Annotated in this window: 47 protein-coding genes and 5 tRNA genes (2 of these 52 only partly in view); 32 read left to right on the top strand and 20 right to left on the bottom strand. The window is 30.7% G+C overall.

What is annotated here, in order from left to right:
• A protein-coding gene (locus MPR_RS12190; RefSeq protein WP_041892973.1) for a DUF2314 domain-containing protein crosses the window boundary here: on the top strand, positions 1–256 show its 3' portion. 503 nt of this gene lie to the left of the window's left edge; 256 of the gene's 759 nt are visible here — the last part of the coding sequence; the start codon falls outside the window, past its left edge; the stop codon is at positions 254–256.
• Between the two features lie 288 nt (positions 257–544).
• Complete coding sequence (locus MPR_RS12185; RefSeq protein ID WP_041892971.1) at positions 545–1090, top strand: hypothetical protein; 546 nt, start codon at positions 545–547, stop codon at positions 1088–1090.
• Positions 1091–1092: 2 nt separating this feature from the next.
• On the opposite strand, the gene MPR_RS12180 is transcribed toward MPR_RS12185, so the two are convergent.
• The 5 genes from MPR_RS12180 to MPR_RS12160 form a co-directional block, all read right to left on the bottom strand.
• On the bottom strand, positions 1093–1593 hold the full coding sequence (locus MPR_RS12180) for a ClbS/DfsB family four-helix bundle protein (protein WP_041892969.1): 501 nt from the start codon (positions 1591–1593) through the stop codon (positions 1093–1095).
• Between the two features lie 6 nt (positions 1594–1599).
• Positions 1600–2145, bottom strand: a complete 546-nt coding sequence (locus MPR_RS12175; protein ID WP_041892967.1) for an STM3941 family protein — start codon at positions 2143–2145, stop codon at positions 1600–1602.
• Between the two features lie 4 nt (positions 2146–2149).
• Positions 2150–3277 carry a GNAT family N-acetyltransferase gene (locus MPR_RS12170; RefSeq protein ID WP_041892965.1) on the bottom strand — a complete coding sequence of 376 codons (1128 nt, stop codon included), beginning with the start codon at positions 3275–3277 and terminating at the stop codon, positions 2150–2152.
• Positions 3278–3353: 76 nt separating this feature from the next.
• Entirely contained in the window at positions 3354–3887 is a 534-nt protein-coding gene (locus tag MPR_RS12165; RefSeq protein WP_041892962.1) for a GNAT family N-acetyltransferase, read from the bottom strand.
• A gap of 8 nt (positions 3888–3895) precedes the next feature.
• Positions 3896–4504 (bottom strand): class I SAM-dependent methyltransferase, encoded by a 609-nt coding sequence (locus MPR_RS12160; RefSeq protein WP_041892959.1) that lies wholly within the window; start codon positions 4502–4504, stop codon positions 3896–3898.
• A 963-nt stretch (positions 4505–5467) separates the two neighbouring features.
• On the opposite strand from MPR_RS12160, the gene MPR_RS12155 reads away from it, so the two are divergent.
• From MPR_RS12155 to MPR_RS12135, 5 genes are all read left to right on the top strand, one after another.
• Positions 5468–5551 (top strand) — tRNA-Ser (locus MPR_RS12155).
• A gap of 10 nt (positions 5552–5561) precedes the next feature.
• A tRNA-Pro gene (locus MPR_RS12150) sits at positions 5562–5636 on the top strand.
• Positions 5637–5674: 38 nt separating this feature from the next.
• Positions 5675–5749 (top strand) — tRNA-Pro (locus tag MPR_RS12145).
• Positions 5750–6057: 308 nt separating this feature from the next.
• Positions 6058–7299: a site-specific integrase gene (locus MPR_RS12140; RefSeq protein ID WP_041892957.1), complete on the top strand. Its 1242-nt coding sequence runs from the start codon at positions 6058–6060 to the stop codon at positions 7297–7299.
• Positions 7300–7392: 93 nt separating this feature from the next.
• Positions 7393–7662, top strand: a complete 270-nt coding sequence (locus MPR_RS12135; RefSeq protein WP_006261656.1) for a helix-turn-helix domain-containing protein — start codon at positions 7393–7395, stop codon at positions 7660–7662.
• Positions 7663–7755: 93 nt separating this feature from the next.
• Here MPR_RS12135 and MPR_RS12130 read toward each other — a convergent pair whose 3' ends face one another.
• On the bottom strand, positions 7756–8388 hold the full coding sequence (locus tag MPR_RS12130) for a helix-turn-helix domain-containing protein (protein WP_235280444.1): 633 nt from the start codon (positions 8386–8388) through the stop codon (positions 7756–7758).
• A 411-nt stretch (positions 8389–8799) separates the two neighbouring features.
• On the opposite strand from MPR_RS12130, the gene MPR_RS12125 reads away from it, so the two are divergent.
• The 13 genes from MPR_RS12125 to MPR_RS12065 all read left to right on the top strand — a co-directional run bounded on the left by MPR_RS12125 (position 8800) and on the right by MPR_RS12065 (position 28373).
• Positions 8800–10026, top strand: a complete 1227-nt coding sequence (locus MPR_RS12125) for a helix-turn-helix domain-containing protein (protein ID WP_082027832.1) — start codon at positions 8800–8802, stop codon at positions 10024–10026.
• An 831-nt stretch (positions 10027–10857) separates the two neighbouring features.
• Positions 10858–12261, top strand: a complete 1404-nt coding sequence (locus MPR_RS18205) for a phage tail-like protein (protein WP_052472739.1) — start codon at positions 10858–10860, stop codon at positions 12259–12261.
• A gap of 8 nt (positions 12262–12269) precedes the next feature.
• The gene (locus tag MPR_RS12115; protein WP_041892953.1) at positions 12270–13541 is read left to right on the top strand and encodes a T9SS type B sorting domain-containing protein; all 1272 of its coding nucleotides are present in this window, start codon (positions 12270–12272) and stop codon (positions 13539–13541) included.
• Between the two features lie 43 nt (positions 13542–13584).
• On the top strand, positions 13585–14484 hold the full coding sequence (locus MPR_RS12110; protein ID WP_432416616.1) for a PorP/SprF family type IX secretion system membrane protein: 900 nt from the start codon (positions 13585–13587) through the stop codon (positions 14482–14484).
• Between the two features lie 25 nt (positions 14485–14509).
• On the top strand, positions 14510–16468 hold the full coding sequence (locus MPR_RS12105) for an OmpA family protein (RefSeq protein ID WP_041892950.1): 1959 nt from the start codon (positions 14510–14512) through the stop codon (positions 16466–16468).
• A gap of 144 nt (positions 16469–16612) precedes the next feature.
• The gene (locus MPR_RS12100) at positions 16613–17194 is read left to right on the top strand and encodes a porin family protein (RefSeq protein ID WP_041892947.1); all 582 of its coding nucleotides are present in this window, start codon (positions 16613–16615) and stop codon (positions 17192–17194) included.
• 558 nt (positions 17195–17752) lie between these two features.
• Positions 17753–18418, top strand: coding sequence for a helix-turn-helix domain-containing protein (locus tag MPR_RS12095; protein ID WP_041892945.1), 666 nt, complete (start codon positions 17753–17755; stop codon positions 18416–18418).
• 175 nt (positions 18419–18593) lie between these two features.
• Positions 18594–20705, top strand: a complete 2112-nt coding sequence (locus MPR_RS12090) for a phage tail-like protein (protein ID WP_041892944.1) — start codon at positions 18594–18596, stop codon at positions 20703–20705.
• Between the two features lie 77 nt (positions 20706–20782).
• A complete protein-coding gene (locus MPR_RS12085; protein WP_041892943.1) occupies positions 20783–21493 on the top strand; it encodes a phage tail-like protein in 711 nt (236 codons plus the stop codon).
• Positions 21494–21517: 24 nt separating this feature from the next.
• Positions 21518–24742, top strand: coding sequence for a hypothetical protein (locus MPR_RS12080; protein ID WP_041892941.1), 3225 nt, complete (start codon positions 21518–21520; stop codon positions 24740–24742).
• 21 nt (positions 24743–24763) lie between these two features.
• Positions 24764–26032: a T9SS type B sorting domain-containing protein gene (locus MPR_RS12075; protein ID WP_041892939.1), complete on the top strand. Its 1269-nt coding sequence runs from the start codon at positions 24764–24766 to the stop codon at positions 26030–26032.
• A gap of 10 nt (positions 26033–26042) precedes the next feature.
• Complete coding sequence (locus MPR_RS12070; protein WP_041895484.1) at positions 26043–26975, top strand: PorP/SprF family type IX secretion system membrane protein; 933 nt, start codon at positions 26043–26045, stop codon at positions 26973–26975.
• A 423-nt stretch (positions 26976–27398) separates the two neighbouring features.
• Complete coding sequence (locus MPR_RS12065; RefSeq protein WP_041892937.1) at positions 27399–28373, top strand: 3-oxoacyl-[acyl-carrier-protein] synthase III C-terminal domain-containing protein; 975 nt, start codon at positions 27399–27401, stop codon at positions 28371–28373.
• A gap of 742 nt (positions 28374–29115) precedes the next feature.
• Here the strand turns inward: MPR_RS12065 and MPR_RS18200 are convergent.
• The 5 genes from MPR_RS18200 to MPR_RS12035 all read right to left on the bottom strand — a co-directional run bounded on the left by MPR_RS18200 (position 29116) and on the right by MPR_RS12035 (position 35896).
• On the bottom strand, positions 29116–29760 hold the full coding sequence (locus tag MPR_RS18200) for a leucine-rich repeat domain-containing protein (RefSeq protein WP_052472737.1): 645 nt from the start codon (positions 29758–29760) through the stop codon (positions 29116–29118).
• A 669-nt stretch (positions 29761–30429) separates the two neighbouring features.
• Positions 30430–31893: a two-component regulator propeller domain-containing protein gene (locus MPR_RS12050; RefSeq protein ID WP_041892936.1), complete on the bottom strand. Its 1464-nt coding sequence runs from the start codon at positions 31891–31893 to the stop codon at positions 30430–30432.
• 247 nt (positions 31894–32140) lie between these two features.
• Positions 32141–33598: a two-component regulator propeller domain-containing protein gene (locus MPR_RS12045; protein ID WP_041892934.1), complete on the bottom strand. Its 1458-nt coding sequence runs from the start codon at positions 33596–33598 to the stop codon at positions 32141–32143.
• 366 nt (positions 33599–33964) lie between these two features.
• The gene (locus tag MPR_RS12040) at positions 33965–34954 is read right to left on the bottom strand and encodes an ornithine cyclodeaminase family protein (RefSeq protein WP_041892932.1); all 990 of its coding nucleotides are present in this window, start codon (positions 34952–34954) and stop codon (positions 33965–33967) included.
• A gap of 297 nt (positions 34955–35251) precedes the next feature.
• Positions 35252–35896, bottom strand: a complete 645-nt coding sequence (locus MPR_RS12035; protein WP_041892930.1) for a response regulator — start codon at positions 35894–35896, stop codon at positions 35252–35254.
• Between the two features lie 151 nt (positions 35897–36047).
• Here MPR_RS12035 and MPR_RS12030 point away from each other — a divergent pair, with 151 nt between their 5' ends.
• Positions 36048–36272 (top strand): hypothetical protein, encoded by a 225-nt coding sequence (locus tag MPR_RS12030; RefSeq protein ID WP_041892928.1) that lies wholly within the window; start codon positions 36048–36050, stop codon positions 36270–36272.
• A 130-nt stretch (positions 36273–36402) separates the two neighbouring features.
• On the opposite strand, the gene MPR_RS12025 is transcribed toward MPR_RS12030, so the two are convergent.
• Positions 36403–38454 carry a tetratricopeptide repeat-containing sensor histidine kinase gene (locus MPR_RS12025; protein ID WP_041892926.1) on the bottom strand — a complete coding sequence of 684 codons (2052 nt, stop codon included), beginning with the start codon at positions 38452–38454 and terminating at the stop codon, positions 36403–36405.
• Between the two features lie 873 nt (positions 38455–39327).
• On the opposite strand from MPR_RS12025, the gene MPR_RS12020 reads away from it, so the two are divergent.
• Positions 39328–39807, top strand: coding sequence for a GNAT family N-acetyltransferase (locus tag MPR_RS12020; protein ID WP_041892924.1), 480 nt, complete (start codon positions 39328–39330; stop codon positions 39805–39807).
• Between the two features lie 40 nt (positions 39808–39847).
• On the opposite strand, the gene MPR_RS12015 is transcribed toward MPR_RS12020, so the two are convergent.
• From MPR_RS12015 to MPR_RS12005, 3 genes are all read right to left on the bottom strand, one after another.
• Positions 39848–39921, bottom strand: a tRNA-Arg gene (locus MPR_RS12015).
• Positions 39922–40004: 83 nt separating this feature from the next.
• Positions 40005–40078: transfer RNA gene (locus tag MPR_RS12010), tRNA-Arg, on the bottom strand.
• Positions 40079–40673: 595 nt separating this feature from the next.
• Positions 40674–42083 carry a thioredoxin-like domain-containing protein gene (locus MPR_RS12005; RefSeq protein WP_041892922.1) on the bottom strand — a complete coding sequence of 470 codons (1410 nt, stop codon included), beginning with the start codon at positions 42081–42083 and terminating at the stop codon, positions 40674–40676.
• 172 nt (positions 42084–42255) lie between these two features.
• On the opposite strand from MPR_RS12005, the gene MPR_RS12000 reads away from it, so the two are divergent.
• Positions 42256–43869, top strand: coding sequence for an ABC-F family ATP-binding cassette domain-containing protein (locus tag MPR_RS12000; RefSeq protein WP_041892920.1), 1614 nt, complete (start codon positions 42256–42258; stop codon positions 43867–43869).
• Between the two features lie 210 nt (positions 43870–44079).
• Positions 44080–44541, top strand: coding sequence for an META domain-containing protein (locus MPR_RS11995; RefSeq protein WP_041892918.1), 462 nt, complete (start codon positions 44080–44082; stop codon positions 44539–44541).
• Between the two features lie 578 nt (positions 44542–45119).
• On the opposite strand, the gene MPR_RS11990 is transcribed toward MPR_RS11995, so the two are convergent.
• Positions 45120–45599 carry a GNAT family N-acetyltransferase gene (locus tag MPR_RS11990; RefSeq protein WP_041892916.1) on the bottom strand — a complete coding sequence of 160 codons (480 nt, stop codon included), beginning with the start codon at positions 45597–45599 and terminating at the stop codon, positions 45120–45122.
• 173 nt (positions 45600–45772) lie between these two features.
• On the opposite strand from MPR_RS11990, the gene MPR_RS11985 reads away from it, so the two are divergent.
• The 4 genes from MPR_RS11985 to MPR_RS11970 all read left to right on the top strand — a co-directional run bounded on the left by MPR_RS11985 (position 45773) and on the right by MPR_RS11970 (position 49259).
• Positions 45773–46450 (top strand): response regulator transcription factor, encoded by a 678-nt coding sequence (locus MPR_RS11985; RefSeq protein WP_041892914.1) that lies wholly within the window; start codon positions 45773–45775, stop codon positions 46448–46450.
• A gap of 3 nt (positions 46451–46453) precedes the next feature.
• Positions 46454–47743 carry a sensor histidine kinase gene (locus MPR_RS11980; RefSeq protein ID WP_041892912.1) on the top strand — a complete coding sequence of 430 codons (1290 nt, stop codon included), beginning with the start codon at positions 46454–46456 and terminating at the stop codon, positions 47741–47743.
• Between the two features lie 165 nt (positions 47744–47908).
• On the top strand, positions 47909–48358 hold the full coding sequence (locus MPR_RS11975) for a PepSY-like domain-containing protein (protein WP_041892910.1): 450 nt from the start codon (positions 47909–47911) through the stop codon (positions 48356–48358).
• A gap of 19 nt (positions 48359–48377) precedes the next feature.
• Positions 48378–49259, top strand: a complete 882-nt coding sequence (locus MPR_RS11970; protein ID WP_041892909.1) for a PepSY-like domain-containing protein — start codon at positions 48378–48380, stop codon at positions 49257–49259.
• A gap of 44 nt (positions 49260–49303) precedes the next feature.
• On the opposite strand, the gene MPR_RS11965 is transcribed toward MPR_RS11970, so the two are convergent.
• Positions 49304–50761, bottom strand: a complete 1458-nt coding sequence (locus tag MPR_RS11965; RefSeq protein WP_041892907.1) for a LuxR C-terminal-related transcriptional regulator — start codon at positions 50759–50761, stop codon at positions 49304–49306.
• 911 nt (positions 50762–51672) lie between these two features.
• Here MPR_RS11965 and MPR_RS11960 point away from each other — a divergent pair.
• Positions 51673–52107: an adenylyltransferase/cytidyltransferase family protein gene (locus MPR_RS11960; RefSeq protein ID WP_006258385.1), complete on the top strand. Its 435-nt coding sequence runs from the start codon at positions 51673–51675 to the stop codon at positions 52105–52107.
• Positions 52108–52344: 237 nt separating this feature from the next.
• Positions 52345–52833: an ecotin gene (locus tag MPR_RS11955; protein ID WP_006264119.1), complete on the top strand. Its 489-nt coding sequence runs from the start codon at positions 52345–52347 to the stop codon at positions 52831–52833.
• A gap of 108 nt (positions 52834–52941) precedes the next feature.
• Here the strand turns inward: MPR_RS11955 and MPR_RS11950 are convergent, their stop codons facing one another.
• Positions 52942–53874, bottom strand: coding sequence for a siderophore ABC transporter substrate-binding protein (locus MPR_RS11950; RefSeq protein WP_041892904.1), 933 nt, complete (start codon positions 53872–53874; stop codon positions 52942–52944).
• 8 nt (positions 53875–53882) lie between these two features.
• Complete coding sequence (locus MPR_RS11945; protein WP_041892902.1) at positions 53883–55028, bottom strand: PepSY-associated TM helix domain-containing protein; 1146 nt, start codon at positions 55026–55028, stop codon at positions 53883–53885.
• Between the two features lie 166 nt (positions 55029–55194).
• On the opposite strand from MPR_RS11945, the gene MPR_RS11940 reads away from it, so the two are divergent.
• Together MPR_RS11940 and MPR_RS11935 are read left to right on the top strand one after the other, a co-directional pair.
• The gene (locus MPR_RS11940; protein ID WP_041892900.1) at positions 55195–56169 is read left to right on the top strand and encodes a helix-turn-helix domain-containing protein; all 975 of its coding nucleotides are present in this window, start codon (positions 55195–55197) and stop codon (positions 56167–56169) included.
• Positions 56170–56308: 139 nt separating this feature from the next.
• The gene (locus MPR_RS11935; RefSeq protein WP_041892898.1) at positions 56309–57241 is read left to right on the top strand and encodes a helix-turn-helix transcriptional regulator; all 933 of its coding nucleotides are present in this window, start codon (positions 56309–56311) and stop codon (positions 57239–57241) included.
• A 122-nt stretch (positions 57242–57363) separates the two neighbouring features.
• On the opposite strand, the gene MPR_RS11930 is transcribed toward MPR_RS11935, so the two are convergent.
• On the bottom strand, positions 57364–57671 hold the 3' end of the coding sequence (locus MPR_RS11930; protein WP_041892896.1) for a DMT family transporter. The gene runs 583 nt beyond the window's last position; only the last 308 of its 891 coding nucleotides appear in the window; the start codon falls outside the window, past its right edge; it ends in the stop codon at positions 57364–57366.

Genomic DNA, 57671 nt, shown 5'->3' with positions numbered 1-57671 from the left:
TATAGAACACCCTATGAGTAAGAATATGAAAGAGAGCTTAGAGAAATTCTTAGATGAGAACCCTGATGAGGTAACGAATAAGGATGAGGCTGGATATACGTTCTTACACAAAGAGGTTATCTCAGGTAACCTTACAAGTGTTGAGGTATTATTAGCAAAAGGAGCTAATAAGAACGAACCAAATAATGAAGGTAAAACTCCAATAGACTATGCTAAACAGTTAAACTGGGAACATATCATCCCTGTATTAGGATAATCAGTTTTAAAATAAAAGTAAGAAAGCTCTAGTAAATAATACTAGGGCTTTTTTTGGTTAACGGTTGACAGTTAACAGTGTATTGTGGTTACTTTGTAGAGTTTTATGAGAGATGCTTTGCACATACTCTGCTTGCGCAGACTTTGTCAGCACGACATGGATGGTGGATATATATTACGGTTTGTGGTTGACAGTGTATTGTACGGTTTTTAGTTGCGGTATTTGGTATGTTTAGAGGATTAGTATATTTCCATTTATGATTATATTTGAACATCAGTAATAATCAAAATGACACATAAAGAATTTTATCAGATCGTATTAGAAACAGATATACACGTTAAGAGTCGTGTAGATACTTTAGCAGTTATTGGTAGTGATGAGGAGGTATTAAAGTTCTTGCTGAAATATAGCTTCGAATACGATGATGCTATCCATGTGATGTCTACTGTATTGTTGCAAGATATTCTAGATAAGGATATATTGCGTTTAGAGCCTTATTTAGACACTTTTATAGATAATGCAGAGTTCATTACTAATGAATCAAGTAAACGTCTGATAAGTCGTATATGTTGGTTGATAGCCAAAAGTAAAAAGCTAGTCTGTACTTCTGTTCAAGAAAAAAAACTAGTAGATGTCTCTCTACTGTGGCTGTCTAATGATTCTAAAGTAGCTTCAGAAGCTTTTGCGATGGATATTTTGATGTTATTAGGACAGCAGTATAAAGAGGATCTGAAGCTAATTAGCGAGGTGATAGAGCTGAATTATCCTCATCGAACAGTCGCTTATCAGAATAAAGCGAAGAAGTTTATGAGTTTTCGCAATGCTTTAGAGTAGTATTATTTAATACCGTTTTTCTTCAGGAACTTTAATGCCCAGTCATAATGGCTAGAAGTAGCAGATACAAGATAGGCTCCTAATGAGGTGCTTCCTGTCCAATGATATCTTTTCTTCTCGAATAATTCTTCGTTACTATGCTGTTGAATGATTTGAAGTACAGCGTTATGAGATTCTTTAATCTTTTGAATACTGTCTAGTACAGCTATATTCTGATACTTCTGATTAATAGCAATATTTAATTCAGGAGTAGTCTTCCACGTATACCCCTCAGCAGGCATAATTGGTTTGCTTCCTGACATACCTACTTGATACCAAGATATAAACATATTGTGCCATTCGTACAGGTGCATAAGTACATCTCTCACATTTTTGTTGAGACTCTCTTCTGTAAAATTGTCGTTTAAATGTTGGTTGTCTAAAGATTCAATTGTAGATATAAGTTTATTAAACAAATCATCAGACAGTGTTATTAATTCTGTTTTATTAGTAGGTCTTGCCATGGTAGTTTATTTAAGCGTATTCTTATCTAGTTGTTGTTGAATAGCAATCGCCAATTCTACATCTGATACGTTAAGCATATTGGTATTAATGAATATAGAAGTACCATGTGTTTTTAAGTTAGCCTGCATTGATTTCTTCTTGATCATATTCTTTTGTCTGGTGATATATTCTTCAGGATTTTTCACATAGATCAATACAAACTTCTGACTCTGAATTTTATAGAGTTCAACAGACGTAATATCCTGCCAAGGAATTAACCCATTGACAACAGCAGTGGCATTCTCAAGTACCCCTTGTTCATTAATGACAATACCTGGTTTATTACTAAATAATTTACTAATAAACATTATGGAAGCATATCCAAAGAATACTATAGCCAATACAGCTATAGCATAAGTCAGTTCTATAGAACCTAAGAAATACCTTCCCTTGTGATATAAACAGTTATAGAATACAAGTACTCCTGCTGCTACAAGTAATAAAGCTCCGATGAGGTACAAGAAAACTTTGCCTTTGCTAATCGAATAAGTAATTGGTAGTGAGGTATCCATGAGGTTATAACGTTAAAATGAATTGTTGCATTTCTCTCATTCTGTTTTTTAAAGGACTAGGTTCTATGATAAAGTCATATGCATGGATAAAACCGAATTTATTAGGAATGCTTACGCTTGCCTCATTACCTTTCTCTACTGCATAAAGTATAGATGAGGTATTGACCTCTGATTTAGTTATCTCTATCAGTTTTTTAGTAACCTCTGTGCCATATCCTTTACCTTGTTTAGAGGCTTTAATCCAAAGACCTATTTCAACAGATTCTTCATTGATATCGCTTAATCCACAGCTTCCGATAAACTCATTAGTTTCTTTGTCTAATAAAACTAATACTAGTGCTGTCCCATTAGTTATTTCGATGCGCGAGCGTCTGATGTATTCTTTTAGTAAAGGTTGATTACCATTAGCGTCAAAGCTTAAGAATCTCGTGATTTCAGGTGTTAGATTGGTTAAAAAGTCTTCTAGATAGGTATCTTCTACGATAACGTATTTTAGGTGTTCGCTAGTCCACGTCTTATCAAGAGAAATGATATTTCTCTGTTGATCCTTCACCATTTTAACTACAGTGAGTATGTCGTATATCAGCCCTTGTTCTATGTCATCACGTGCTACTAATTGTTCTAAGACGGGCTGATAAGCACATAAGACCTCTTTTGTATAATACCACGCATAGTCAAAGACTTTTTGCATATCTGTAGCAGCCCATATCATAGCATCCTGCTCCCTTGTTTCGAATTCAGCCCATAAGAAAGAAGAGTGGGTACTATATAGCTCTTGGATAGGAGGGATGTTATCAAATTCATTGCTATCTCTAAAAAGCTCCCATTGAAAGCCTATTGCCTTAGCAACTTTTAGGATAACACGTAATAACATATCTTGATTATAAGGCGTTTCTTTAAATAACTGAAATAAGCGTATCAATACAATAGGAGTAGTGGTAATCACTCCACCTTTATGTTCTATATTATTCGCTAAAGAAAAAAGAGCATATCTACTATCTCTAATATCACTGCTGATGGCTTGATCTAGCAACGGTGGCAAGTCATCTGCACGTCCGTTATAGTGTACTAAAAATTCCCAAGGAATGGTATTAAAGTCAATCTGTTCTAATTCTGTTATTTTATAACGCATAATCTATATTGTATTCAATTATTGAAAAAAAGTTCAAAAAACACTGTGCTCTTTGAACTTTTTAATTTCTTATTTATTACTTCTTTTTATTGTCCTTGCGGTACTGAAGCATATTAAGTATCTTCTCTTCACTGATGTTTCTCACGAAATCACTATGGTAAATATAACCTAATTTCTCAGCTATCTTAATACTTCCATGGTTATTCTTCTCTACGTTGTAGATTAGATAGTCCACTGTAAGGTTTTCGTTTACATAAGTTTCTAATGCAGTGATAAGTTCTTGTCCATATCCTTTGCCAAAAGCAGATTCTTTTAACCAGATACCAAGAGAGATAGACTCTTCATTCACATCGTGTATACCACAACATCCGATAAACTCTTTTGTCTCTTTATCTACTGCTACTAAAGTGATATCAGTACCTTGGTCTAATACACCTAAGCTATAATCAATAAAACCTTGTGTGTCTTCGATTTTACCTGTTGGTATAAAAGGTAAAAACTTAGCTACTGTAGGTGTTAACTCACGAAAAATATCTTCTTTAAAACTATCGTTTACTACTAGGTAAGATAGTCTATCAGAAGAAAATTGGATATCTCTACTAAATCCCATATTTGTTATTATTTATTCTTTTTAAAATGGCAGTACACAAAGTTCTGCTTGGTGTCAAATGGTGTAATATGATCTTCATAAAAGCTGTCTTTTAGTGTAAAAGACTCTTTAAAAAGTTCGTTCAAATCTTCTGTATTGTATTGAATAATCTCTAATCCACTACACTTCAGAGGTCCTTGTTTAGAGAACGTAGCGATAATAAGATTTTCTTTTGCTGCTTTGGCAACTAACTGTGTATAAGCTTGTGTTTCTTCAACTGTCAAAAAGTGAAACACAGCACGGTCATGCCACACATCGTATTGCTCATTAGGGGTAAAGGTAGTGATATTACTCTCTATCCACTTTACCTGATGAGCCTTGTCACCTAATCTCTTCTTCGCACGTTCTAGTGCTTCTCCAGAGATGTCTAACACTGTGATATCCGTATATCCCTCCTCTAGCAAGTAGTCAACTAAATTACTATCTCCACCACCGATATCGATAATCTTAACGTCTTTAGAGATATTACTATTCTCTATTAGGCGAAGTGAGTTAATCGGTTTTATTTGTGTCCAACTTACCTGATCTGGTGTTTTAGTTTTATATACACCTTCCCAATGTTCTTTTATATTCTCCATGACATTTAAAATAGTAAATAACAAAAGTAGTAATTCCTTAATCAAGAAGGAAACTGTCTTTTTGTTTTTTCGTGAAATCGTGATGTTGTGAAACCGTTTAGTCTATTGTATCAATATATGGTTTATCACATCATCTAAGAACATTCTGTCCATAAGGCAAGACTGTAAACTGCTTTGTGAAACCGTGATGTCGTGAAACCGCTGTTCCTTAGCCGTAGGCGATTTCCCTGCGAAGTGGCTCCCTGGTAAGCGAAGTTAGACATTTTTCATTTAATCAAGAACTACAAGCCAATACTATACTTAACGAGAAAACTTAAGATAACTCGAGTAGAAAACCTAAGGGCAAGGAGAATTTTATATCTGAATAGAATGTCAGTATGGAGATGGTAGGTTAATGTATAACTAGATGAGAGAATTTATATCTGATGTATTAGAGTAAAAACAAAAAAAGTCAGATAAGAGACTTACCTGACTTCAAATGATTAATTGAATTAGTTAGCGTGTATAGTTTTTATATCTATTAAATATGATCTATACTTAGATGTCCTGTATTAACTACTAATATCATAAAGATAGTAGTGGTGAACTGAACACTCTAATAACAAATATACGATTTATTTTCATTATTTATTGCCTAGAGGTTATTTAGATTCGTTATTGTTAGTTTAATAAAGTACTACGAGATTTATGATAAATGAAGATTACAAGGTAAGAGTTGGTAGGGAGAATGAGAGTTGAACACTAGAAAAGTGTCTTGTTTTAAAGAATGATGAGATCTAACGGATTATTTATTTAAAAATATTAAAAAAATATTTTTAAAGTACTTTGCTCATTTATAATTAAATATGATTTTGACAGAAGGAAATGATAGAAATACTACCTTTTTTATCTTCTCTAAATTTGCAGAACTCAAAAACTCGTAGTATGTTTGCACCGCATTAGAGAAGTAATGATCTAAGCAACGGAGAGGTGCCGGAGTGGTAACGGAGCAGATTGCTAATCTGTCATCGGGTAACCGATGCCAGGGTTCGAGTCCCTGTCTCTCCGCTAAGTTTTTCGGGGTGTAGCGTAGCCCGGTCATCGCGCCTGCTTTGGGAGCAGGAGGTCGCAGGTTCGAATCCTGCCACCCCGACGAAATAACTTAGCTTAAAAAATATTAGATGACCCAATCGGGGTGTAGCGTAGCCCGGTCATCGCGCCTGCTTTGGGAGCAGGAGGTCGCAGGTTCGAATCCTGCCACCCCGACTTATAGAGTGTTAAATTACTCGTAAATCCGTAAATATCAATTATTTACGGATTTTTTGTTTTTATATATATCAAAGTAATCCATAATAAATCAATCTAAATGTGAGCAATTAGGTGAGTTGAATTTTCAACCAAAAGAAGTGTAAATTTCACTCACCTACCTGTTTTTAGATGATTGAAAATCAATTGTTTATCCTGTGAGTAAAATGATTTTACTTGATGGATTTTGATTTTCTTTTGTTATACTTGAGTGAGTTATTTTAATAAACCATATCAAAACAGCTTGGTTAACATTAAAATAGATTGATATGAAGGCAAAAAACACTTTTGGTATACACTTTGTAATTCGTGCTATATCTTCATTAGACATCGAAATGTCTATGATTTATGCCCGTGTGACTGTCAACGGGCAACGTACAGAAATCTCTTTAAAAATTAAGATTTCATCACTATTATGGGATTCTGTTAGAGGGAAATTAAAAGGAAAAAGTAACGAGGTAAATAAAATCAATGAACATATTGAAAGGGTTCGTTCTTTAATAACAGATAGTTATCATACGCTTATTCAGCAGAAGAAAGTTGTATCAATTGGTACTGTAAAAACTATGTTCTTAGGAATGGATGATTCTCAGATGTCTGTTATAAAGTTAATAGAATACCACAATACAATTTCATTGGGTAAGTTAACTCAAGGAACATTGAAGAATTATACAGCTACTACTAAGTATATTAAAAAGTTCCTTTTTTCAAATTATAATAGAAATGATATCTTTTTAAATGAGCTTAATTATAAGTTTATTTTTGATTTTGAGAGTTATTTAAGAAGTTGTAAGCCGATACATAGTCATCAACCATTGAGTAACAATGGTATAATGAAACATTTAGAAAGAGTTAAAAAGTTAGTTAACCTAGCTGTTACTATGGAGTGGATTGAAAAAGATCCTTTTTCAAAGTTTAAACTTAAATATGAGAAAACTAGTAGATCTTTTTTATCAAGAGCAGAACTGGATATTCTAGTTAAGAAACGATTTAAAAGAGAGCAATTACAAGCTGTATTGGATATGTTTTTATTTTGTTGTTATACAGGCTTAGCCTTTATTGATATTTTTGAATTAAAACCATCTAATATTGTAGTTGGAAGTGATGATAAGTTATGGATATTCTCTCAACGTGTTAAAACTAAAATTACAATACAGGTTCCTCTTTTACCAGAAGTTCTAAAACTGATAGAGAAGTATAAGTGTAACTCTACTGCTATGGAGTTAGGGAAGATATTTCCAGTTATAAGTAATCAGAAAATGAATGCTTATTTAAAGCAAATCGGCAGTGTTTGTAAGATTAATAAGAATCTTTCGTTTCACATGGCAAGGCATACTTTTGCTACCACTTTGACCCTTAATAATGGAGTTCCAATGGAGTCTGTTAGTAAAATGCTAGGACATACTGCTATGCGTACAACACAGATTTATGCTAAAGTATTAGAATACAAATTAAGTGAAGATATGGAGAATTTACGATTGAAAATGAAAGATCAAGACTTAAGAGCATAAGAGCCAAATGTAACTTGCTACAACCAATTTTCAAAACAAATTGATTTTATATAGATTTTAGAGGTATTGTTATACTTTAAAACTTATAAAAATATGAATGTAGAGTTAATTACTAAAGAAGACTTAGAGCAGTTTAAAACTGATATTATCAATGAGATAAGACGTTATAGTCCATTTAATCGAAAGAAAGACGAACAAGCAAAGCAATGGATAAAGAGTTTTGAGGTTAGAAAGTTATTAGGTATCTCTCCTGGTACACTTCAAAATATGAGATTAAAAGGAACTATTCCTTATAAGAAAATAGGGGGCCTTATATTCTATCGATATGAGGATATAGTAGAAATGATGAATACAAAAGCCTGAAATTATTCAGGCTTTTGTTTTTTAGATATATTCTTTTTGTGATACAATAAGTACATTCTTGTATTCACTTAAGGTGATCTTGTTTGTGTGTGTTTAAATAATGGTATTTTTATATTCTGTAGGTGTGCATTTGACAAAAAGCTTAAAATACTTTGTGAAAGTCCCTCTAGAATTGAAACCACATTCTTCAGCTATAGCTTCAATTTTATAATTTGGTTCTAATTGTATTAATTGTTTTGCATGCTGTATTCTATAGAATGCAATCATTGTATAATAGTTTGTATTTAACTCATTGTTTATTTTTTTTGAAATTTCATGAACAGGGATTTTTACCTCTGTACTTAAAGTATTAATAGTAAAATCTACACTTAAAAATCGAGTTTTATTGTTTTCAAAATAATCTAATATTACTAGTGTGGATTCAGAATATTTATGTTCTTTTAAAAAACTAATAGACAGTTTTTTGGCTATATTATGTTTTAAGTAATTTATTAAAGTTAATAAATAATTAAGATGCTTTAGTGATTGAACATAAATGTTTAATAAAAAATGAGTTGTTAGTAAAATAATTGTAGTTATTGAGATATGATTTAAGTAAAGATGAATAGGTTGATGTAAGTATTGATTTATATTATTAGGCTTTAAGAATTGAAATATTCCTAATAGGGTAAGTATATAGGATAATGTGTAGTATATATTATTAGTTATTAGATTATTTTTAAACATAAATATACAGATAGTTTCTAAAGTTATTAGAGATAAATATAGTCTTATGCTAGTTCTGTTTATAAGGATTAATATAATTTGTACAATTATGTATAGATAAATATCAGTATGTGAATACATAATATTTATTATCTGTTTAATAATTAATAAAGAAATAATAAGGCAAAGAAATAACTTTTTCTTTAGTAGGGTGTTATTGTTTGAATTGATCATTTTTTCTTTTAAAGATAGGTTATTATAACATATTATGTTGTTATTGATTGGTAATGTTAATGTTTATTTATTAGTGTATTAGTTTTGATTAGAAAATAAAAAGTACTAGATTTGGAATAAATAATACTGTATCTACAAAGAATTAGTGTTTTAAGTAAATCGCCTGACTTAATGTTTAATTAATAATAGAAAGTAGATATGTATATCGTAGTTATATTTTTTACAATTCTTTCGATTGTTGTATTGAAGGAAGGTTTGTTGTATTACAGGGTGAAAAAAAAGAATATTGATTTTGTTGCTTTTAGATTATTAAGTAGATTCAATTATCTAATTGTTATACAGTCTTCCACCCTTATTTGGCAATTTATAGTTAAGAAAGATATTGGACTTTTCCCATTTTGGATGTTACTGTTCCTATTCTATGGACCTTATGTTTTTTTAATTATATACCATTATTTATTCAAAGAGAAAGAAAAGCTTTTTGGAGTTTATTTTAAAGATTATTATTTATCACTTTTTCTTTTTGTCTTACTTTCTTTTATAGTGTTTTATGTGAAAGACGATTTGAGATTTATAGAGGATATATGGTATTATTCCTTTTATGTGTTTGTTATGATGCATTTGCTTTTTTATGGAATAAAAGGATTTTATTTATTGAAAGATAGGTTGTCAGAAGCAGTAAGTAGTAATAGAAAGGAATTCAAGGCTATATTGTATTTGTCTTATTTGATAAGTTTTACTATTGTTTTTTCTATAATTATTTTTATTTTCTTAACTCTGTTTGATCATAATTATGATGTTTTATTTGTTTTCTCAATCTTAACTTTATTATGGCTTTATGTTATAGTTAGTACTTTTAGATACAATGTGATTTCAGATACTTTTAAAGTGGATTTTTTAACTCAAGATGAATCGTTTGAAATTTATAGTAACACTTCTGAAGTAATCTTAACTAATCAAGTAAAAAGGGAATCTTCTTTCTTAGATTATGATTTAATGCATAATGATGAGATTAAGATAAATGTATTTGAAGTAAATAAAGATGTTTGCGATAAGTATGATAAGGTTAGATTAAGTGAAGATTTTCTAGAACAGATAGATATTAAAGTTAAACAAGTTATTTTAGTAGAGAAAGCTTTTTTAGATCCTAATTTTAAAATTAGTGATTTAGCTATAAAAATTAAAGTCTCTAGATATTATTTAGCACAGTATTTTACCTATAAGCATAAAATGAGTTTTAGAGAGTATATTAATTCTTTAAGAATTAAAGAGATTCTTGATAAGGTAGATAAACTCACTTGTAAAAAAGAGATGACAGCAAATGAGTTATTCTTTCAAAGTGCATTTAATTCAAAGGCTTCATTTTTTAAGAGCTTTAAAAATGTTACAGGAATGACCCCAGCAGAGTATATTAAGTTAGTATAATTATTTAGGTTAAGCCAATTAGTGTAAAATACTAGTTGGCTTTTTTTATTTAAAGTGTATAATAGATTTTGTTAGCTAAATTATATAGTTTTTCCTACCCAATAGTATAGGAATTATATGTTAACTAGTTTCTTTTTTAGGTTTGTTATTTTGTAAAATATGATTTTTTGTTTTTTATTATATTGTTGAATAATAATTGTTTATGTGTTTTTTTTTGTTAGTCTAGTATTATAGGAGCTTACTGTTTTGTTATATGCTCAAGAATATAACAAAACAATACTTACAGGAGGAAGATTTTATCCAATTTTGTTATAAAGGTTAGGCGGATTATTAGAATATTAGTACTTACTCTTTACAGTTTTAGAAGTATAGTGTTTAGAAAAATTATAAAACCAGGGTATTATGAAAAACTTATACATATAGAATTATTTTATAATTCAAGAAGTTGATGTTTATTATCTAGAGTACTTATCTGATAGATTTAAATAGGAAGTTAGTTTTAATTTTTAATTATAGAAAAAGGAGCTATAGGAGTAAAGTTTAGTTTAAAAATGGTTGATTATATTTATCTGGGAGTATATAATATAATTATTCAACCTTTTTTGTATTTTTTATTAAATTGATTCTTTAAAATAGGTTTAGACAATACGTTTAGACCTATTTTTTTTTTGATACTTATTAGTGATTTACGAGTATTATTTGATTGTTAGTTTTATTATTTGATTGTTATGAAACAATTTCATTTTTGTTAATGTGTTCTTATGAATAACAAAGTGATACTTATTATAGTGCTATTGTTTTGAAATTCGTGTTAAATAAAATTTATGTAACATGAAAAAACAATTACTATGTGTGGCTGCATTTTTATTTGTGTTGTCACTACAAGCTCAAGTGGGTATTGGAACTAAAACACCTAGTAAGTCTGCAGAACTTACAATAACTTCAAATGATAAAGGATTATTAATACCAAGTATTCCTTTAAAGACTACTAATGACACTTCAACTATTTCAAATGGGAATGTCGAAAGTTTATTAGTTTATGCTAATAAAAAACAAGGGGACATAGAACCTGGATTTTATTATTGGAATAAAACAAAATGGTTAAAATTAACAGTTGGTGAAGATGTAAAGGATATTGTGATAAATAACTTTGAAGAAATTGTTAAGAATGAGACTGTTCAAAATATTTTAAAGACAGCAGGAGGAAATGTTTTTTATGATGGAAATAAATTTGAATACTTAGATCGTTCAGGAGCAAGAAAGGAATTATTTTTTTCAACAGTAGTTAAGGCCAATGAAACAGTAACTACGCTAGTGGCTGGTGCTGATGGTACGTATACCTATAAGTCAGAGGATGGGACAGAGACAATTATAAATATACCTAATTCTGTAATCACTCAATTTGAAACTATTATCAAAGATGAAACAGTTAAAAATGAAATTACAAAATTGTTGGGTAATAGTGGAGGAAATGTTTTTTACGATGGAACCAATTTGGAATATAAAGATGCTAATGGAGATAAAAAGGAAGTAAATCTTACCGATCTAATCAAAACCAATGAAACAGTTACAAAACTGGTGGATAATAATGATGGTACTTTTACATATTATAATGAAAAAGAAATTGATCAGTCAGGAGCCCCTAAACCTAATACAGGATTAAGTTTTAAAGTTCCAAGTTTAGATGCTCCTGTACTTGCTAGTTTTATAACTTCAGGTACTTATACAGAAAAAAGCTACAATTATGATACAATGACAGCCTCTTCTACAGCAGGTATATTTATGAATACAAATGCAGTTCAAGGAGAACTATTTAGATCTACATTTAAAACAAATTCAAATCCAGCAAATACAAAATACTTACAAGTTATGTTTGAAGTCGATTCAGGTATTACAACAATAGGAGGGTATATTGGAAACAATGAAGTTTATGCAAAAGTAGAATTTAGAGTATTAGTTAACAATAAGGAAGTTAAGCGTTTTGTAGATAAATTTTATAGATATGGAGGGTATAATTTTGGTTTAAACCAGGCTTATGATTCATATGTTGGAATGGTTTCTTTAGCAGATGTACCTAATTTATCAGAATCTAATACAGTGACAATAACAGTTCGACCAGCAAGTAGTACATTTCATAAAAATGTAGGTACTAATGACGGTTCCATTAAAGCAGGTGCAAATAAGGCTGTTACTTATAAAGCTACAGGAGTTGTTGTTCAAGTTTTTGAAAAATAGAGAAAGTCATGAGAAAAATACATTTATATATAATCTGTTTTTCTCTGTGGAACTTTGCTGTGTTTGGGCAGGAATCTGTAGAAGAAAAATTTATCAATCAAGGAGAGTTGATTGTATTGGAAGGAGGAATCTTAAGTATAGGTTATAATTTTGAGAATAGTATTTCTGGAAATTTCGAAAATAAAGGAGAGGTTTATTATTATGATCATTTTAAAAATGACAATCTTTTTTATCCAGGTACTTTATCAAAAAAGGCAAAAGTATATTTTCATCCCAAGAAAGAATTAATAAGACAAGAAATTTTAGGACAAAGTGTTAGTGAATTTCATAATGTAGAATTTAGAACTGATAATTCTAAGCAAAGTTTTTTACTTGGTAATGAAATTAGTGTTAAAGGAGAATCCAATTTTATTTCAGGAATCATAAAGGTTTCTGAGCAAGAAGGCATGTTTACTTTTTTGTCTAATTCTAAATCAATAGGCGCCTCAGATAAAAGCCATGTAGAAGGGTATGTAGAAAAACAAGGTAAGGATTCCTTTATCTACCCAATTGGGGATAGTGGCTATTATCGTCCAGCAAAATTATCTGCATCTTCTAGTGAAAAAGATTTATATATGAGTAGATATGTCTATTCAGAGGAAGATTTTTTCTTAGATAAGTCTAGTAAATCGGGAGTTATAGAGGATTTGAATACAAAAGAGTATTGGGAAATAAAACGCTCAGACTCTAGTTCAGGGAATGTATTATTAACACTAAGTTGGGATGATCGAACCACTCCATCAGAATTGTTGACAAACCCAGAGAAAGAATTACACATTGTACGTTGGGATGCTAAGCAACAGCTTTGGGTAGATGAAGGAGGAGTAGTTGATCTATCAAATAAAGAGATAACAACAATTTCAGGTTTAACAGGTTATGGGTATTTTACTCTAGCAAGGGTAAAAACAGACTTACTCTTAGAAGGAGATTTAGTTATCTATAATCTAGTATCTCCTGATGGAGATGGAAAGAATGATTATTTTATCATTGATAATATTAATCGTTATCCTAATAATACAGTAGAGATTTACAATCGATGGGGAGTTAAGGTATATGAGACGTCAAATTATAATAGTTCAGATAATGTATTTAGAGGTTATTCAGATGGACGTGTAACAGTGGAGAAGTCAGATAAATTACCTTCAGGAACCTATTTTTATATAGTTACTTATGAGTATAAAGATACTCAAGGCTCTCGTATGATTAAAAAATCAGGGTATTTACATTTAGAAATGGACTAAAGTTAGAATTATGGAATTGAAAAAGAGAATTATATTACTTGGGATGAGCCTACTAGGGGTAGGCTTAATCCCTTCCCTTTACGCTCAACAAGATCCACAGTATACCCAGTATATGTATAATACTAATATGATCAACCCTGCTTATGCAGGGAGTCGTGGAACACTGAATGTGTTTGGGATGTATAGAACACAGTGGGTAGGGTTAGATGGAGCACCTAAGACAGCGAATGTGTCTGTATCTACCCCTCTTGGAGAAAGTGGATTAGGACTAGGAGTGAACTTTACCAATGATCGCATTGGAGCAATGGATGAGAATAATATCTCTGTAGACTTAGCTTATGCAATAGACTTAAATGAGAATTACAAATTAGCATTCGGTTTGAAAGGAACAGCTAATTTATTAAGTGTTGATTATACAAAGCTTAACATACATAATCCTACTGATCCTGTGAGTCAAGAGAATATTAAGAATAAGTTTAATCCTAATATTGGAGCAGGACTTTATATGTATTCGGATAAGGCTTATGTAGGGTTATCAGTTCCGAACTTCTTAACTACGGATCGCTATGATGATAACGACATCACAACGATGCGTCAGAAGATGCACTTCTATTTAATGGGAGGGTATGTATTTGATTTAAGTCAAGATATTTTATTTAAACCAGCAGCTTTAGTTAAGGCAGTAAGTGGAGCACCATTACAGGTCGATTTAACAGCTAACTTTTTATTCTATGACAAGTTTACATTAGGAGGAGCTTATCGTTGGGATGCTTCAGTGAGCGCCTTGGCAGGATTCCAGATCAATGAAAATCTATTTGTAGGTTATTCTTATGATTTTGATACTACAACGCTTCGTCACTATAATTCAGGATCACACGAGATCTTCTTAAGATTTGAATTATTTAACCGTCGTAGTACAATTAATGCACCACGATTCTTTTAGTTATTAATTAATAATTAAGAAAAACATGAAAAGACAACTATTAAAAATAAGCTTGTTAGGTCTATTACTTTTGGCAGGAGTGAGTACTCAAGCTCAGAGAGTAGCAGAGAAGAAAGCTGATAAAGAGTATCAGGCTCAAGCATATATAGATGCAATAAGAATATATGAGCGAATTGTTAATAAAGGAAAAGCCAATGCAGATGTATTAAGAAAATTAGGTGATGCTTACTATTTTAATGGAAAGTTGCCTGAGGCTAATAAGTGGTATGAGACACTATTCGATGGAGAGTATGACGATAAAGGAAAAGAGCCAATTCCATCAGAATATTACTATCGCTATGCACAGACTTTAAAATCAATTGAGAACTATGATAAATCTAGAGAGATGATGGAGAAGTTCTCTTCTTTGGAAAGTAATGATTCTAGAGTTAGGTTATTTAAGTCAAACAAGGACTACTTACAAGAAATTGAGAAAAAAGAATCTACCTATGATATAAAACCTATAAATATTAATAGTGTTTATTCAGATTATGGTGCTACAATCTTTGATAATCAACTTGTTTTTACATCAGCTAGAAACTCACAAATAACAAAGTCTATTCATGAGTGGACCAATGAAAGTTTTACTGCATTGTATAAGGCAAGTATTAATAAAGATGATTCTTTATCAGAACCTTCTCTTTTTTCAAAAGAAATTACTTCTTTAGTAAATGATGCTACTGCTATTTTTACTAAAGACGGAAATACGATGTACTTTACACGTAATAATTCTACTTTAAAAGGGAAGAGGAAAAATAATAAGAATAAATCGTCATTACTTAAAATCTATAAAAGTTCTAAAAATAAAAAAGGTAAATGGAGTAAAGCCTTGGAGCTACCTTTTAATTCGGATAACTTTAATACAGCTCATCCTAGTTTAACCCCTGATGGTAAATGGCTTTATTTCTCTTCTGATAGAGAAGGGACTTTGGGGCAATCCGATATTTTTAGGGTACAAATATATTCTGATGGAAATTATGGGCAAGTTGAAAACTTAGGAAGTGTTATTAATACTGCTGGTCGAGAAACTTTTCCATTTATCTCTAGAGATAATTATCTGTTTTTTGCCTCAGATGGACACCCAGGGCTTGGGGGATTAGACATTTTTGTTTCAAAAATAAATGAAGATGGAAGTTTAAGTCAAGTAGTTAATATGGGGACACCTATAAATAGTCCATTTGATGATTTTAGTTTTTATCTAAATGATGTATCAGATAGTGGTTTTATAAGCTCTAATAGACCAGGTCTGAATGAAGGAGACAATATTTATTGTTTTAAAGTTAGTCAGTGTAATACCTTAGTTGATGGTATTGTCTATGATATTCAAACTAAAGAACTTATAAAGGATGCAAAAGTAACTTTGCTTGACAATTCTAATAATATTATTAAAGTTATTGTTACAGATTCTAAAGGAAGTTATTTATTTAATGATTTGGACTGCAAAAAACAATATACTATTGTTGCAGAGAGACAGGGATATAATAAAGTACAAGAGTCATTTGATATAACTGGTAAAGAAAGCTATAAGAGTTTAAAAATTGGATTGACTAAAGTAAAAGAATCTGTTGATGTAAATGATGATTTGTTTAAGAAGTTAAAACTCAATACTATCTATTTTGATTTTGACAAATCCTCTATTAGACCAGACGCTGCTAAAGAGCTAAGTAAAGTTGTAGAGATTTTGAAAAAGTATCCAACTATGAAAATAGATGTTCGTTCCCATACAGATAGTAGAGGAAATGATAATTACAATTATCAATTATCAGATAGAAGAGCAAAATCAACTATACAATGGATTATTAAGCAGGGAATTGCTTCTGATAGAGTGAAGGGAAGAGGCTATGGCGAAACAGAATTGCACAATAAATGTAGCAATGGAGTTAAATGTAGTAAAGAACAACATCAATTAAATAGACGTAGTGAGTTTATTATTTTAAGTCTATAGAAGGGGAGACTTATTATGATGATTACTATTATTTAGTATAGAAGTGTTTGTTTGTTTTTAAAGGATCCTAATATTTTAGGATCCTTTTACTAAGAAGTATTGGATGTTTAAAAAATGTTTTTTAATAATTAAATAGAAGTAAATATGAAAAAAGGAGCTATTGTTTTTTGTATATTTTTAATTGGAGTAGGGATGAATGCTCAATTAAAAGAACATATTTCCACTCCAGAATTATCTAAAAAAGTTGGAAGTACACCGATAAAGCAAGGAAATTGGATTGTAGGAGGAGCTATTGGTTCTACTGGCTATAGTTTCGAAGAAGAAAGTTTTAATATTAATATAGTACCTAGGACAGGATATTTTATCTCAAAAGGAGTAGCCTTAGGAATGGAAATAGGAGCAGGTTTACAAACAGTAAAAGCAGGAGATAATATTTGGAATTATAAAGTAATGCCTTTTGTACGTTATTATTTTCCAGAGGGAGCTAGTGATACAGGTCGTTTTTTTGGACAAGGAGCTTTAGGTATTTCAGGAGCTGAAGTTGGTAAGAAAAGTGATACTTCTTTTGCATTTAATATCAATGCAGGATATTCTCATTTTGTATCATATAATGTTGCTTTGGAAGCGATTGTTGGTTATAATTATAGTAAATCTAATCAATCTAATGCTTCTGCTCATAACGGATTAGGGGTATCGATTGGTTTTCAAATATTTTTAGGGAAGTAAGATAAAGAGAGAAATTAAATATTGTTAAATATGATTTCGTTGGTTTTTTAAGTTGTGATAAGTAATATTTGTTACAATGATTATTTTAGGAATTTTGTAGTAGAGCCAGTTAGAAAACTAACTGGCTTTTTTAGTTGTTACCATCAAGTAGTATTATTAGCTACTTTGCTAATGCGTTTATTTTATTGTTTTTTGTTTAAATATTATAATAGTTTAATATAATGGGTGAAAAATAGTTTAAAATTTAAAATTAATCAATATTTATTGTTTATGTTTTTTTAATTAATAAAAATTAACAATTATTATCGTTTAAATATGTGTATTGAGTGATTATACAATTGTTTTTTAAGTGTTTTTGTATTGTAATATTTATTGTTTATTTTATTTATTGTATTAATTTAGAAGTGAAATAATCGCCTGTTTTTTGTTTGTTTATAGGTGTTTGTGTTGTTTATAGGTTTGTTTTGTTTGTTGTGATTTTTAGATATATTTTAAAGTATATCATTTGTTACAAAGTAAGTTTTATAATAAGAATGTTTATTTTATCAGTTTTAAAATATGGTCGATTTTTTATTACATCGTTTTAATAATATTCTAGTTGTTATCTCATTAGAGGTAAATAAGACTATTGTTCTATTAAAGGCAAACACTAACTTTAATTTAATAAGTTTAAGCGTTGTGGAGATAAGGTACTGGAAGTATTACTTATTTGGAGCATTAATATTTTGGACATTCATATTCTTTTCCATCTTTATATGTAGGGTTGAAAAAAAGACAATAATTGGTTTAAGGTTTAATCAGATTGCATTTGTTTTAAACTTAATTATCAATACAGAGTTAGTAGATACTTACCAAGTATCAGAAACCGATCAAATATCCCCCGAGACACGATTGCGTTTAATAGAACTGATTAATTTATTTGAAAAAGAACATAGATATAAAGATCCTTGTATTTCATTAACATCCCTTGCATCAGAATTTGGTACCAATCGAAGTTATTTATCAGCTATATTAAGAGAGCGAAATAATGAAAACTTTAATTCATATTTAAATACACTTCGAGTAGAATATGTTATTACTCTTTTAAACCATGAGACAGAATTAAAATTATGTAAGATCGCATATATTTCTGCACTAGCAGGTTTTTCATCTCATAGTCAATTTTCAACTGTTTTTAAAAGAGTGAAAGGAGTTACTTTTTCAAAGTATCTCAAAGAAATTTAGAGTTTTTAGGATTCGTCAATTTGGTAGTGATTTGTGAAATCTATAAAAGTGAACCTACTGTTTTTGTTATTTACAAAAGTGTGTTTTTTTGTGAATAATTAAAATATTAAGCTTTTTTTTTGATGATAGTTTTTGAAAATAGTTTTCAATTTGTATAAACTTTAAAACTATAGTTATGAAAAAAAGATTACTTACAGTAGCACTTTTTGTTGGAGGATTAACAGGTGCTTATAGTCAAGTAGGTGTTGGAACTTCTGCGCCTATATCATCATCTCAATTGGAGATAAAAGCAATAGATAAAGGGGTTTTGATTCCACGTATAGAACTTACCTCATTAACTAGTTTTAGCCCAATAAAAGGAACTGAAGCAGAAAGTTTATTAATTTATAATACTGCTTTAGTTGGGACAGGTAATACCGCTATAGTTCCTGGCTTTTATTATTGGGTTTCAGAAGTAGTGGGGGCTAACCCTGTAGCAGCTCATTGGGAACGTATCGTAAATCAGAACCAATTAGACATAGCAATTGGTAATATTGCAAATTTTCAGACAAGTTTAGATAAAGTAATAGCACTTTTAAAGACTGCTTTTCCTGCAAATAATTTGACAGATCTTACTAAAACTGGAGATACTTATGGAGGAGGAATGGTTTTTACACCTGGAATCAATCCAATAGTTGAGTATATTTACTTTGACGGAAGTAATTATGTCAAAAAAAATATTACTAATGATATAATTAGTCTTATAAATGGTGTAGAACCTAAGACTTTATTAGTAAAGACAACAGATAATAAAAAACAATACTATATATCAGAGACTTATCTGATTGCAAATAATAATACAGAACCTACTCAAGCAGTAATAGATGGTTGGACAACTTTACCATTAGGGGTCTATCAAGTAGATATAATGGGAGGGGTAGTAAATAATATTAAAGAAATTATTAAATCTCCTATTAATATAACAGAAGGGACAAACACATTTACTACTGTCGAACAGTATATTCAACATATTGCATCTTTAATTGATGGAAATGTTATTTACAAGAATATTGGTACACAAGCAGATCCTGATTGGGAGTTTCAGTATTGGGATGGAACAATTTATAAGACTATTAACTTAGGAAGTTTAATTAGTGCATCAGAATCAAAAACAAGTATAGTTCAATCTACCGATAAGGCCAAACAATATTATATATCTGAAGTTTATCTAGGTGCTAATAATAATCAAGTACCGACTCAACAAGCTATTGATGCATGGACAAGTGCAAATTTACCTATGGGGGTTTATTACATTGATATACCTAATGGAGTTGTTCATAATTTTAATACAATTGTAAATAGTGCAGTAACAGTAAATGGGAATAATTACACTACACTTGAAAAATATATTGAAGAGGTGTCAAAAAATTTGCAAGAGGGAAGTACAAAGATTATTTATGACACTATAACAAACGATGTGGTTTTCCAAACTTGGAATAGTACGACTAAACAATGGGAAACAGTAGATAATACTAAGTTTAAGACAATAGTAAAGGCTAGCGAAACTCAAACAGTAATTGGCAAAAGTATAAATAATGTAGCATATGCTCCTGTTTTAGTAGATAGTAAGTCAGCAGAAAAGATAGTCTATGAGTATATTACAGAGAACACTCAAGTTAAGAACTATATCGATATGACAGCTGATGTTAAATGGTCTATTGAGAATAATACAGAAGTTCAAAATGCAATTTCTAATATTTTAAGTGCAGGTGGGAATGTCTATTTTACACGTACTGAGATTGTCGCAGGAACACCGAGTGGTCAATTGGCTATTCCCGCATTTTCTTTTTATACTATTAATGAGACTACTAAAGTTAGAGAAATTGTAGACATTTCCTCAGCAGTAGTATATGCAATTACTAATGCTACTATTGAACAAAAGCAAGAAATAAAAAATCAACTAGGTGATACTTACAGTAATACTGTTATTGTAAATACTGGAGATACCTGGATTGATGGAGGTAAAATATATAAGGGCATATATTCAGCTACAGTAGCTAAAGGTACTGCAGATGTATCAGCTATTACATTAAATGTTCCTTTAGGAAAAACAGTAGGGAATGTAGTGGAAATTAAGCTTTTAAATGCTGCAACTAATCAAATTATCAATACAGCAACAACAGATGTTTTGGTATCAGGAAACACTTTGACTTTTAAAATAGGAGTAGGGAATTGGTATGCACTTTTACCAGAGGTAATTGCAGCTGATTTCGCTATAAAAGTAGTTACAGACTACTCTGTAAAATAAAGTAATCTACTATTGATTCAAGCACTAAATAAGTATCTATATAAAGTGCGAAAGGAAATTATTTAAAATTTAGTAGTATGAAAAGTAAATATCTAGTAATTATTGTATTCTGTGCTCTTAATGTATTTACATTAAAGGCACAGAATGGTATTGGGACATCAAAACCTAATGGCTCTGCTCAATTAGAAGTAGTAGCAACAAATAAGGGGATTTTATTACCCAGAATAGCATTAAGCTCAGTAACACAGCAATTACAAACAAATATTGCTAATGCTAATTCTTTGATGATATATAATACTTCTAATGTTGTGTTACAGGGATTAAGTCCAGGGTATTATTATTGGCATGAGGATAGTAGTAATCAATCAAACAGTAAATGGATAAGAATAATTACAGCTGATGACAAACTTGTAAAAGCAAAGTTCTTTTATATGCCTTCTATTGTTATTAATACTTCAGTACTTGGTCAATTTAAGCGAAATCTTCACGCTGAATATATCGCTCAATTTACAGGGAAAACATTTGTAATGGATTCAAATGGAGGCACTGTTAATTCTAATTTATCAAGCCCGAAATTTATAAAAAGTTCGGGAGGTACTCCTGAGACTACTGCTCCAAATGAGATTCCTAATATGTCCTTACCTACTGATCTTTGGTACTATATAACAGATTATGATACTTCTGCCTTAGAAGGTTTAAGTATTGATCAAAATGGAGTATTAACTTATACAGTAAAAGGTACAGGAACGGATTACTCTTTTGTTAATGTTGTTTTTGTAATTAAATAGTTGTTTAATATTTAAATAGAGAATATGAAAGATAATTACAAAATATATAGAAGTGTATTGTTGATTTTATTCTTGTTTATAAAAGTCAGTGTATTAGCACAAATGACTAATTCTTCAGGCGTAAAGATTAGACCAACAAGCTCTACAAGTAATAGGTCAGTCTCAGGAAGTGAGTATATTTCTCCAGAAGAGAGAGCAAACGCTTATGATACAAAAGAAACTACTTTTACGCAGGTTAAATCAACTACTCTTGTAGGTAGTGTTTCACCTATATTGACTTTAATACATAGCGAGCTCATTGATGGAAGTAAAAATGTTTATTACATTAAATTAACTAGTTCTGAAAGTGAGTCTCTAAACTACTTGTTAGGTGGATATGTAGGAAATTTTCTTACAAAGGTTTTACAAGGGTTATTACTAGGAGGAATACACGAAACAACTTTTACTGTAAGTCAAGGTAATAATGTTGTCTTTGCAGTAGGTTTACACAATTATAAAGAGAGTGATGAGGCTAAAGTTCGTTTTGTAAAAGATGCATATGGTAATTATTATGCTAGAGTAACTGCAGGAGCAAGCTTTGATCGTATTGCTATTCAAGATAAAACAGCTGGTATACTAGGATCTCATTTTGTTAATATTTATGATTCATTTTATTATTCTGTTTTGCCTTCTTGTCCTGAAATACTCACTAATTATAAGTCTAGTAATGATGTTTTAACATTACTAGGAGAAAGTAGACCTATTAAAAATGAGCAAAATGCAATTGATAATGATCTTGCATCCTTTGCTAGTGTAGGTAGTTCGAATTTATTAAATTTAGGTATAGATAGTCAAATTGAACAGTTCTTTTATCTTCCAGAAGAAACAAATAAAAAAGTAGTACGTATTAAAATGCAATTACCTTCCGGTCTTTTAAAAGCAAATGTTGCCTCAGGAGTAGAGGTCCTCTTCTATAGTAATAATACAGTAGTGAGTACAGTTAAGGTAAATCAGAATGTTTTAAAGGCAGATGTATTAGGAATTATAAATGCAGGAGGAAATACACCATTTAGTTTTTTAGCCTCTCCAGGAAAGGATGCAAATGGCAATTTAGTAAAGTATGATAAGATTTCTATCAAAGTTAAAAAACCTATTTCGGTAGGAGTATTAACTATAAATGGTGATTTACAGATTTATGATGTTGCCTTGGTCGATGCTGTTGCTAAGACTGTTAAAATGTGTTCTAAAGAGTTTGTAATCGCTGGGATTCGCCAACGAAAATTTGATCTAACTCATTTGATACCAGATTATAATGAGAATAATGAATATGTTATTGTAAATCAACAACAAAAAGAGATTCTCTTTAAAACACAAGCTGATAAAGATGCAAATAAGTGGCAACCTTTAGGTACTTATTATATAAAAGGTATCCAAACCTCTGAATACTGTCCTAATAGATATGCTAGTTTTAATGTTCAGGATCAAAAAGAGTTTTCGATTCAAGGAAAATCCTCTATAAGTGTTAAGCTAGATTCTGATGGGAATGGTGTAGCAGATGCATCAGTCTTTTTTAATGCGGCATTGTATGAATCAAATTTACCTAATAATTCAGGTGTTCAAATTTTTGATGAGTTAACAAACGCAAATGTAACTGGACAAACAATTTCTTTTGATAAAATAGGAACTTATAATTATTATGCGATTTCAAAGAATGCAATTGCAGATAGTAATGTAACGTGTGATATTGTAAAGCGAATAACTGTTTATGTTTATGATAAACAAGAATGTGAATATAGATATAAACAAAAAATGGCTACTCATGTTACTAAGGGGAGTATTTTAACTGGAGCTGTATTAGATGAATCAAAAGCTATTGATCAAGACTTGTCAACATTTTCAACAATATCTAATCTAGTTAACTTAGCGGGAATAGGTACTGCATGGGTAGATTTAACATTTGATAATGTAGTGAATACGCCCATAGTTGCAGGGACTCCTATAACCATAAAGCTTGGACAACAGTTTAGTTTGTTAGAGTTAATAGGAGGAACTACTATTCAGGCATTAGATAAAAACGGAGCTGTTATAGGGCCACTTATTTCAATAGGAGAATTAGATTTGGTTAATGTATTGGCAGGGGATAATGTATTTGAGTATACTTTTATTCCTAAAGACAATATGGGAAATATGATTAACTATGGAGGTGTTAGAGTTTTAAATGGAGGCTTATTAGGAGTAGCTACATCAGCAAGAGTATATGGTGCTTATATTGATGAGCGCATTTTGGTAAGTTCTTCAGAAGTGTGTGAAAGTAATATAAGTATCAATGGAGCAACAGCACATCTATTGTTAAATAAAACAACTAAGGATGTACTCTATGGAGTAGAAGATGCAGGTATAGGTGTAGCCACTAGTCTTTCAGGGGTGTTAAATCCCTATTACGCAGTAGACGCTATTGAAAATAATACAAATTTGAATGGAACCCCTAATTATGATACAGCAGCAGTTTTTAATACTTCAGCTTCAGTTTTAAATCGTCAAAAGTTAGTAGTTAAATTTAAAGATTTGGCTAGGCCTGGTGATAAAGTTCAGATTATTATGAGTGCAGAAGGAGGGGTTGTGTTGGATTTGAATTTGTTAAGTAATTTTTCTATTCAAAGATATATGGGAAGTAAACCCATTGGAGAAGAAGTACATTCAAATGCCTTTGAAATTATTAGACTAGATCTATTAAAATTAATCAGTAATCAGGCTAAGGATAAATATGCAATCACTCTAGAGGGAATTGGAGCAACTTTTGATCGAATAGAAATACGCATGGATAATGTTGTTTCTGTTAATCTACTAGGGGTCAAGACCTATGTATGGGATGTTTCTGTACTTCCAACATTAACTATGCATTTAGGTAATAATAATCTATGTATTACAGCTCCATTAGAGATTGAAAAACTAGATCCTTGTACAACATATAATCTTTCTTTTGCCTATGCAATACTTAGCCCTACTGTTAACCCTGATACAGGACAGTTTGATATAATTGGTTGGAATGATATTCCCAATTCTTTACTTTATCAGATTAATAATACTCAAGATAAACAGCAATTTGAGTTGAAAAAGACTTACAGCAAGTATAGTAAAGTAGATAATCTTTATTTGAAGATAGACACCAAAAGACAAGGGTGTAGTTTTGGTAATACACAATATTTAAAAGTAATAGTCAAAAATTGTGGAACAATTGTAAATCCATTAATACGTACAAGACTAGAGTAATTAACCTTAAATCATAAAACTATGACAAGAAATATTATGAATATACTAGGGCTGCTCATAATAGTAGTTTTAGTACCTAATAAGGTTATTTATGCTCAATCTAGTGAATCAATTACTGTTAATATTGGTCAATTATCTATAATGCCTAATACTGTGGTTAGCACTTATTTTGATTTTAAAAATGGCAATCTAGGCTCTGTTTTTAATAATGGGGAAATTCAGTTTTATAAGAGTTATCACAATGATGGTTTATTTACTTATACGACAGGTAACACAACCGGAATAGCTCTATTTAAAGGGAATCAATTACAGAATTTGACAGGTTCTAAACCTTCAGAATATTTTGATATTGTCTTTGATAATAGTTCTTCTGAGTATCCTTTTGAGCTAAAAAATGATTTTTTAATTAATGGAAAAGCTAATTTTATTCAAGGCATTGTAAAGGTAAATGTGGATGCAGAAGCAAGTATATTATTTAAGGAAAATGCCACACATACTCAGGTAAGTAATCAAAGTTATGTTGATGGAGTAGTTGACAAAAAAGGAAACAAGGCTTTTACCTTTCCTATTGGTAAGAATGGATATTATCGTTATGCAAGTATTTCTGCTTCGGAGAGTCTAATTGATTTGTATTCAAGTGAGTATTTTTTAAATAATTCTAATTTACTTTATCCTCATCAAAAGCGTGTAGGTAACATAGAGGTGATTAACACGAAGGAGTTTTGGGTAATTAATCAAGCAAAAAAAGGTAGTGGTTCTGTTATTATAACTTTATCATGGAATAATAATACAACTCCAATTGAATTATTAACCAATCCAGAGAAAGAGTTACATATTGTTCGCTGGGATGTTCAGGAGCAGCTCTGGGTAGATGAAGGTGGAGTAGTGGATATAGAGCGTAAAGAAATTGCTACACCAACAAGCATTACTAATTATGGCATTTTTACATTGGCAAAAGTAAAGCCTGCTCCATCTTATGAAGAAAAAGATATTGTTGTTTATAATCTTGTAACACCTAATGCAGATGGAAAGAATGACTATTTTATTATAGAGAATATTAATCGTTTTCCTAATAATACAGTTGAGATTTATAACCGTTGGGGAGTGAAGGTATTTGACACGAAGAGTTATGACAGTGCAGGTAATGTGTTTAGAGGATACTCTGATGGACGTATTACTATAAGCAAAAATGAGAAATTACCATCAGGAACTTATTTCTATGTAATAGAGTATGACTTTAAAGGAACTAGAATTAAAAAAACAGGGTATTTGCATTTAGAAAATGAATAAAGTGATAGTTATGAAATTGAAAAAGAGAATTATATTAATAGGAGTATACCTACTTACAGTAGGTATTACTTCTACACTTTACGCTCAGCAAGATCCGCAGTATACCCAGTATATGTATAATACTAATATGATCAACCCAGCTTATGCAGGGAGCCGTGGAACACTGAACGTGTTTGGGATGTATAGAACTCAGTGGGTAGGGCTAGATGGAGCACCTAAGACAGCGAATGTGTCTGTATCTACCCCTCTTGGAGAAAGTGGGTTAGGACTAGGAGTGAACTTTACCAATGATCGCATTGGGGCAATGGATGAGAATAATATCTCTGTAGACTTAGCTTATGCTATTGACTTAAATGCTGATTATAAATTAGCTTTTGGTTTGAAGGGAACAGCTAACTTATTAAGCGTTGATTATACAAAGCTTAATATCCACAATCCTACAGATCCTGTAAGCCAAGAGAATATTAATAATAAGTTTAACCCAAATATTGGAGCAGGACTTTATATGTATTCAGATAAAGCATATGTAGGGTTATCAGTTCCGAACTTCTTGACTACAGACCGTTATGATGATAATGATATCACGACGATGCGTCAGAAGATGCACTTCTACCTAATGGGAGGGTATGTATTCGATGTGAGTGAGAACTTATTAATTAAGCCAGCCGCTTTAGTTAAGGCAGTAAGTGGAGCACCATTACAAGTAGATTTGACAGCTAACTTTTTATTCTATGACAAGTTTACTTTAGGAGGAGCTTATCGTTGGGATGCTTCAGTGAGCGCCTTGGCAGGATTCCAGGTCAATGAAAATCTATTTGTAGGTTATTCTTATGACTTTGAGACTACTGCGCTTCAACGTTATAACTCAGGTTCGCATGAGATCTTCTTAAGATTTGAATTATTTAAGCAGCGTAGTATGATTAATACGCCACGATTTTTTTAATAAATTGAGAGAAGAAAAAACAGAATAAAATGTTTTTGACACGAATAGTTCTTTTGATACTGTTTTTTATAAAGATGAAGTCTTTATAAGTTGGATGTAGAATTTAAGTATATAAGAAATAGTTTTTACAGAGATAAAAAGGATGAATTGTTAAATATAAAATATTTTTTTATTGTCATTAACAGATTAAGTACTAATTAAAAAGTTTGTTGATATTGTTTTTTAAATCAATGATATTGTGTTTATTATGTTTTATTAGGTGTTCTTTTTTGTTAGGAATACTAATAATTAATGTTCTTTTTGTTAAAATGCTCTTGTGTATAACAAAATGATACTTGTTTGAGCGTAGTTGTTTTGAAATTCGTCATAAATATAATTTGAGTAAAGTAAAACGAGTTATAAAACAAATGAAAACATATTAATATGAAATTAGTACATACTTATTTTTACCATCCTTCAAATATTGAGAGTAACGAGGATGTAATTAAGCAATTTGAGGAACAGGGTGTCTCTATGGGCAAGATTCAAGAAGCTTTAGGAAGAACTAATCGTTTTATTGTACCAAAAAATTCAGAAGAAACCACAGTATCTATGGGAATAGAAGCTGCAAAAGGTGTCTTAAAACAAAGTGGTATCTCTATAGAAGAAATAGATATTATAGCTTTTGTAACCTGTACACCAGAGCATCAAATTCCTTGTGATTCCATCTTTATACATAATGGATTAAAGGCAAAGCATAATACGATGTGTTATGATATTAATGTTAATTGCATTGGAGCTTTTGTTGCTTTAGATCAAGTTACCCATTATTTAAACAGTAGTAAAACGGCAAGCAAAGCACTGGTGGTTTGTTCTGAAAAACTATCTAATATTTTAGATACTAAAAATCCTGTAACAGCTTTCTGTTTTTCTGATTCAGCATTTGCTTTTATTGTAGAAAAAGATACAACGCCTTCAGGTTTAGTAGATGTTCTTTATCATACTGATAGCAGTTTTTGTGATACAGTTTTATTTCCTCCTAAAGGGCATTCTTGTTTTATGCCAGGAGAATTAACAATGTGGGATACATCATTTGATGGAAGTGGAAGTGTGGAATTTGCACTGGATAAGATAGAGAGCTTTTTAGCAAAAAATGGATTAACAATAGAAGATATCAGTCTATTCTTATTATCTCAATTGTCTTTAAAAAACATAAAAAAGATAAAAGAGTATTATAATTTACCAGATAAAAAGGTTCCTTTTTACTCTAAAGAGCTAGGTTATTCAGGATCATCTAGTCCTTTTTTAGCGTTACATCAATATCAAAAAGAAGTAAAACCATTAAAGCAAGGGGATTACTTTTTGATGTGGACATTAGGAGCAGGATATCAAGCTGGATTAATGCTATGGAGATATTAATATCTAGAGTGAATAGCCTTTTAATTATTATATATTTGATTAGGTTGTAATAATAAATTATTAATTAGCTATTATGTTTAATAAAGGGGGCTAGTGTAATAGTTTAAATTAGTTTTTTTAAAATCAATCTTTATTATATATTAAAACAACAAAATTTTTTTTTCAACAATCTCTCTGTAAGATTTAAAATAACAGATTATTCCCAATAATAGCCTCCTTTATGGAGGCTATTTGAGTATATGATTAATTTATAAGTCTTTTGTTATTAGTTAAATATATATTATAGTTTTTATTAAAAACCATATCTGTAATTTTAGAGATAAGAAGTGTTAAATTTTTGCTGTGATAATTCTCCCAAAAATCGTTCTTTAAATTAAGTCTCTCTTTTATTACTTTTATAACAACTGGATAAACTAAGATAGAATCAAATCTTGTAATAAATGTTATTTTTTCAATAAAAACTAAAAGTACCCGATACAATAAATTACATCCTAGCATTCATAAGGGTTTATAGCTATTTGTGTGATTTTTTCACAACACTTTTTTCAAAATAATTCACACCAAAATCAGCTCATTTAATTTAACAGATTAAAGAGAAAGCATTGCTTTTTTTGTTGAATAATGGGTAACTGTTTTAATTGATGAAAAATGCCAGAATCAAATTCATTATGATGTGTTTTTAGGTAATTCCGCAATGATTGTTATTTGATTAAACCAAGTAGATTTTGATACTAATATATTCTTAATTAATAGTACTAAGAGTCGCAGATGAGTACCGAAGTTCTTTGTTATCTTTAATATTATGATGGACAATAATAATTTGATGTTTAGGCTTTTTTATGCCTAGAACACTACCTAATTCTTTATTATTAGAAATATCAAGAAACACTAATAGAGAACTATCTAAATAAATACCAAGTAAATTGTTATTGTTTACCTTAAGCTTCTCCAATGGACGATGTATTGTGATTACGCTTAACTTATTATTAGATAAATCTAAATCTTTTAAAACAGGTATTTTATTGCTTTTAGAATAATTAATAAATATACTTCCATTTAACTCATTATAACTTAAGTTAATCTTCTGAATTTTACTTCTAAATAAAAAAGTTAATACCCCAGCTGTTGACTCATTTTTAATGCTATTGTTAGATAAATCAAGTTCTACAAGATTTAATTCGATAAGTTCTTTAATATTATCAATAGATGTGAAGTTATTATATGATAAATTTAGTTTTTTCAAATTACTAGGAAGTTTCTTAGCATCAATATAAGATATATTATTATGAGATAAGTCTAATTCTTCAATATAGGAAGATAAATCATTTGGGATTTCTATAAGATTCTTATTAGATAAATCAAGTTTATTTGACTTTTGTATACTCATGTTTACTTCTCTCTCGCTACCTAAAATACAAGTTGTAGTAAGTGTAAAAAAAGTAAAAAGATAATTTTTAATTGTTTCATATTATTAATTAATCTATTATAAAAAATGTAAGCTTTCCTATTTTAGGACACCTCTAAATTCGGTAAAAAATCTTATTATCTCCAGATTTGATGAAGAATTTAAATTCTTCATCAAATCTGGAGATATATTTTGGGAAGCTTACACTTATGATTGAGTAAATAAAAAATGGCCAACTGATTTATGACTCAAATGGTAATTTTGGTTAAGGAGGGTATATTGAGTAAGCACTGAGAAATTGGAAAAGCTTTACAAAGTATTGAAATAGGAAGAAAGCAATTTTGACAAACTTGTCAATTCTGAACAAGATATTGAGATTGTTTTTTGTGAAGGAAAAGAATCAAAAGTAGAAGCAGGAGAAACTGATAATGGAAATGTTACAGTAGCACTCTGATTAAATTCCCATGACTTGAAAATCACGGAGTGCAAAACATTACCTATCAAAGCGAAGTTTATTTTGTTCTTAAAAAAGTGTTATTCGGATTTAATAATTTAAATTAATTACCTATAAATAAGTGAGTTATTAATTATATGAGTAGGTTTTTTTTAGGTTTAGGAAGTTTTTAGTGATTATGGAATCACTAGTAAAAATTATTTTTTTTCTAATTTAACAAGGCCTTGGTCAGTAGCTAAATATAGATTATAGTTTTTATCAAAAGCCATATCTGTAATTTTAGAGGTAGGGAGCATTGAGTTTTTGCTGTGATAATTCTCCCAAGTGTCTTTCTTTAAATCATACCTAATAAGCCCTGCATTAAAAGTGGCAATCCATAAGATATCATCTTCTTTATCATAGAGGGTATTTGTCAAATCTTTATTAGTAGTAAGTCCAGAATTTTCTAAAGTAAACTCAGTATAGCTTCCGTTTGTATGATATATGATGAAATCCATATATATTTCTTCTTCCTTTTTGGCTTCAAAATTATATAAAGATAGAAAGAGATTTCCTTGGTTATCTTCAGTCATATCAGTAATGGTTTTCTTTTTTATGATAGCGGGAAAAGAATCAGAAGGAATTGGTTTATTGTGCTTATCCATTATAATATTTCCACTAGAGGTACCTATCCAAAGCCTGTTATTTGAATCTCTTTGTGTAAGGTATATATTAGTTGAAGGAAGTTCTTTTACTTTTTTTTGATTTATAAAATTCCATTTTTGATTTTTATAAATAGCAACTCCTTCAGGTGAGCTGACAAAAATTTCTTTAGAAACAGGATTATTACTCATTGTTATAACGTATGTTTCTTTGGATAGACCAGTATTGTGCTTTAGCCATTTATGCTCTTGTATAGAGTATATTTGTTTATTACCATATAACCAAACTATATTATCCGCATCAATTAAAATTTGTGAATACCCAGATTCATTATCATTAAAAGGATCATTATACTGAATTTCTTTAAATTCTTGTCCATTAAAAGTTAATAGTTCAAAATTGGATATTAACCAAACCAATCCAGAATTGTCTACAGCAACTCCCATGATATCATTATCTAACAGATAAGAGTTTTTAGTATCCCAAACAGATATTGTATAATTAGATAGATTTTCATTTTTGTATTGGTAGGTTTTGTTTAATATTTTAGGGGCTGTGGGCTGATCATAGTTTTTTTCAAATTCAGTAAAATCTACTCTAACAATCTTACCAGATATAGTATTGTTTTGAATTTCAAAGACAACATTTATAGAAGTCTTTAGTTCTATTTTACCATCTGTTATAGAAGGAGTCCACTTTTTAAACTTGTTTAGTTTTTCAATTATTTTTTTTGTCACTGTACTATTTGATTCATCTGTGTGACTTATAACACAACCAGTTTTATTAGGAGCTACTAAAACCTGAAATCCTATTCTTCCAGTAAGCTTATTAAGATCTAACTCTTTGTTTAGCTCTTGTTCAAGTTTCGTAAAAGCTTTTTGATCATATCCCGCTAATGTATCACCACAGTCAAGGCAGAACCTATCTATTTTACAGTTTTCTACTTTTACAGGGTACATATACTGCCCATATGAATTAATTCCTAAGAGAAGAAAAGAGAATAATGGTATTTTTTTCATTGTTGATTAGTCGTTTTTTGTGTAAATAAGAATACCTTATATTTACTCGCAAATCTAGTAAATATAAGGTATTAAGAAAATCTTTCTTAAAAGAACCTAATAGTTATTTAAGTAACTTCTAAAGCTTCTTTGAGATGACGTAAGGTTTGTTTACAATAGAATTATGGTAGATGGCATTCGCAAAAGAGATTTTTCTAAGTTATGGGTGGAGTGCCACTAGATGAAGCCTACAAATCACTAGTAAAAATTATCTTTTTTCTAATTTAACAAGGCCTTGGTCAGTAGCTAAATATAGATTATAGTTTTTATCAAAAGCCATATCTGTAATTTTAGAGGTAGGGAGCATTGAGTTTTTGCTGTGATAATTCTCCCAAGAGTCTTTTTTTAAATCATACCTAATAAGCCCTGCATTATAAGTGGCAATCCATAAAATATCCTCTTCTTTGTCGTAAAGTAATTTTGAAAAACTGTTATCAGTAGCAATTCCAGAGTTTTCTATGGAAAATTGAGTAAATGTATTATTTAAATAATAAATAATTACACCACTTTGACCTTGCATATCTTTTTTAATATCAAATTCACCAAATAAGAAGTACAGATTACCATTTTGATCCTCATCCATAGAATTAATATATTTATTTTTAAGAAGGCTAGTGAGATGTTCTAATTTAACTAATTCATTGTTTTTATTAAGTACAACACTTCCATTGAAGGTGCTTATCCATAACTTATTATTAGAATCTCTTTGTGTAAAATTAATTCTATTTGAAGGAAGTTTTTTTAATATTTCTTGATGAAGAAAATCCCATCTCTGGTTATTATAAATTGCTAATCCACCTTCAAAACTTACGAAAATTTCTTGTTTTTTAGGATTTTCTGTAATGTTATAGACACTGTTATCATATGATAAATTTAGTGGGTGTTTTTGCCATTTATGGTTTTTGATAGAATATATTTCTCTATCTTGATTTAACCAAACTATATCATTAGTATCTATTAAAATACGATGATATCCCGGGTCATTAAGAGAATCATTGTATTGCATTTTTTTAAAGTCTTTTCCATTAAAAGTTAGTAGTTCAAAAGAAGATATTACCCAAACCAATTCAGATTTGTCTACAGCAATTTTCATTATATTGTTATTGTGTAAGTTAGAGTTTTTAGTATCCCAAACTGATATGGTGTAATTAGATAGACTTTCATTTTTGTATTGGTAGGTGTTGTTTAAGATTTCTGGATCAGTAGGGTAATCAAAAGATTTTTCAAATTCAGCAAAATCTACTCTAACAATCTCACCAGATATAGTATTGTTTTGAATTTCAAAGACAACGTTTATAGAAGTCTTTAGTTCTATTTTACCATCTGTTATAGAAGGAGTCCACTTTTTAAACTTGTTTAGTTTTTCAATTATTTTTTTTGTCACTGTACTATTTGATTCATCTGTGTGACTTATAACGCAACCAGTTTTATTAGGAGCTACTAAAACCTGAAATCCTATTCTTCCAGTAAGCTTATTAAGATCTAACTCTTTGTTTAGCTCTTGTTCAAGTTTCGTAAAAGCTTTTTGATCATACCCTGCTAATGTATCACCACAGTCAAGGCAGAACCTATCTATTTTACAATTTTCTACTTTTACCGGGTACAAATACTGTCCATATGTATTAATTCCAATTAGGAGTAAAGAGAATAATAGTATTTTTTTCATTGTTGATTAGTCGTTTTTTGTGTAAATAAGAATACCTTATACTTACTCGCAAATCTAGTAAATATAAGGTATGAAGAAAATCTTTCTTAAAAGAACCTAATAGTTATTTAAGTAACTTCTAAAGCTTCTTTGAGATGACCTAAGGTTTGTTTACAATAGAATCATGGTAGATGGCATTCGCAAAAGAGATTTTTCTAAGTTATGGGTGGAATGTTACCAGATGAAGCCAAAATGCAATTGAAAAAACGCCTTATCGATATTGATAAGACGTCTTTTATACACCTGTTTAAGATGAACTAAGTATCAATTTTGATACTTAGTTGTATGCTTATAATTAGAGAATTTAAATTCTAAAAAACTATTTTCTTACATTTTTATAGAAGTACCTAAGTTTTCTCTGCAAGCCTTGTCATAGGCATATTTAGCGGTAATTAAATCTTGGATTGCGATACCAACATTTTTAAAGACTGTTATCTCAGAGTCACTTGTTCTTCCTTGAATTCTACCTAAGATTAAATCTCCGATTTCTCCTTTATAATTCTCCTCTGGTAATAATGCTTTTTCTAGTGGTACAAGGATATCAGCAGTTGAAGAAAAACAAGAATCTTCATGATCTACAAACAAAGAACTATTCATAAAGATATCTTCAGGTAACTCATGCATAGTTGGACTATAGGATCCAGCCGCGTTGATATGTACTCCTTTTTTGAGATGAGAAGTTTTAAATAAAGGCGTTGCAGAAGGGGTAACTGTACAAATAATATCTACATTAGCAAGAACCTCTAAATCATCTGCAGCTATAATCTCTACATCAGATTTGTCTTTGTAGTATTCGATGAATGTTTGAACGGACTTACTGTTCTTAGAACTACCGAATAGATACGCTTTTTTAATAGGCCTTTCTGCACATACAGCTTCAAATTGTGTATACGCTTGTGCTCCAGCTCCAAATAGAGCCATTACAGAGGAGTCTTTTCTAGCTAAATAACGAGTTGCTACCCCAGAAGCACCTCCTGTTCTTAAGGCAGTAAGATGAGAACCATCCACTATTGCTTGAGTAAGGTTGTTTTCTGAGTCAATTAATATAACTAGTCCTTGTATAGCAGGATGACCATTAACACCGCCTTGTTTGCGTATGCTTAAAAGTTTAACGCCTGCTGTATTGATATTGGAAATTAACGATGGTTTAAAAAAGATATCTAGATAGTCATTACCTAGACCTGTTATTACTCGCTCAGGCATTTCAGCTGTATTATTAGATAGTTCAACATAAGCATCCACAACCGTTTCTATTGCTTCTTCTATAGAAACCAATTGTTTTATGTCTTCTGAGTTTAATACTTTTATGGTATTCATACTTTATGTTTTTTGTTTAAAAAAATAGGTTATAAAGATTTCTCTTTTAGTAAAAGTTCTTTATAAATGAGTTTTATTGTTTTATAGAAAACAGAATGCTTTCTATGTATGATTGAAGTTTCAATATATAAAAACAAGAAAGGATAACCAAATTTTTTTAATTGACAGTTTTCTTTAGAGTTAATTAAATGGGAACTGCCTGAGTTTTACAGAAGTCTATATGTTAACCTAAAAACAAGGAACCACCTTATGGTGATTCCTATTTTATTTAAAAGATGAGTGTTGATAATTAGAAGGTTATATAAAACCTTGCTTTTTAGCCTCTCTCAGTAGACCACTATTTTCTGTTACATTAAATACCTCTTTTAATAGTCCGATATTACGCTGTACAGAACTTAGACTCTTATGAATTAAAGTTGGTATTTCTTGAACTTTATACCCCTTGTCTAATAACATTAAGATTTGGATATTGTCTTCTTGAAGCAAGACTGCACGTTGATTCATAGATATTAGAGCTTGTTGTGCTTTGCTAGACCTATAGATATTTCCTTTTATTGTGTTTTCTATTGCTAGGATTAGCTCATCTGTATTTACATCTGATTTTATCAGTAAAGCGTGAGGTCTTACTTTTTTATGGATATTATATACGATAGTAATTTCCTCATGTGCAGTAATCACTAATATTTTTACCCCGTCGTATTTATCGGCTAAGAATTTAGCTAAGTCTATTCCATTCTCAATATCATTATAGGGTTTACCTATATTGTAATCTAGTAGTAAGAAATCTACTTTTTCTACAGTATCTACCAGTGTTATGGCATCTTCTATATTAGTAGCTTCATAGAAGACAGGAGCCTCATATTTGCTTTGGATAATAGCTTTATAGCCATTGATAATCATTGGATGATCATCTATGATAAGAAAATTGTAAGATAGCTTCATTTATAAAAATTAACATTTTTGAAGTTTTTCAAGTCATTAGATTAAAAAACTCATTTGTATTTTTGAAAGGATGTAAAAAAGTAGTGTAGTATGGTACACTGCTTGTCATATAAAGTAAAAGTATAGAAGAAGAATAACAAAAGAAAATAATATGAACAAAAAAATTATTTATGCTTGTGCTGCTATCTTGAGTTTAACAGTTTACTCATGTAGTGTTGATCCTTTAGAGAAAGAAAGCAAACCTCTAAATGCTTCAGACTCATTTAAAGGTGGGGAGTTCAGTACAGTAAGAGATTCTATCCAGACAAGATCATTTGGACAAGAAATGGAAAGTGCGGATAATATTGATAAGTCTGTTGATAAAGGAAAGAAATAGTATATACATCTGAATTAGTTAGTCTAAAAGATTAAAGGTGTCATAGATTTATTCCATCTGTATATACGATGTCATCGAATTTATTTCGATTTTTTTTTTAAGAGAGGTTATCGCATAGATAACCTCTTTTTTAATGAGGTATATTGATGATAATTACAGTTCCTTGAGTTGTCGAATTGACCTCTAGTGAGGCATGAAGCTGTTTGGCTCTATTACTAATATTTTTGAGTCCATTACTATTCTTAACTTTAGAGTAGTTAAACCCTATTCCGTCATCTGTGATGGTTATTCTATCACTAGTCTCTGTTTTAAAGATAGAGATTATACAGTTTTTAGCTTGGGAGTGTTTGATTACATTCTGTATTGCTTCTTGTAGTATTCTATAGATATTTATTTTATCATCATAGCTAACCTTATCCCATTTATAGTTTTTGGATATGATAAGTTGAAACTTTTGAGATTCGGTACTGTTTTGAATGACTAATTGGGAGATAATCTCTGAGAACCCTTGTTGAATAAACTCGTGATTTTTGAGGTCATGAGAGATTAGTCTGATTTGATTTTGTACTTTTTCTATTTCATTAAGTATGGGAAGGTTTTCTTTAGAATTTCCCAAACTTAAGCGAATGATAAAAAGAGAGTTAATGATTCCGTCATGTAGCTCCTGACTAATTCTCTCTCGCTCTTTCGTTAAGACATCTTGAGATAATTGTTCTTGATCTAATAGTAGCTTGAATATTAATTCTTTATTTTCTTGATCTTGCTTTAAGAAGGTATATTTTTTTATATTATTTCTGTATAGAATGATAAATAGTAGAATAATAGCTATTAGTACAATGATGATAGAAGTGATCAGTAGTTGAGAATTCTCCTTTTTTAGGTTGACTATATTCTTTTCTAATTTCTCACTTTCATATTTAATTCTTGCAAATTTATTTCTCTTACTGATCTGTAGTTTATTGATACTGTCATTAAAAGTATAATATAGACTAATGTATTTGGTAGCGTCTTGTTTGTCTGTTAAACTAAGTGCTTTTAAGCTTTTTAAAATAGTATTATTGGCTTTGTTTTTAGTAGAAAAAGCATATGCTTTTTTATAATATTGAATAGCTTGTACAGTATCTTTTTGTCTAAGAGCCAATTCGCCTAATCTAAAGTTGTTAGCAGATATACTTTGTTTATATTTTTTTTCTTGACTGATTTTTAAAGATTCAAGTAAATTTTTTTGCGCTTCATTAGGTTTATTTAAACTTGTATTTAATGTTCCTAGGTTGGTTAATAAAACAGTATATAGTTCATTTTCAATAGTTAATTCAATAAGTATATCATATCCATAGGTTAAATAAGTTTCAGCATTAAGATAAGCTTTTTGGTTTAAATATAGATTACCTATATTGTTGTAACAATGTGCTTTAGATTCAAGAAAACTTTCATTAGATATAAGCTTATTATGGTATAAATACTCTAAGATATGAATAGCTTCTGAGTAATAGAGAAGTGCTTCATTAGGCTGTTGATTTAGATCTAAGATATTACCTAAATTTAAGTTTATTTCATAGAGCAATCTATCTTTTGGTAATCTTTCAAGAATTTCAAGAGCTTCTAGTGCTTTATTTTCGGCCTCATTGTATAATCCTTCTCTAAATAAAACTATAGATTTATATTGTTGCATTTTAGCAACGTCTACATAAGATTTAGTATTTAGGTATATCTGTTCTGCTTGGTCAAAGTATATGTATGCACTATCTAATTGCATTTTATAATCGTAGTAATCTCCGATATACCATAATGATTTAGCTACTACTAGGGAGTCATTGTTCTTAGTTGCTATTTGATTGATTTCCTTAGAATATCTAAAGTATTGATCATATAGCTCTAGATTATATGCTTTAGAAGCGATATCGATTAATTGTGGGCTCCTAGGGTCTGTTTCTTTCGTTATTGCGAATAAAGAGTCTAGTGTATATTGGTTTTCGAGTACTGACTTCTCATTAGATTCGATATTGTCTAATATTTTTTGATTGCTAAAGTGATTTGTTTTTACTGTTGTTTTTTGACAACCAAACATGCCTATAATTAGCAAGCTACATAGGATGTATTCTACATAGTGTCTTACAGATATTCGCTTACAGTATTGAGTAAGAGTGTCAAGTAATGCTAATAGGGAAGAGCGAGAATACATGGTTAGATTTTTAAAAAGATTCAGGTTTGACTAGTGTGATGAAGGTAACTCTAGTTGTAGTAAAAGTAGAATAAAAATATATATAGCACAAATAGAGAATAAGATGAAGTCTGTTATAGAAATCAATGTAGTTAAAACTGATTTTAAACATGATTAACTTGATGAAAATGTAGATAGGGGTATTGTGTTAAGATGTTGAATTATAGCTTGTTTTGTGATTTTATTATCTTTAAATGGCTTTGGAATTAATATTTTATTAACATTTTTAAAGTTTTAAACTTATACTTTCTTAAAGTATGAATTTGGATATAAGTTATAAGCGAGAACACCACTATATTTGTACCTGTAAATGCTAAGCAAATACTCAAAGTTAGAAAAGCGTTATGAGAATTACTATATAACATGAAGAATGATACAATGTTTAGTAGTTTATTTTATTAACTATCTGCCCAATTGTTGTTTCCAGATAAATCGGGTGGAAAAGAATAAGTAGCTAACTATATTGTATATTATAAAGTCACTAAAAGACGAAGATGGTAATTGTGGGGACAAATATTGAAATAGATTGTATGGTATACTATTTTAATATAACCATCTGAGTCTACTACCTAATATAGGGAGTGACTTTATTTTTCTTCAGCGATGAAAAGTATACTTTGTATCTTTTTAATTATGATAGCCGCTAAGGCTATATTCATTACTTATTTACTACAGAAGACATCTGATTACACTTCGTAATTAATAGTATATTTGTCTCTGGTCTAAGGTTCCTCTTAAACAGAAAACTACAGTTGTAATATTTAGAATCAACTATGCACAAAGTGTTTGGTTGAGGGGGATCTTGGTTTAATATAGAGAACAAAATATCACAATATGTATTTAGAAGAAGTATATCCTCAATATAAGGTTGAGCGAATTGAAAATAGTCTATTATTGCCTTATCCTTTGTTATTATTAGCTGATGAGACTGTCCAAGCGATTGATAAGTATGTTTTTGATAGTGATGTATACGTTGTGAGAGAGGGTAGTAGTGATTTAGCAGTATTCTGCCTGTATCCTATAGATAAGAATATCGTAGAACTAAAGAATATAGCGGTGTCTGCTGAGCTTCAGGGCAAGGGAATAGGGAGTCTGTTGATAAAAGAGGTTATCCGACTTGCAAGAGTAGGAGGCTATTGTCAGATCATAGTAGGTACAGCAGATTGTGGAGTAGATCAAATACGATTTTATGAACGCAATGGCTTTGTGAAGTATGATGTAAAGAAAGACTTCTTTATAGAGAATTATGAAGAGCTAATTATAGAAAACGGTATTCAGCTTCGCGATATGGTTATGCTAAAAATGAGTATATAAATAAAAAGCCCTTGTTAGAAATAACAAGGGCTTTTTTTAGTGATCCAATCAGGATTCGAACCTGAGACCTACTGCTTAGAAGGCAGTTGCTCTATCCAGCTGAGCTATTGGACCATTTAATCTTATAAAATAGATTAAAATTATCTATCAAAATTGATAGTTTAGGATAAAAACTCCTTAACTTAGAAGTGTTTTAGTGATCCAATCAGGATTCGAACCTGAGACCTACTGCTTAGAAGGCAGTTGCTCTATCCAGCTGAGCTATTGGACCATTTAATCTTTATAAAAGAGATTAAAAATTGTCAATTTTAGAAGGTGTATACCTTGTTTTTTTTGACGTGGCAAATATATTGCTTTTTATTTAAAAGTACCAAGGTAAAATATTACTTTTTTTTGTAAAAAAATCAATGGTTTGATATCAAGAGGTTTATAATTGAAAAAAAATGTCTTTTTCTTTGGTTTTTCTTTATTTTACAAGGGTTTTGATGACTTTTATAGTTTTGGATTTCATCAGTTTTCTCTAATTATCCTTTAAAAGTAGGAGTTTTCTTGTTTAGAATAGAATGAAGTATACACTATGTAAAGCATCTGTTGTATCAGATATTGAAGAGATTTCTTGTCAAAAAATAAAAACAGAATATAAAAGTAGAACTATTACTGTACAGTTATAGCAGTATGGGATGAGTTTTAATAGCGTTGAGTCCGTAGTGAGTCCGTTATGAGTCCGTATTGACTCCGTTAAAAGAGGCATTTAAACGGAGGCAGTATTGAGTCATGATATAGGTAGCACAGTTTTATTCAAAGGAAGATAGGAATATAATAAAAGCGAGAGCCCAACCATTTGGTTGGGCTCTCGCTTTATTTTATTATTGCTTTAAAATTGTTGCAAAATTGTTGTCAAAGATATTTACAAAAGGATCTATGATAGAACCATCTTTGTCTAATAGCATACATCGCTGTATCTTCGTGATGATCCATTCATCTTTCATTAGGTTAAAGTCATCAGATCTAAGCTCTATAATACCATTAGAAGGGTAGCGCTTTAATATACTTAACCACTCTCCATGTTCACCATCGATGCAGATCGATATGATTTCTATATTTGGCATTTCTGCTTTTAATTCTGCAGCTATCTGATGAGCTGCATCAGCATGAGCTATTCCATTTTTTGTCCAGAAGAACATGAGAGTTCTCTTATTGATAATAGAATTGATAGATACCTTTTGATTTTTAGTATTCACTAGAGGAACTTCAGGTAACTTCTTCTCATATTTAAGATTTTGAATCGCTTGTTGGATCTGGATGATCTCATTGTGTTGATTCTTATCTGTAGATAGTTCAAAGTATCGCTCTAAGAACTTATCATTATTATTTAAGTTCTGATCCTCTAATAAGTAGATAAATGCAATATTGTCTAGGATAGCATTTTTAACTTTATCATTTCTGATTAAGGTGTCTACTATATTAAGCTTATCGATATATTTATCAAACTTATTATCTGGTATAATGTTTTGTTCAGGTTCATTCACAATAGAGTTTAGCATAATGGCTAGGTACTTCGTGAATGAAGAATACTTTAATAAACGTTCATCATTGAAATTTATTTTTTTTCTAAACCCATAGTAGTCCACTGGGAGTTTATCTCTTACATCTTCATCTGTTCTCACATAATGTGCAGTAGGATAAAGCTCTTTTAATGCAAAGAAGTGTAAGTCAAGCTTTGCTTTTGCATATAGGTCAAAGTTGTCAGACCAGTTGATAATAGCTTTATTTCTTAGATAGTAAGTAGTTCTAGCTGCATGTACAGAGTCTATTCTTTGACTAAATTTCTCTGGAGATACATCGAAGGCACTATATCCTTCACTCTCATCCATGATATTTCTGACCGTTAGATTCATTAAGAAATTATTTTTTTCGGCACCTCGTCCAGAGAAGATAATAGAATGGTCAAAATCTCTTGAGTTAAGGCGTAGCGTCAGACTGTCATTTTTATCAAAGTAGATATATTGAAACTCAGGATTGTGCTTATAGATATACATTCCTGGTGTTAATGAGTCGAATTTTTTATAAAATTTATTGTTTTCGTCTAGGAACAAAGTGTCTAGGACTTCATTGTCTTTGCAGAATAAAAGGTAATTAGAAGTAGGATTTATAATCTCACCTTGTATATAAGCACTATAATCTTTAGGATCGAATTTCTTTTGACAAGATGCAAGAAGGCTTATAAGTGGGACAAAAAGAAATAATAAATTTGTATTAGGTAATTTTTTCTGCATTAGCTAAATGACTATTTGTTCGAGAGATAATATAAGCAAATTTAAGTTTTACGGGAGTTTTATCTTGTTAATGATTGGTTAAAGTGGGTAGGTAGGGCGATAAGTTTTATTTATAGATGTTTCTAAATATAAAATTAGTAATTTTGTAGGCAATTTAAATTAAAAGATAATAATGTTAACAGTTTCGAATCTGTCAGTTCAGTTTGGTAAACGAATTTTATTTGACGAAGTTAATGTAACTTTTACTCAAGGTAACTGCTACGGTATTATCGGTGCTAACGGTGCTGGTAAATCTACATTCTTAAAAATATTATCGGGAGATATCGACCCTACATCAGGCCATGTTTCTCTAGAACCAGGAAAACGTATGTCAGTTCTTAATCAGAACCACAATATGTTTGACGAATATACAGTTCTTGAAACTGTAATGATGGGTAATAAAGATTTGTATAAAGTTAAGAAAGAGATGGATGAGCTTTACTTAAACTATACAGACGAAAATGCTGATCGTATCGGAGAATTACAGATCCGTTTTGATGAAATGGATGGTTGGAATGCTGAATCAGCTGCAGCTACGATGTTGTCTAACTTAGGTATATCTGAAGACTTTCATTATACACCTATGGCTGAGATGGATGCTAAGTTAAAAGTACGTGTATTATTAGCACAGGCTTTATTTGGTAATCCTGATGTGTTGATTATGGATGAGCCTACCAACGACTTGGACTTTGAGACAATCGCTTGGTTAGAGAATTTCTTAGCTCATTATGAAAACACAGTATTAGTAGTATCTCACGACCGTCACTTCTTAGATGCTGTGTGTACGCATGTATCTGATATTGACTTCGGTAAGATTAACCATTACTCAGGTAACTATACATTCTGGTACGAATCAAGTCAATTAGCAGCTAAACAAAGAGCTCAACAAAATAAGAAAGCTGAAGAGAAAAAGGCTGAATTAGAAGAGTTTATCCGTCGTTTTAGTGCGAACGTTGCGAAGTCAAAACAAGCAACTTCTCGTAAGAAGATGATTGACAAATTAAAATTAGATGATATTAAGCCATCTTCTAGAAGATACCCAGCTATTATATTTGATACAGATAGAGAAGCAGGAGATCAGATTTTAAATATCGAAGGATTATCTGCTTCTATTGATGGAGAGGTATTATTTAAAGATATCGACCTAAATATGGCTAAAGGAGATAAACTAGTAGTTATCTCTAAAGACTCACGTGCTACTACAGCGTTCTACGAAATCTTAAATGGTAAGAGAGAGGCTGATGCAGGTAAGTTTGAGTGGGGAATCACTACAACACAATCTTATTTGCCAGTAGAGAACCACGAGTTTTTTGACAATGACTTGACATTAGTAGACTGGTTACGTCAATGGGCTAAGACAGAAGAAGAAAGAGATGAAGTATATGTACGTGGATTCTTAGGTAAGATGATCTTCTCTGGAGAAGAGGCACTTAAGACAGGTCGTGTATTATCAGGAGGAGAGAAGGTACGTTGTATGTTATCTCGTATGATGATGATGAGAGCTAACGTATTAATGTTAGATGAACCTACGAACCACTTAGACCTTGAGTCTATTACTGCATTCAATAATACATTGAAAAACTTTAAGGGAACAATCTTACTAACTACGCATGACCACGAGTTTGCACAGACAGTAGGTACACGTATTCTAGAGTTAACTCCTAATGGGGCTATCGATAGATATATGACGTTCGACGATTACTTAGATGATCCAAAAGTAAAAGAATTAAGAGCAAAAATGTACTAAGAATACATTTATAGATAAAAATGAAAAGGGCTGTTTGCATTGCAAATAGCCCTTTTTTTAGGCAATTATTTGTGTTTTGAGGAGTATTATTCCTTAGAATAAGATATTATATATAAATTTTAAGAATTCTTTATTATAGACTGCCATATGAAATGGTAAATTTGCCAATAACCTTTGTAAATGAAGGGAAACATAATAAATAAAAGTAAAATGAAAAAGACATTAGTATTACTAGGTGCTGTTTTAGCATTAACAGCTGTAAGCTGCAAGACAGCGGGAGAAATTACTACTGTAACGGTAGAGAAAAAAGTAGATATGAGTAAAAAATTAGAAGGAGAATGGGTATTGAGCTCTATTACAACTCCAGAAACTTCTGGTAAAGATATGAGTACTCTTTTCTCAATGAAGAAACCAAGTTTGAAATTTGAGGTAAAAGATAAAAAGGTATATGGAAACGATGGATGTAATAATATCCATGGAAGTTTTGAAGCAAAAGAAGGAAACGCTATCAAACTAGGAGATAAGATGGCTTCTACGATGATGTTCTGCGAAGGAGTAGCTGATAGAGAATTTATGGATGCACTAAAGTCTGTAACTCATTATGATATTTTAGATACTCAGTTAATTATGCGCTCTGGAGATATCGTTGTGCTAACATTTACAAAAAAGTAATATAATCTATTTAGATTATTGATTCTATAAGGCTGATCTAAGGTGTATCTTTAGATCAGTTTTTTTATCAGTATAATGGAATAAGGAGTATTTTATTTAATTTATTTTTTATAAATGAAAGACAAAAAAAGGCAGTATTTTAGAGTTGAATATTTAAATATTTATAATAAGGCATAAAATCAGCAGTATTACTGATTTGGTTTTGCACATTTGGCGACTTTTTAATTGAATAATTGTAGTGAATGTTAGAATAAATTAGTATTATAATATGTTAATTTATGTGATTCTGTAGTGAAAAGTGAATTGTTGATGAAGTGGTTAATAATTATTTGTTATCATAGTGAATACTCTTACAAAAATATATAATTTTGTCGCCGTATGAAGGAATTGTGGGGACTTAGTACTTCATGCGATTTTATTCCCTTTCCTAATAAACGCGTTTGCTTTTGGCTAAGTATTGTATGAATAAAAGTCTATAAACGAAATGTTCTTTTGCGTTAATACATTACGGAAAGGGATTTTTTTTAAATTATATATTGACCAGATTATAATGGTCTTATTATCAGGAATTAAAAGTACTACATTTTAAATAAATTGAGTACTTCTTCATGAGGTTTTATTGTTTCTATAAAACTAAATCCCAATCTCGTTAGCAGTTTAATCGAACTCTTGTTATCTGGAAGAGTTGTCGCATATAAAGTTTTGTACTGCTCATTCTCTCTTATTTTATTGATGATATAATGTGTTGCTTCATAGGCATATCCTAATCCTATGTAAGTCGGAATGAAGGCAAAACCTATATCATGATGGTCTAAGTAATCTCGTTTAATTAGAGAGATTAATCCTATCGCTTTATGATCCTCTTTTCTATGCACCACCCAGTATTGATACTGTGGATTATCTAATATACTCTGTATGTACATCTGTGCATCTATTGTAGTATAGACATTTCTATTACCTATGTATTTAAGCCATCCAGGGGTGTTGACTAACTCTATAATGAAAGAATTATCACGATGAGATAGTGGAGTTATAATTAGTCTGTCTGTATTATCCATAGGGTAATATGATTTAGATTTTGGCAAAACTAAAATAATACTATTTCTTTAATATTGAGATAGATAATTTGCGTTTAAGAACTTTATTCTATGTGTTTCACTATTTATTATGAGGTAAACATAAAAGCATTTAGTAGATAACTTGTATATTCGTAAGTACTAATAGGGAGAATATGAAAGTTTTAGTTATTGAAGACGAAAAAGAGCTTAGAGAGATTATAAAAGAATCTTTAGAAAAAGAGTTCTACGTGGTCGAGATGGCTAGTAGTTATAAGATGGGAATAGAGAAGCTGTCAGGGTATGATTATGACTGTATTTTACTAGATATCATGTTACCAGATGGAAATGGAATAGACCTACTACGTGAGATCAAATCGATGGGAAAAGCAGATTCGGTTATTATCATATCGGCCAAAGACTCTATTGATGATAAAGTATTAGGCTTAGAGTTAGGAGCAGATGATTATCTCACTAAGCCATTTCATTTATCAGAATTATTAGCTCGTATTAAATCTGTGTTGAGGAGAAAGAATCAACAGGGATTCCAAAGTGTAAAATGGAATAATATAGAGATTTTTATAGATGAGAGAACTGTGGTAGTAGAAGGGAGTACTATGGTACTTAATAATAAAGAGTTTGAGTTATTATACTATTTTGTGGTTAATGCGAATAGGTTAGTGACTAAATCTTCTATTGCAGAGCATATATGGGGAGATAATATGGATGAGGCAGATAGTTATGATTTTGTATACTCTCAGGTCAAAAACTTGCGCAAGAAACTAAAAAGTCATCATGCAGAAGTGAATATTCAGTCTGTGTATGGGATGGGGTATAAATTAGTTAATGAATAGAGGATGAAGCTACATAACTATACACTTAGGTATTTATCTATTGGTATTGTGATAGTCCTTACTGTGTGGGTGCTTATATTCTATGCATTCATGACAGAAGAGGTATATGATAATATAGATGATGGACTGAAAAACTCTAAAAGTGAGATTGTAAAAAAAGCGTATAATAATCCTAGTATTACTAGTATACAGTCATTTGGAGCGAGTGGATTTAGAATTACGCCATTAGCACCAGGAGAGTATTCTAGAAAGAATGTGTTCACCACAGAGATGATCTATATGGATGTAGATGATAATGAGGAACCTGTACGTATGCTGACCACTACTTTTGAAGATAAGAATGGAGATAATTTTTTATTAGAGATACGTACTTCTACTATAGAAGCAGATGATTTATTAGGAGATTTTGGTATTGCTGTTGGTGCATTATATCTGATGTTGATTATCAGTATATTCTTAATTAACTACTTTATTTTGAGAAAAGTAGTGTGGGGTTCATTTTATAAACTACTTGACAACCTGAAGAATTATACAATAGGTAAAGAAGTGATAACGGAAGAGACGAAGATACCTATTCGAGAATTTGCAGACCTTCAATTAGAAATCAATAAGATGATAAGGCGTATAGAGAACACCTTTGAACAACAGAAGACCTTCGTTTCTAATGCTGCTCATGAGTCTCAGACTCCTCTAGCGATTATGAGTAATAAACTAGAGCTAATGGCTGAAAAGGAAGAGTTGAGCGAAGAACAGATGATACAAATACAATCTATTCATCAGACGCTGAGAAGGCTTATCAAGCTGAATAAATCTCTTCTTATGTTAACGAAAATAGAGAATAAGCAGTTTGTAAATTATCAGGACGTTAATTTTAATGATATCATTAAGGAGATAATAGATGATTTTGAAGAGTTCTTTGAGTATAAAGCGATCAGTATATCAATGAAGGAAGATGTTCAACCTTTTATTGTAAAGATGGATAAGGGACTGTCTATTACTCTTGTGCAGAATTTGCTGAAGAATGCATTAACTCATAATGTACAGGGAGGAGAGGTAGAAGTAGAGATGACAGAACATTATTTTAGAATTAGCAATACCAGTCTAATTCCTACTCCATTAGACGAGAATTTAATATACAATAGATTCTTTAGAAGTACTACGAATGAGCAGTCTACAGGACTTGGTCTTGCTCTAGTACAGACTATTATAAAAGTAACAGATAATTTATCTATCAAGTACCATTTTAATGATAAGCATTGTTTTACAGTTTATCACACAGACTATCAACGGTAGTAATAAAGTATTATAAGATTTAAAAGGGACAATCCATAAGGGCTGTCCCTTTCTTTATTTGAATTAGTTATATTTCTTTTTAAAATATGATTATTCCTAATTATTCCCAATTCTTTCCAGATTGTGTTCCTAAGTTTGTCTTGTAAAACTAAAAAGAGAATTACTATGAAAAGTTTAAAAACATTATTTGCAGGACTATTTATGTCAATAGCTTTATTAGCTTCACAATCGACATTAGCGAAAGATGTAATCATCATTAAGAGTGAATTACCTACGAAAGCAAGTAGTTTTATAGATACTTACTTTAAAGATAAAGAAGTGAGTAAGGTAGAGAAAGATATAGATTTCTTATCTGTGTCATATAAAGTGACATTTACAGATAATGTAGAGGTAGAATTTGATAAATCTGGTGAATGGGATGAAGTAGATGGAAACACCACTACATTACCTACAGGCTTTATTCTTGCTCCAATAGTGACTTATGTAGCGGATCATTATAAAGGAGAGACGATTACTAAAATAGAAAAAGAAACTCGAAAATATGAAGTGAAATTAAGTAATGGAGTAGAATTAGAGTTTTCAAAAGATGGGAAATTTAAAAGAATAGATCAATAAATAATAAAAAGAAAAAGAAATGAAGAAAAGAAAAATTGCATTAGCTTTAATGTTAGCAGTAGCGCTAGGTTTCACAGCATGTAGTAGTGATGATAATGGAAAAGAGCACAAAGTAGAAAAAATCACTGAAGAGCAATTACCAGCTAATTCTAAGAGCTTTTTAAAGACAGTATTTCCAAATTCGTCTCTTAGACATGCTACTAAAGTAACTACTCCTAATTATTATGGTTCTCTATATGCTACTCAGTTAGACAATAGAGTAGAAATAGATTTTGATAAGGCTGGAAATTGGACAGAAGTAGAAATGGAGGATGACTCTGCTATACCAGTTGAGTTTTTAAAGAGTGAAGTAGCTCATATCTATGATTATATAGTTAAGAATTATAAAGGGATCTCTATTACTGAGATAGATAGAGATATGAAAAGAGGATATGAAGTAAAGCTTAGCTCAGGTTTAGAGTTGATTTTTAATACTAAACAAGAGTTTGTAGGTGTTGACTTAGATCTAGATAGAGATGAGGAGTTAATCTCAGGTACTGATTTACCACAGAAAGCACAAGACTTCCTAAAAACTCACTTTACAGGAGTAGAGCTTGTTTTAGTGAAGAAAGAGCTAGATAGAGCAGGAGATGAGTATAAAGTATATTTAGCGAATGGTGTAAAGGTAGAATTTACTGCTACAGGTGAGTGGAAAGAGATAGAAGCGAAGAGAAATGTAGTAATTCCATCTACGGTAATCCCTGAAGTAATGAATGCTTATATCGTTAAGAACTATAATAAATTCCATATTGAAAGTATAGAGAAAGAACACAATACTTATCAAGTAGAATTAGTAAACGGATTACAAGAAATAGAGTTAGTATTCGATCAAGAAGGAAACTTCTTACGAATAGATAACTAATTGATACAGTAATACAGAAAGAGCTACCCTGAGGTAGCTCTTTTTTATTTTTCAGAAAGTAAGCTCTCTTTTAAAAGTAATGCCTGACTCCTAGATTTTACGTCTAGCTTTGTATAGGCATTGCTAACATGGTGTTTGGTTGTACTAAGAGATATAGATAGTTTTTCTGCAATTTCTTGATTAGACAAACCATTCCATATCCCTATAATAACGTCTATTTCTCGATCTGTACAGAGGTATTTCTCTCTTAAGAGCTCTTGAAGAGATTGTTCTTTTAAAGGGCTTTTTTCTGTGTGATTATTTGCGGTTTTTTCTCTATGTTCTAAATCCTTGTGTGCTTTTTGTAATTGATTAGCCTTAAGGGATTCTAATTCATTTTTAAGAGACTCATGATCCGCTTTAAGCTTCTTTGCTTTGATCCATAAGGAATAACTTGCCAGAGTAAATGCTATACTATAGATGATACGTATCTTATCCTTGTCTACAAATGAAAGATAGTAGTTACCAGGAAATATGGAAAGATAATATGTCATTGAAGTCAGTGCGATTACACTAAATGAATAGGTAATAAAACGAACAGACATATCCTCTTTATAATACTTTAAGACAAGTGCTAAAGTGATTATCGTGGACACTAGTGTACTACATACTATGATGATGAAATACAGTGAGTTATTTGTTTGATAAAGTAAAGTCCCTAATACAATGTATAATAACACTTGAAGGGAATAGAAGTATTTCAGTTTTGTAGGTAATCTCTGTATATCTAAAAAGTAGTATATAAATAATGAGAAAATAAGACAACTAATAGGCATAAATATTGCCAATATCAGTAACTCATTGCATTGCTTGTTATATAAAAAATAGAGTACCCCATCTTCTACTAAGTATATAATAAAGACAGATATGATATATATACAATAAATAAGGATAACCTTTTCTTTAAATAGTGAGTATAAACCAAAGGTTAGCGCTATAGAAAGTAAAAATAAACTATAAAAGATCTCTATTTTGATCATCGTATTAAGCATAATACTTCTATACTCTGCACGCTCCACAAGTATAAAATTCCCATAATGAACATAGGAAGATTTCGATTTAAAATAGATTATCTCATAATCAGTGATAAAATGATTCTCTTGATATTGAGGACTTATTTTTCCACCTTCTAAGTCAGTATTTATATTTGTTTTTTCCCATTGACCTTTTTGTTTTGCATAAATATTATAATTATTTACGTGAATGGTAGGAAATTGTAATATAAGTGGCTTGTTTAATAAATTTTGAGGGATGGTTATTTTTAACCAAGTGTTTCCTTCTTTATCCTTAGAATATTGTGTAGTTGAGTCATGATCTAGTGCCTCGAATTTTAATTGGTTTATTGTAAAATTAAATTGCTCATTGTTAGTTTGGCTTAAACAATAAGTCGTAGGTGTGAGTAGTAGTAAAACTAGTAATATCTGTAATATACTCTTGTTTTTACGACTGTGTAAGGCATTCATGTTTTGTTAGTCAGTGATTTAAGGCGCAAAAATAGTTATTTTTTAATAATTAAAGTTCGCACCTTGAAGTTTTATGGCAAAGTGTACTTTTTTTTGATTAAAATGATCATAATATCTTTTTTTTCATAAAAAAAGATATGGTACTTTAGTACTAGTACTGTGTTATATTGTTTATTATTAACATGTTAAATGGTGTTTTTTAGAGGTAATTTGGTACTTTAGTATGAAGCAATTATTAGAAGCTTTTCCTATATTTGTTATTCAAAACAACAAATTTTTAATTCGGAAAGCTTTACATTTAGCTAGCTCAGTGTAGAGTATTTTGCAAAGAATTTTTTCTGAGCAATTGTATTTTCCCCACCTGCAGCACATTCAATTCTTTTCCCTAAAGAATTTGTGCTGCAGTTTTTTTTGCAATATCCTTAACTTTAGATGCAAGATTCTAATAAACTTATACTTTATCTAGTAGTATTTTAAATGTAGATGTAGTGTATTTGTCTCAGTTGTTTATTAGGTTTATATGAGGTGTTCCCTAAAAAATAAAGCTGCTTTACGGAATTCCTTATTTAAAAAGCAATGAGACTACTTATATTTGTACATCAATTAAAGCTAATTGTGGCATTATGTGGAAAAAAGGTACATTATTCGAATAATGTGCTACGTTAAATATTTACTCCTCGTATTATTTTACCAATAATAAAACTGTTTTTTAAAAATAAAATAATATTTATTTGGTTTTATATTCGTGATATTTGATATTTTTTAATCTTCATTTAACATAAATAGAATATAATTAGTAAATTTGTATCCTAATTTAGGAAAATAAAAAAAGATATAAGATATAATCTAGTTTATAAATGGTTAATAAATTGTTTTATTACTATTTAAAAACTAGGCAAAAAAGAAGAAGTATGAAAATTGGAATAACTTTTAGCGCATTTGACTTATTGCACGCTGGGCACGTGAAGATGTTAGAAGATGCAAAACGTCAATGTGACTTTTTAATTGTAGGATTACAGACTGATCCTACTTTAGATAGACCTGAAAAAAACAAACCAACTCAATCAGTAGTAGAAAGATATATTCAACTTAAGGGATGTAAGTTTGTTGATGAGATTGTACCTTATGCTACAGAACAAGATTTAGAAGATATCTTAAGATCATTTAAAATTGACGTTCGTATTTTAGGAGATGAGTATCAAGACAAGAATTTTACAGGACGTAAATATTGTGAAGAGAAAGGAATAGAGCTTTACTTTAATAGTCGTGATCACCGTTTTTCTAGTAGCTTATTGAGAAAAGAAGTTGCAGAAAAAGAGAATAGTAAGTTAGTGAAGATAGGATAGAACTATCTTTAGTATGAGATATATAAAGCACAATTGAGTAATCAGTTGTGCTTTTTTATTGTTGGGTATCTCTTACCTTGGCATTGATTTAAATTAATCTGTTTGTAGATTTAACTATAAATAATACAATATTTAACAGATTAGTTTGTGTTTTTTTTGTAATTTGCTACTAACTAATAACGACAATAACTTTTTTTTCTATATGAAATAAGAGTTGTTAATTAAAAAGAAAAAGAAATGAAAAAAGTTTTAAGTTTAATCGTTGTATTTTTTGGTTTAATGACTGTAACTATGGCACAGACAATCACAAGAACAGATGTATCTATTTTCCCTGCTCCAGAGAAAGGATATAAGCAAGTAGTAATTGAAGTACCTCACTCTTCTAAAGATGATAGTAAGAAGATCGAGTTTACAGTAGGTAAAATGATGGAGGTAGACGGATGTAATCATTTTAACTTAATGGGGACATTAGAAGAGAAAGATCTTCAAGGTTGGGGATATAGCTATTTTGTATTCACAACGAAAGGAGATGTAGCTTCTACGATGATGGGATGCCCTGATGCAGCTAAGAGAAACTTATTTGTAAGTGGACAACCTCATTTAACACGTTATAATGGTAAATTACCTATCGTAGTATACGTTCCAGAAGAATATGAAGTAAGATTCAAAATTTACACTACAGACGGTGACGAATACAAAGCAAGTGAAGTAAGAAGAAAAAAATAAACCAACTATTAGGAGATGAGTCTTCCTTATCTTTTAATAATGGTTCATAAGAATAAAGCCTCTTAAGTAATTTTAAGAGGCTTTCTTTGTAGAATTATTATGGTGGTGTTAATTATAACCTTTAGCAATATCTTCTAAGAAGATCTTAAATGAAGTAGCTCCAGAACCTGATAAGAACCAAGCATCTGGATCTAGATAGATAACTTTATTCTGCTTATACGCATTTACTTTTTCCAGTAGTGCATTAGTGATATGAGTTGGCTTATTTGTATTTTGTACGATGGCATCTCTATCTATAATAAATAAGATATCAGGATTGTGTTCTAAGATAAACTCACTATTAATCATTTGTCCATGATTATTAGCAATCTCTGTGGTAATATTGGTTGCACTTTTTACACCGAAGTCTTTAAATATAAATCCATAACGCGTATTCTCGTCGAATAAGCGGAAGTTTCCTTCCGAGTGGATGATCACCATTGCTTTAGATTCACTTTTAGCAATAAGGGCTTTTAAATCACTTAAACGAGTATCTAAATCTTTTGATAACGCTTCTGCTTTTGATTCAACTTGATATATTTTGCCAAGTAGAAGAATATTGTCCTGTATGTACTTTAGATAGTTATCTCCTTTATTAGGGATACCTAACATTAAAGTAGGCGCTATTTTTACCATTTCATCATAATCTGCTGGGAAGGCGTTATCCATGAATACAAGGTCTGGATTTAGATTAGCAACAGCGTCAAAGTTTGGTTTAAATACTGCACCTACATCTACGATATTCTTATCCTTTTCGAGATGAGATAAATACTTAGGAGTGAATTCTTTTGCCATTCCCTGAAACGGAATTTGCAATTCGTTCATATTCTCCATAATTCCTCTTTCTAAGACAGCTACAGTTTTTGGTTGTATAGGTACTTGTACCGTTGTTCCATTGTTTTCTACTTCTATAAAATTAGAAGTTTCTGTTTCTTTTTGACTTTCTTTACAGCCTGTGATGGTTAGGGCTAGTAATGCAAAAGTTATTAATTGCTTTTTCATAAGTATTACTATTTTTTAGTTTTTGATTTTTTGTTACGACGACCCCACCAGACTAAGAATCCTGTGATAGGAAGACTAGTTGCGATAATACCCGCTAAGAATGTTGAGAACTTACCTAGCTGTCCCCACCATTGCCCCATATGTATCTGCCAAACTAAGTTGTCTACTTTATCGTAGATCTTTTGTTCTTTGCTATCATTCACCATTTCTCCACTAAATTTGTCAAAGTAAATAGCTTCCTTTCCTTCTTCACTTTTTAGACCAGCGTTAGTCCCTAAAAAGAAGGGGTATATACTTACATTGTCATAATTATAAGTCCAGATTCTGATGATTGTTTTATCTGGGTGTAGGTCAAATGCTTTTTGGATTAAAACATTCGTATCATAATAGGCTAAATCTTTAGTCGCTTCATGGTCTCTAGGATAGTCTTGTAAGGTATAGAACCACATTTTACCTTCTCCTCCGAATAAGCTGACTGTTCCTTTCATTAAAGGACTGAAGAAGATAAGCAAACCCGTCATTCCAAGTAGAAAGCAAATAATAGCACTATAGAAACCAAATACATTGTGTAGATCGTAATTTAGACGTTTAAACTTAGCTTTCCATTTAATCTTAAAACTGCTATCTCTAGTCGCTTTTGTCCATTTTTTAGGCCACCAAAGGACTAACCCAGTCAAGGTACTTAACACAAATATAATAGTAGAGATTGCTACTATCCAACCTCCCGTTTTACCCATTAAAAGATTAGAGTGAAGTTGTGCCATAACATAGAAGAAACTGATAGAATGATCTTGTTTTAGTATTTCTCCTGTATATGGGTTGATATAGATAAAACTTAGCTTTCGATCTTTTAAATCAACTGAGTTGATAACCCAGCTTTTAGAAGGATCTTTATCTACTACAATATAGGAAAAGCTATGACCAGGGAATTTCTCTTTGTGTAAGGCTGTAATCTCATCTATTTTTAGTGGAGTTCCTTTAGGTTCTACATAGCGAGCTTCCTTTCCTGCAGACCACTGCATGATTTCATCTCCATATATAATGATAGTCCCTGTAAGAGAGACGAATACCAATATAATACCAGCCACAATGCTAGGCCATAAATGTAACCAAGCAATGATTTTGGAGAAAGTTGATTTACCTTTTTTCTTCATGAGATAAGTAGACTTATAGTGATAGTGGGGAGTTACCTATAAAGTAAAACGGCTATAACTATGTTGTTTAAAAGTTATTTAGATTTAATTCAAATTGTTGTGATGCGAAAATAGTAGTAAATTTGCCTCATCATCTACGCAAAAAGTATTAATAAATCTACGAGTTATGAGTCTTTTATATCAGCAATATCAAGAGGTATTAAAGAATATTCCAAACCGCATTGAGTGGGGGAGTGGTGAACAGTACAAAGAGAGATATGGACAGTTTACCTTTAAAGGAATTCCTATTAAACAGAAGTTTATTGATCATCCCTACTTTATTATCTCTTATGGAGAGTGGAGTGTACCTACTCCTGTAGATGTCGCTGTTATTAACGAAAAGAGTACGTTCAAGCTCATGTTAGAGTTAGAGGGGTATTCCTGTTATTCTACTCCAAGAGAAACGATAGAGGTTCCACAGGATTGCTTTAATTTGCTTTATGTACCTCGTGTAAATGGACACTTGAAGTATAAAACAAATAGAAAGGTAGTAGAGGTTCTTTTTGATGAAGACTATTTTGCACAACTGGTAGAAACTAAAATACCTGCTTTGGCTTCTTTTTTAAATTTAGTTAAACAAGGAAAGACGACTACACTATTTGCAAAAGCAAAAACAATCCCTGTAGAGATACATCAGTTATTATTGAATATTTTACAGAGTGACGTTCATTCAGATTTGAAACTAGTTTATTTAGAGACTAAGGTAACAGAACTTTTACTGTTAAGTGTCCAAGAGTCTTTAGAGAGACAGGTGGCTCCGATAGAAGAGATCAAGTCTATGAATGATGCGGATAAGCTACTGCATATTAAAACTTGGATAGATAATCACTTTTTGCAAGACATTACATTCTCTATGTTGAGCCAGAGATTCTATATCAATGAGTATAAACTGAAGAAGTACTTTAAAAAATACTATGAGTCTTCTTTGATTAGATATGTAAGAGATTTGCGTTTTGAGTATGCATATCAGTTATTGTCTTCACAGAAATTCTCAGTCAATAAAGTTGCTGAATTACTTCACTATGAGTATCCTCAGCATTTTGCTATTGCATTTAAGAAGAAGTATGGCGTTCCTCCGAGTACTTTAATTCACCGAAAATAAGAGTGAAGAAATAAGACCTTGTGCTAATTAAATATTAAAAAGAAGTTATTATTTAGAGTTGATTTAAATTAGGAGGTCTTTTTAAGTACCTTTGTCACTTTCAATCAGTAGAATAGTAATAATTCTTTAGTTTGGTATCATGGTTAAAGAGACATTGATAAATGTAGGAGAGCGTTATGCTAGTCATGGCATAAAAGGGAATATACAGTTGTTAGATATGGAAGAGTTACATATCGATCACGTCTCTTTACAGCATAAGACTAGACAACAAAAAGAAGTACTAAGGGACCAGAAACACATTGAGCTTTTCTTTTTGTTTCAAGGAGAACACTATTATCAATCCAATAAAAAACAATGCGTCAATACTTCTACCGGACGTTTTAGTTTTTTTCATCTGCCTTATATCGATGGTTCTCTTGCTTTTAATCCTGTTGAAGAAAATTACAGTGCTATAGGTATAGAACTAACGTTACCTTATTTAGAGCGTGTATTTAATGGAGATCTAGAGCTGTTAGGAGACTTTGGCAAGTCTTTGTACAGTGAGAGAGAAAGTGCTTTTTCTTCTAACTTAATGATTGTTCCAGAGATGAAGAAGTTACTGTATGACTTAGTCAATAATTCTTATGATGGTATGATGAAGAAGATTTATATGGAGACCAAGATTGTAGAACTTCTTCTTTTAGTGATTAAGTATAGTGGAGATTATAAATATGAGATGGTAAGTGGTTCACTGACGAGGAGTGATGTTGATAAGTTATATTATGTCAGAGAGTTAGTGAGTAATAATCTTCAGAATCCATATTCTTTAAGAGAGCTTTCTAGATTGGCAGGAATCAATGAGTTTAAACTAAAAAGAGGGTTTAAAGAACTGTTCTCTACTACCATTTTTAATCATCTCTATGATGAGCGTATGGAGTTAGGGCAGAAGTTATTGATAGAACAAGATTTATCTATAGCAGATATCGCTCAACAAGTAGGGTATAAGAACCCTACCCATTTTACAGCTGCTTTTAAGCGTAAATTTAATGAGCTACCTAAAGATGTAAAGAGTGGTAATTTTGTCCAGTTTTAAGAATTAAGAGCCAATCTCTTTTTTGCTAAAAATAAACAGTGCAGAAGGAGGAAATATCAAAAGTAAGGTGATTGCTTTTAGTATTGTTCTACACTGTTCGAAGTAGCTAGTAATTGGGGTTACTAACCGAATTTTTTACTTCCAGCTACACATAGAATAACGCCTACAGTTACTGCAATCATAGCTGTGCTTACCTGTTCGTTTAAAAGACTCGCTGCAAGTGCTAGTCCAAAGAAAGGCTGTAATAACTGTAGTTGTCCTACAGAAGCAATACCTCCTTGTGCTAATCCTTTATACCAGAATACGAACCCCACAAACATACTAAATATTCCTAGATATGACACGCCTATCCATGCTTCTTTGCTTATTAGAGAAGGTACTTCAGGAGCTGTGATCAGCATAATCGGTATAGATACGGGAAGAGATAATA

It is taken from the genome of Myroides profundi (assembly GCF_000833025.1).
GTDB classification, from domain to species: domain Bacteria; phylum Bacteroidota; class Bacteroidia; order Flavobacteriales; family Flavobacteriaceae; genus Flavobacterium; species Flavobacterium profundi_A.
The sequence above is the reverse complement of the archived record's forward strand: the minus strand, read 5'-3'. Positions and strand labels throughout refer to the sequence as shown.

Bases quoted from the DNA above. Each gene is read 5' to 3' on its own strand.
- MPR_RS12185 (WP_041892971.1), top strand. From the start codon at position 545: ATGACACATAAAGAATTTTATCAGATCGTATTAGAAACAGATATACAC.
- MPR_RS12180 (WP_041892969.1), bottom strand. From the start codon at position 1,593: ATGGCAAGACCTACTAATAAAACAGAATTAATAACACTGTCTGATGAT.
- MPR_RS12175 (WP_041892967.1), bottom strand. From the start codon at position 2,145: ATGGATACCTCACTACCAATTACTTATTCGATTAGCAAAGGCAAAGTT.
- MPR_RS12170 (WP_041892965.1), bottom strand. From the start codon at position 3,277: ATGCGTTATAAAATAACAGAATTAGAACAGATTGACTTTAATACCATT.
- MPR_RS12165 (WP_041892962.1), bottom strand. From the start codon at position 3,887: ATGGGATTTAGTAGAGATATCCAATTTTCTTCTGATAGACTATCTTAC.
- MPR_RS12160 (WP_041892959.1), bottom strand. From the start codon at position 4,504: ATGGAGAATATAAAAGAACATTGGGAAGGTGTATATAAAACTAAAACA.
- MPR_RS12140 (WP_041892957.1), top strand. From the start codon at position 6,058: ATGAAGGCAAAAAACACTTTTGGTATACACTTTGTAATTCGTGCTATA.
- MPR_RS12135 (WP_006261656.1), top strand. From the start codon at position 7,393: ATGAATGTAGAGTTAATTACTAAAGAAGACTTAGAGCAGTTTAAAACT.
- MPR_RS12130 (WP_235280444.1), bottom strand. From the start codon at position 8,388: ATGTTTAAAAATAATCTAATAACTAATAATATATACTACACATTATCC.
- MPR_RS12125 (WP_082027832.1), top strand. From the start codon at position 8,800: ATGTATATCGTAGTTATATTTTTTACAATTCTTTCGATTGTTGTATTG.
- MPR_RS18205 (WP_052472739.1), top strand. From the start codon at position 10,858: ATGAAAAAACAATTACTATGTGTGGCTGCATTTTTATTTGTGTTGTCA.
- MPR_RS12115 (WP_041892953.1), top strand. From the start codon at position 12,270: ATGAGAAAAATACATTTATATATAATCTGTTTTTCTCTGTGGAACTTT.
- MPR_RS12110 (WP_432416616.1), top strand. From the start codon at position 13,585: ATGAGCCTACTAGGGGTAGGCTTAATCCCTTCCCTTTACGCTCAACAA.
- MPR_RS12105 (WP_041892950.1), top strand. From the start codon at position 14,510: ATGAAAAGACAACTATTAAAAATAAGCTTGTTAGGTCTATTACTTTTG.
- MPR_RS12100 (WP_041892947.1), top strand. From the start codon at position 16,613: ATGAAAAAAGGAGCTATTGTTTTTTGTATATTTTTAATTGGAGTAGGG.
- MPR_RS12095 (WP_041892945.1), top strand. From the start codon at position 17,753: ATGGTCGATTTTTTATTACATCGTTTTAATAATATTCTAGTTGTTATC.
- MPR_RS12090 (WP_041892944.1), top strand. From the start codon at position 18,594: ATGAAAAAAAGATTACTTACAGTAGCACTTTTTGTTGGAGGATTAACA.
- MPR_RS12085 (WP_041892943.1), top strand. From the start codon at position 20,783: ATGAAAAGTAAATATCTAGTAATTATTGTATTCTGTGCTCTTAATGTA.
- MPR_RS12080 (WP_041892941.1), top strand. From the start codon at position 21,518: ATGAAAGATAATTACAAAATATATAGAAGTGTATTGTTGATTTTATTC.
- MPR_RS12075 (WP_041892939.1), top strand. From the start codon at position 24,764: ATGACAAGAAATATTATGAATATACTAGGGCTGCTCATAATAGTAGTT.
- MPR_RS12070 (WP_041895484.1), top strand. From the start codon at position 26,043: ATGAAATTGAAAAAGAGAATTATATTAATAGGAGTATACCTACTTACA.
- MPR_RS12065 (WP_041892937.1), top strand. From the start codon at position 27,399: ATGAAATTAGTACATACTTATTTTTACCATCCTTCAAATATTGAGAGT.
- MPR_RS18200 (WP_052472737.1), bottom strand. From the start codon at position 29,760: ATGAGTATACAAAAGTCAAATAAACTTGATTTATCTAATAAGAATCTT.
- MPR_RS12050 (WP_041892936.1), bottom strand. From the start codon at position 31,893: ATGAAAAAAATACCATTATTCTCTTTTCTTCTCTTAGGAATTAATTCA.
- MPR_RS12045 (WP_041892934.1), bottom strand. From the start codon at position 33,598: ATGAAAAAAATACTATTATTCTCTTTACTCCTAATTGGAATTAATACA.
- MPR_RS12040 (WP_041892932.1), bottom strand. From the start codon at position 34,954: ATGAATACCATAAAAGTATTAAACTCAGAAGACATAAAACAATTGGTT.
- MPR_RS12035 (WP_041892930.1), bottom strand. From the start codon at position 35,896: ATGAAGCTATCTTACAATTTTCTTATCATAGATGATCATCCAATGATT.
- MPR_RS12030 (WP_041892928.1), top strand. From the start codon at position 36,048: ATGAACAAAAAAATTATTTATGCTTGTGCTGCTATCTTGAGTTTAACA.
- MPR_RS12025 (WP_041892926.1), bottom strand. From the start codon at position 38,454: ATGTATTCTCGCTCTTCCCTATTAGCATTACTTGACACTCTTACTCAA.
- MPR_RS12020 (WP_041892924.1), top strand. From the start codon at position 39,328: ATGTATTTAGAAGAAGTATATCCTCAATATAAGGTTGAGCGAATTGAA.
- MPR_RS12005 (WP_041892922.1), bottom strand. From the start codon at position 42,083: ATGCAGAAAAAATTACCTAATACAAATTTATTATTTCTTTTTGTCCCA.
- MPR_RS12000 (WP_041892920.1), top strand. From the start codon at position 42,256: ATGTTAACAGTTTCGAATCTGTCAGTTCAGTTTGGTAAACGAATTTTA.
- MPR_RS11995 (WP_041892918.1), top strand. From the start codon at position 44,080: ATGAAAAAGACATTAGTATTACTAGGTGCTGTTTTAGCATTAACAGCT.
- MPR_RS11990 (WP_041892916.1), bottom strand. From the start codon at position 45,599: ATGGATAATACAGACAGACTAATTATAACTCCACTATCTCATCGTGAT.
- MPR_RS11985 (WP_041892914.1), top strand. From the start codon at position 45,773: ATGAAAGTTTTAGTTATTGAAGACGAAAAAGAGCTTAGAGAGATTATA.
- MPR_RS11980 (WP_041892912.1), top strand. From the start codon at position 46,454: ATGAAGCTACATAACTATACACTTAGGTATTTATCTATTGGTATTGTG.
- MPR_RS11975 (WP_041892910.1), top strand. From the start codon at position 47,909: ATGAAAAGTTTAAAAACATTATTTGCAGGACTATTTATGTCAATAGCT.
- MPR_RS11970 (WP_041892909.1), top strand. From the start codon at position 48,378: ATGAAGAAAAGAAAAATTGCATTAGCTTTAATGTTAGCAGTAGCGCTA.
- MPR_RS11965 (WP_041892907.1), bottom strand. From the start codon at position 50,761: ATGAATGCCTTACACAGTCGTAAAAACAAGAGTATATTACAGATATTA.
- MPR_RS11960 (WP_006258385.1), top strand. From the start codon at position 51,673: ATGAAAATTGGAATAACTTTTAGCGCATTTGACTTATTGCACGCTGGG.
- MPR_RS11955 (WP_006264119.1), top strand. From the start codon at position 52,345: ATGAAAAAAGTTTTAAGTTTAATCGTTGTATTTTTTGGTTTAATGACT.
- MPR_RS11950 (WP_041892904.1), bottom strand. From the start codon at position 53,874: ATGAAAAAGCAATTAATAACTTTTGCATTACTAGCCCTAACCATCACA.
- MPR_RS11945 (WP_041892902.1), bottom strand. From the start codon at position 55,028: ATGAAGAAAAAAGGTAAATCAACTTTCTCCAAAATCATTGCTTGGTTA.
- MPR_RS11940 (WP_041892900.1), top strand. From the start codon at position 55,195: ATGAGTCTTTTATATCAGCAATATCAAGAGGTATTAAAGAATATTCCA.
- MPR_RS11935 (WP_041892898.1), top strand. From the start codon at position 56,309: ATGGTTAAAGAGACATTGATAAATGTAGGAGAGCGTTATGCTAGTCAT.